The sequence below is a fragment of the Enterococcus sp. DIV0176 genome (assembly GCF_050528535.1).
GTDB lineage: Bacteria > Bacillota > Bacilli > Lactobacillales > Enterococcaceae > Enterococcus_B > Enterococcus_B thailandicus.
Genome location: NZ_CP172879.1, coordinates 979,522 through 1,037,192 on the forward strand (window position 1 = coordinate 979,522; position 57,671 = coordinate 1,037,192).

At 37.4% G+C, this 57,671-nt stretch carries 53 protein-coding genes and 1 CRISPR repeat array (2 of these 54 only partly in view); of the genes, 48 read left to right on the forward strand and 5 right to left on the reverse strand.

Annotation, left to right across the window (positions count from 1 at the left end):
- The 3 genes from IGJ66_RS04730 to IGJ66_RS04740 all read left to right on the forward strand — a co-directional run.
- Nucleotides 1-473, forward strand: the 3' portion of a protein-coding gene (locus IGJ66_RS04730; protein WP_430616894.1) for an MSCRAMM family protein. The gene continues 274 nt to the left of window position 1, outside the view; the window shows 473 of its 747 coding nt (coding positions 275-747); its start codon lies off the left edge, out of view; the stop codon is at nucleotides 471-473.
- Nucleotides 470-2,659 carry a lectin-like domain-containing protein gene (locus tag IGJ66_RS04735; protein ID WP_430616895.1) on the forward strand — a complete coding sequence of 730 codons (2,190 nt, stop codon included), beginning with the start codon at nucleotides 470-472 and terminating at the stop codon, nucleotides 2,657-2,659. Before IGJ66_RS04730 ends, IGJ66_RS04735 begins: the two co-directional genes overlap by 4 nt.
- A gap of 72 nt (nucleotides 2,660-2,731) precedes the next feature.
- On the forward strand, nucleotides 2,732-3,226 hold the full coding sequence (locus tag IGJ66_RS04740; RefSeq protein WP_067484163.1) for a dihydrofolate reductase: 495 nt from the start codon (nucleotides 2,732-2,734) through the stop codon (nucleotides 3,224-3,226).
- Between the two features lie 163 nt (nucleotides 3,227-3,389).
- Here the strand turns inward: IGJ66_RS04740 and IGJ66_RS04745 are convergent, their stop codons facing one another.
- A complete protein-coding gene (locus tag IGJ66_RS04745) occupies nucleotides 3,390-4,346 on the reverse strand; it encodes an iron-hydroxamate ABC transporter substrate-binding protein (protein WP_067484165.1) in 957 nt (318 codons plus the stop codon).
- A 139-nt stretch (nucleotides 4,347-4,485) separates the two neighbouring features.
- On the opposite strand from IGJ66_RS04745, the gene IGJ66_RS04750 reads away from it, so the two are divergent.
- From IGJ66_RS04750 to IGJ66_RS04795, 10 genes are all read left to right on the forward strand, one after another.
- Entirely contained in the window at nucleotides 4,486-5,316 is an 831-nt protein-coding gene (locus IGJ66_RS04750; protein WP_416347379.1) for an ABC transporter ATP-binding protein, read from the forward strand.
- Nucleotides 5,313-6,302, forward strand: a complete 990-nt coding sequence (locus tag IGJ66_RS04755; protein ID WP_430616897.1) for a FecCD family ABC transporter permease — start codon at nucleotides 5,313-5,315, stop codon at nucleotides 6,300-6,302. The genes IGJ66_RS04750 and IGJ66_RS04755 overlap by 4 nt, the downstream gene beginning before the upstream one ends.
- A complete protein-coding gene (locus IGJ66_RS04760) occupies nucleotides 6,299-7,288 on the forward strand; it encodes a FecCD family ABC transporter permease (RefSeq protein ID WP_430616898.1) in 990 nt (329 codons plus the stop codon). The genes IGJ66_RS04755 and IGJ66_RS04760 overlap by 4 nt, the downstream gene beginning before the upstream one ends.
- Before the next feature lie 250 nt (nucleotides 7,289-7,538).
- Entirely contained in the window at nucleotides 7,539-8,078 is a 540-nt protein-coding gene (locus IGJ66_RS04765; protein WP_271027043.1) for a 5-formyltetrahydrofolate cyclo-ligase, read from the forward strand.
- 24 nt (nucleotides 8,079-8,102) lie between these two features.
- The gene (locus IGJ66_RS04770) at nucleotides 8,103-8,801 is read left to right on the forward strand and encodes a rhomboid family intramembrane serine protease (protein ID WP_075491106.1); all 699 of its coding nucleotides are present in this window, start codon (nucleotides 8,103-8,105) and stop codon (nucleotides 8,799-8,801) included.
- A gap of 20 nt (nucleotides 8,802-8,821) precedes the next feature.
- The gene (locus IGJ66_RS04775) at nucleotides 8,822-9,034 is read left to right on the forward strand and encodes a YqgQ family protein (RefSeq protein WP_067484177.1); all 213 of its coding nucleotides are present in this window, start codon (nucleotides 8,822-8,824) and stop codon (nucleotides 9,032-9,034) included.
- Nucleotides 9,034-9,996 (forward strand): ROK family glucokinase, encoded by a 963-nt coding sequence (locus IGJ66_RS04780; RefSeq protein WP_067484179.1) that lies wholly within the window; start codon nucleotides 9,034-9,036, stop codon nucleotides 9,994-9,996. Before IGJ66_RS04775 ends, IGJ66_RS04780 begins: the two co-directional genes overlap by 1 nt.
- A 15-nt stretch (nucleotides 9,997-10,011) precedes the next feature.
- A complete protein-coding gene (locus IGJ66_RS04785; protein WP_067484181.1) occupies nucleotides 10,012-10,404 on the forward strand; it encodes a rhodanese-like domain-containing protein in 393 nt (130 codons plus the stop codon).
- A gap of 120 nt (nucleotides 10,405-10,524) precedes the next feature.
- The gene (locus IGJ66_RS04790; protein WP_067484182.1) at nucleotides 10,525-10,890 is read left to right on the forward strand and encodes a DUF488 domain-containing protein; all 366 of its coding nucleotides are present in this window, start codon (nucleotides 10,525-10,527) and stop codon (nucleotides 10,888-10,890) included.
- Nucleotides 10,891-10,909: 19 nt separating this feature from the next.
- Entirely contained in the window at nucleotides 10,910-12,742 is a 1,833-nt protein-coding gene (locus IGJ66_RS04795; RefSeq protein ID WP_430616899.1) for an FAD/NAD(P)-binding protein, read from the forward strand.
- A 56-nt stretch (nucleotides 12,743-12,798) separates the two neighbouring features.
- Here IGJ66_RS04795 and IGJ66_RS04800 read toward each other — a convergent pair whose 3' ends face one another.
- Nucleotides 12,799-12,966 (reverse strand): DUF3042 family protein, encoded by a 168-nt coding sequence (locus IGJ66_RS04800; protein ID WP_067484184.1) that lies wholly within the window; start codon nucleotides 12,964-12,966, stop codon nucleotides 12,799-12,801.
- Between the two features lie 255 nt (nucleotides 12,967-13,221).
- Between IGJ66_RS04800 and galE the strand changes: the two genes are divergently transcribed.
- The 7 genes from galE to tsaD all read left to right on the forward strand — a co-directional run bounded on the left by galE (nucleotide 13,222) and on the right by tsaD (nucleotide 19,639).
- Nucleotides 13,222-14,211 (forward strand): UDP-glucose 4-epimerase GalE, encoded by a 990-nt coding sequence (galE, locus tag IGJ66_RS04805; RefSeq protein ID WP_430616900.1) that lies wholly within the window; start codon nucleotides 13,222-13,224, stop codon nucleotides 14,209-14,211.
- Nucleotides 14,212-14,222: 11 nt separating this feature from the next.
- Complete coding sequence (gene galT / locus IGJ66_RS04810) at nucleotides 14,223-15,707, forward strand: UDP-glucose--hexose-1-phosphate uridylyltransferase (protein ID WP_430616901.1); 1,485 nt, start codon at nucleotides 14,223-14,225, stop codon at nucleotides 15,705-15,707.
- A gap of 28 nt (nucleotides 15,708-15,735) precedes the next feature.
- Nucleotides 15,736-16,713 carry a LacI family DNA-binding transcriptional regulator gene (locus IGJ66_RS04815; protein ID WP_067484187.1) on the forward strand — a complete coding sequence of 326 codons (978 nt, stop codon included), beginning with the start codon at nucleotides 15,736-15,738 and terminating at the stop codon, nucleotides 16,711-16,713.
- A gap of 196 nt (nucleotides 16,714-16,909) precedes the next feature.
- Nucleotides 16,910-17,632, forward strand: coding sequence for a tRNA (adenosine(37)-N6)-threonylcarbamoyltransferase complex dimerization subunit type 1 TsaB (tsaB, locus tag IGJ66_RS04820; RefSeq protein ID WP_430616902.1), 723 nt, complete (start codon nucleotides 16,910-16,912; stop codon nucleotides 17,630-17,632).
- Entirely contained in the window at nucleotides 17,616-18,158 is a 543-nt protein-coding gene (gene rimI / locus IGJ66_RS04825) for a ribosomal protein S18-alanine N-acetyltransferase (RefSeq protein ID WP_067484191.1), read from the forward strand. Before tsaB ends, rimI (IGJ66_RS04825) begins: the two co-directional genes overlap by 17 nt.
- 6 nt (nucleotides 18,159-18,164) lie before the next feature.
- Nucleotides 18,165-18,632 (forward strand): ribosomal protein S18-alanine N-acetyltransferase, encoded by a 468-nt coding sequence (gene rimI, locus IGJ66_RS04830; protein ID WP_430617017.1) that lies wholly within the window; start codon nucleotides 18,165-18,167, stop codon nucleotides 18,630-18,632.
- Nucleotides 18,629-19,639 (forward strand): tRNA (adenosine(37)-N6)-threonylcarbamoyltransferase complex transferase subunit TsaD, encoded by a 1,011-nt coding sequence (tsaD, locus tag IGJ66_RS04835; RefSeq protein ID WP_067484193.1) that lies wholly within the window; start codon nucleotides 18,629-18,631, stop codon nucleotides 19,637-19,639. The genes rimI (IGJ66_RS04830) and tsaD overlap by 4 nt, the downstream gene beginning before the upstream one ends.
- A gap of 307 nt (nucleotides 19,640-19,946) precedes the next feature.
- Here tsaD and IGJ66_RS04840 read toward each other — a convergent pair whose 3' ends face one another.
- On the reverse strand, nucleotides 19,947-20,657 hold the full coding sequence (locus IGJ66_RS04840) for a Crp/Fnr family transcriptional regulator (protein ID WP_067484195.1): 711 nt from the start codon (nucleotides 20,655-20,657) through the stop codon (nucleotides 19,947-19,949).
- A gap of 471 nt (nucleotides 20,658-21,128) precedes the next feature.
- On the opposite strand from IGJ66_RS04840, the gene arcA reads away from it, so the two are divergent.
- The 4 genes from arcA (at nucleotide 21,129) to argS (ending at nucleotide 26,677) form a co-directional block, all read left to right on the forward strand.
- Nucleotides 21,129-22,358 carry an arginine deiminase gene (arcA, locus tag IGJ66_RS04845; RefSeq protein ID WP_067484197.1) on the forward strand — a complete coding sequence of 410 codons (1,230 nt, stop codon included), beginning with the start codon at nucleotides 21,129-21,131 and terminating at the stop codon, nucleotides 22,356-22,358.
- A gap of 116 nt (nucleotides 22,359-22,474) precedes the next feature.
- A complete protein-coding gene (gene argF / locus IGJ66_RS04850) occupies nucleotides 22,475-23,494 on the forward strand; it encodes an ornithine carbamoyltransferase (RefSeq protein ID WP_067484199.1) in 1,020 nt (339 codons plus the stop codon).
- 101 nt (nucleotides 23,495-23,595) lie between these two features.
- The gene (gene arcC, locus IGJ66_RS04855) at nucleotides 23,596-24,543 is read left to right on the forward strand and encodes a carbamate kinase (protein ID WP_067484201.1); all 948 of its coding nucleotides are present in this window, start codon (nucleotides 23,596-23,598) and stop codon (nucleotides 24,541-24,543) included.
- Nucleotides 24,544-24,985: 442 nt separating this feature from the next.
- Nucleotides 24,986-26,677, forward strand: a complete 1,692-nt coding sequence (gene argS, locus IGJ66_RS04860) for an arginine--tRNA ligase (protein ID WP_067484203.1) — start codon at nucleotides 24,986-24,988, stop codon at nucleotides 26,675-26,677.
- A 94-nt stretch (nucleotides 26,678-26,771) separates the two neighbouring features.
- Here argS and IGJ66_RS04865 read toward each other — a convergent pair whose 3' ends face one another.
- Nucleotides 26,772-27,242: an arginine repressor gene (locus IGJ66_RS04865; protein WP_067484205.1), complete on the reverse strand. Its 471-nt coding sequence runs from the start codon at nucleotides 27,240-27,242 to the stop codon at nucleotides 26,772-26,774.
- Nucleotides 27,243-27,599: 357 nt separating this feature from the next.
- Here IGJ66_RS04865 and rpsB point away from each other — a divergent pair, with 357 nt between their 5' ends.
- The 15 genes from rpsB (at nucleotide 27,600) to rbfA (ending at nucleotide 45,662) form a co-directional block, all read left to right on the forward strand.
- Nucleotides 27,600-28,382, forward strand: a complete 783-nt coding sequence (rpsB, locus tag IGJ66_RS04870) for a 30S ribosomal protein S2 (protein ID WP_067484207.1) — start codon at nucleotides 27,600-27,602, stop codon at nucleotides 28,380-28,382.
- 100 nt (nucleotides 28,383-28,482) lie between these two features.
- Nucleotides 28,483-29,364, forward strand: coding sequence for a translation elongation factor Ts (gene tsf, locus IGJ66_RS04875; RefSeq protein ID WP_067484209.1), 882 nt, complete (start codon nucleotides 28,483-28,485; stop codon nucleotides 29,362-29,364).
- Between the two features lie 137 nt (nucleotides 29,365-29,501).
- Nucleotides 29,502-30,224 (forward strand): UMP kinase, encoded by a 723-nt coding sequence (pyrH, locus tag IGJ66_RS04880; RefSeq protein ID WP_067484211.1) that lies wholly within the window; start codon nucleotides 29,502-29,504, stop codon nucleotides 30,222-30,224.
- Between the two features lie 2 nt (nucleotides 30,225-30,226).
- Nucleotides 30,227-30,784 (forward strand): ribosome recycling factor, encoded by a 558-nt coding sequence (frr, locus tag IGJ66_RS04885; RefSeq protein WP_067484213.1) that lies wholly within the window; start codon nucleotides 30,227-30,229, stop codon nucleotides 30,782-30,784.
- 191 nt (nucleotides 30,785-30,975) lie between these two features.
- The gene (locus tag IGJ66_RS04890; RefSeq protein WP_067484215.1) at nucleotides 30,976-31,788 is read left to right on the forward strand and encodes an isoprenyl transferase; all 813 of its coding nucleotides are present in this window, start codon (nucleotides 30,976-30,978) and stop codon (nucleotides 31,786-31,788) included.
- Nucleotides 31,785-32,585, forward strand: a complete 801-nt coding sequence (locus tag IGJ66_RS04895) for a phosphatidate cytidylyltransferase (protein WP_067484217.1) — start codon at nucleotides 31,785-31,787, stop codon at nucleotides 32,583-32,585. Before IGJ66_RS04890 ends, IGJ66_RS04895 begins: the two co-directional genes overlap by 4 nt.
- A 288-nt stretch (nucleotides 32,586-32,873) precedes the next feature.
- Nucleotides 32,874-34,142 carry an RIP metalloprotease RseP gene (rseP, locus tag IGJ66_RS04900; RefSeq protein ID WP_067484219.1) on the forward strand — a complete coding sequence of 423 codons (1,269 nt, stop codon included), beginning with the start codon at nucleotides 32,874-32,876 and terminating at the stop codon, nucleotides 34,140-34,142.
- A gap of 66 nt (nucleotides 34,143-34,208) precedes the next feature.
- Nucleotides 34,209-35,918, forward strand: a complete 1,710-nt coding sequence (locus tag IGJ66_RS04905; protein ID WP_067484220.1) for a proline--tRNA ligase — start codon at nucleotides 34,209-34,211, stop codon at nucleotides 35,916-35,918.
- Nucleotides 35,919-36,059: 141 nt separating this feature from the next.
- On the forward strand, nucleotides 36,060-40,412 hold the full coding sequence (locus tag IGJ66_RS04910; RefSeq protein ID WP_095803544.1) for a PolC-type DNA polymerase III: 4,353 nt from the start codon (nucleotides 36,060-36,062) through the stop codon (nucleotides 40,410-40,412).
- A gap of 304 nt (nucleotides 40,413-40,716) precedes the next feature.
- Nucleotides 40,717-41,190: a ribosome maturation factor RimP gene (gene rimP / locus IGJ66_RS04915; RefSeq protein ID WP_067484222.1), complete on the forward strand. Its 474-nt coding sequence runs from the start codon at nucleotides 40,717-40,719 to the stop codon at nucleotides 41,188-41,190.
- Nucleotides 41,191-41,211: 21 nt separating this feature from the next.
- The gene (nusA, locus tag IGJ66_RS04920; protein ID WP_067484223.1) at nucleotides 41,212-42,408 is read left to right on the forward strand and encodes a transcription termination factor NusA; all 1,197 of its coding nucleotides are present in this window, start codon (nucleotides 41,212-41,214) and stop codon (nucleotides 42,406-42,408) included.
- 19 nt (nucleotides 42,409-42,427) lie between these two features.
- Nucleotides 42,428-42,721 carry an RNase P modulator RnpM gene (gene rnpM / locus IGJ66_RS04925; protein WP_067484224.1) on the forward strand — a complete coding sequence of 98 codons (294 nt, stop codon included), beginning with the start codon at nucleotides 42,428-42,430 and terminating at the stop codon, nucleotides 42,719-42,721.
- Nucleotides 42,718-43,029 carry a YlxQ-related RNA-binding protein gene (locus tag IGJ66_RS04930; RefSeq protein ID WP_067484225.1) on the forward strand — a complete coding sequence of 104 codons (312 nt, stop codon included), beginning with the start codon at nucleotides 42,718-42,720 and terminating at the stop codon, nucleotides 43,027-43,029. Before rnpM ends, IGJ66_RS04930 begins: the two co-directional genes overlap by 4 nt.
- Nucleotides 43,030-43,041: 12 nt before the next feature.
- A complete protein-coding gene (gene infB, locus IGJ66_RS04935; protein WP_071868513.1) occupies nucleotides 43,042-45,288 on the forward strand; it encodes a translation initiation factor IF-2 in 2,247 nt (748 codons plus the stop codon).
- Nucleotides 45,289-45,314: 26 nt separating this feature from the next.
- Complete coding sequence (gene rbfA / locus IGJ66_RS04940; RefSeq protein ID WP_067484229.1) at nucleotides 45,315-45,662, forward strand: 30S ribosome-binding factor RbfA; 348 nt, start codon at nucleotides 45,315-45,317, stop codon at nucleotides 45,660-45,662.
- 149 nt (nucleotides 45,663-45,811) lie between these two features.
- On the opposite strand, the gene IGJ66_RS04945 is transcribed toward rbfA, so the two are convergent.
- On the reverse strand, nucleotides 45,812-46,147 hold the full coding sequence (locus tag IGJ66_RS04945) for a helix-turn-helix domain-containing protein (protein ID WP_075491094.1): 336 nt from the start codon (nucleotides 46,145-46,147) through the stop codon (nucleotides 45,812-45,814).
- Between the two features lie 601 nt (nucleotides 46,148-46,748).
- Here IGJ66_RS04945 and IGJ66_RS04950 point away from each other — a divergent pair.
- The 9 genes from IGJ66_RS04950 to IGJ66_RS04990 all read left to right on the forward strand — a co-directional run.
- Complete coding sequence (locus tag IGJ66_RS04950) at nucleotides 46,749-47,441, forward strand: M23 family metallopeptidase (protein ID WP_176694872.1); 693 nt, start codon at nucleotides 46,749-46,751, stop codon at nucleotides 47,439-47,441.
- A 142-nt stretch (nucleotides 47,442-47,583) separates the two neighbouring features.
- Nucleotides 47,584-48,288 carry a phage tail tip lysozyme gene (locus IGJ66_RS04955; RefSeq protein WP_430616903.1) on the forward strand — a complete coding sequence of 235 codons (705 nt, stop codon included), beginning with the start codon at nucleotides 47,584-47,586 and terminating at the stop codon, nucleotides 48,286-48,288.
- A 610-nt stretch (nucleotides 48,289-48,898) separates the two neighbouring features.
- A CRISPR array of direct repeats spans nucleotides 48,899-49,462; the repeat unit is 36 nt; unit sequence GTTTTAGAGCTATGCTGTTTTGAATGCTTCCAAAAC.
- A gap of 137 nt (nucleotides 49,463-49,599) precedes the next feature.
- The gene (locus IGJ66_RS04960; RefSeq protein WP_430616904.1) at nucleotides 49,600-50,103 is read left to right on the forward strand and encodes a hypothetical protein; all 504 of its coding nucleotides are present in this window, start codon (nucleotides 49,600-49,602) and stop codon (nucleotides 50,101-50,103) included.
- Between the two features lie 344 nt (nucleotides 50,104-50,447).
- Entirely contained in the window at nucleotides 50,448-51,371 is a 924-nt protein-coding gene (truB, locus tag IGJ66_RS04965; RefSeq protein WP_067484233.1) for a tRNA pseudouridine(55) synthase TruB, read from the forward strand.
- A 3-nt stretch (nucleotides 51,372-51,374) separates the two neighbouring features.
- A complete protein-coding gene (ribF, locus tag IGJ66_RS04970) occupies nucleotides 51,375-52,313 on the forward strand; it encodes a riboflavin biosynthesis protein RibF (protein ID WP_430616905.1) in 939 nt (312 codons plus the stop codon).
- 231 nt (nucleotides 52,314-52,544) lie between these two features.
- The gene (locus IGJ66_RS04975) at nucleotides 52,545-53,498 is read left to right on the forward strand and encodes a tRNA dihydrouridine synthase (protein ID WP_095803547.1); all 954 of its coding nucleotides are present in this window, start codon (nucleotides 52,545-52,547) and stop codon (nucleotides 53,496-53,498) included.
- 499 nt (nucleotides 53,499-53,997) lie between these two features.
- The gene (locus tag IGJ66_RS04980; protein WP_067484238.1) at nucleotides 53,998-55,641 is read left to right on the forward strand and encodes a malolactic enzyme; all 1,644 of its coding nucleotides are present in this window, start codon (nucleotides 53,998-54,000) and stop codon (nucleotides 55,639-55,641) included.
- A 99-nt stretch (nucleotides 55,642-55,740) separates the two neighbouring features.
- Entirely contained in the window at nucleotides 55,741-57,063 is a 1,323-nt protein-coding gene (locus tag IGJ66_RS04985) for a 2-hydroxycarboxylate transporter family protein (RefSeq protein WP_071868505.1), read from the forward strand.
- 168 nt (nucleotides 57,064-57,231) lie between these two features.
- Nucleotides 57,232-57,671, forward strand: partial view of a cell division protein gene (locus IGJ66_RS04990; protein WP_430616906.1) — the 5' portion only. 70 nt of this gene lie beyond the right edge of the window; only the first 440 of its 510 coding nucleotides appear in the window; its start codon is at nucleotides 57,232-57,234; its stop codon lies off the right edge, out of view.

Sequence of the window (57,671 nt, forward strand, 5' to 3'; positions counted from 1 at the left end):
CTTCGGGAAAAGCAATTCCAGGAGCTGTTTATGAAGCAAAAGCTGAAAATGGCGAAACGCAGAAATTAACTGCTGATGAAACGGGACAAGTTTCGCTGACTAAATTGGCAAAAGGCCAGTATGTAATCTGCCAAGTGAAAGCTCCTCTTGGCTACGAACTTTCGGAAGAAACAGTCGAATTAGTTATTGAAAATCAAACAGTCATTCAACGGATTTTTACCAATCAGCGAAAAGAAAATACGATTTTATTAACAAAAATCACAGACGAGAATGAGCCACTTGCTGGCGTAGCATTTACACTTTATCAAGATGAAAAAGTGTTACGAAAAAAGCTTGAAACGAATCAATATGGACAACTAGCTGTCGACGGCTTAACGAAAGGTGAGTATTATTTTGTAGAAACAAACGCACCAAAAGAATACCAAATAGATTCAAGAAAATTGGCATTTACGATAGGGGGTGAAGCAAAATGATAAGAATGAAAAAACTTGTTTTCTTGACCAGTCTGGTTGCTTCAACTGTTTTTGGCTGCACGGCTTTCGCAGCTGAAAACCTTTATGATGAACCCTTGGCTATAGAATCAGAAAACTTGCAGGATTATTTTTCATTACAAGGATCAGCTTCTTATGATCCAATAACTGAAATTATTTCGTTAACACCTAATAGGCGATTACAAGCTGGAAATGTTTCGTTGAACAAAAAATTACCAGCTACCACCTCTTTTCATTTAGAAGCCGAAGTAAATTTAGGTGATAAAACAGATGTAGAAGGTGGGGGAGATGGGGTTGCGCTTGCGCTTCATACGGATGTGCCATCAGCCATCGGAAAACCAGGGAATGGTATCGGTGTTTTAGGATTAGCAGGCGTTCAAGCATTTAAATTAGACACGTTTTGGAACCGTAGTGAAGAATACGAGGAACCACCTGAAAACGTTGAACGGATCTTAGGAAGAAATCAACCATTTGGTGCGTTCTTAGTCTCCAATCCTACAACAGTTATGATTCAAGACTCTGTTCAATATTTAGCGAACAATCAAGATGCGCCAGCAGATGTTGATGGGCAATTCCATTCGTTTGTTGCTGATTATGATGCGATGAGCAAGGAACTAACGATTCGCTTTCATTCCAATCGGGGGTGGCTGACATGGAAACAAGTCTTGCCGCTACAGGAAAATTATGCAGTCGCATTCAGTGGATCAACAGGTGTGAATGTCAATCATCAGAAAGTAAAAGTTCGTTCTTTTGTAACCAAACCAGCTATCGTAACAGGACAGTTCAATCTACAGTTGACAGATCAAGAAACGAACCAACCACTTGCTGGTGGCCAATTTGAGATTCACGATGTCACAACAGGAAAATTGATCGAAACAATTACGACAGATGAGAATGGAAAAGCAAGTGTGCCAAAGCTTCCTCTTGGAACTTATCAGGTGAGTCAAGTAACAACGCCAACAGGATATGAAAAGACAACAAACAGGACTTTTTCCATAACAGAAGAGCAATTAACGCAACAACTAAACGTGGAAAATCAGCCTATTTTGGGTAGCTTGAAGGTAACGCTAACCAACCGAGCAGATGTGAAACAGAAATTATCTGGTGGTCGCTTTCATCTGATGGATGATTCTGGAAAAATTCTGAAAAAGAATCTTTTGACAAATGAACAAGGCATGTTTGAAATTACAAAGCTACCAATTGGAAAATATACATTAGTCCAGGAAAAAGCCCCAACTGGTTATCAGATTATCGATAAGGAAACACCTATTTGGATTCAAGGTAGTCAGTTGTTAGAAGTGCCAGTGCAAAATGCAAAAGAACCAGAAACACCCAAAACATCTGATGATAATTTTAAAGAAGCAGAGTCTCAAGAATCAAGTTCATTAATGACTAATTCGCTCACAATGGAATCAACTAGATCAGCGAGTTCAACAACAAGTGAAATCATAGCAGAAAAAGACAATCAAACAGTGGTGATCGAATCAAGTTCATCAACTATACACGAAGAGTTACTTCCCCAAAGTAATCCGATGATTAGCCAGTTGCCACTAAAAAAAGTGACGCAACTAACTATCCAACTGAAAAAAATCAATGGTGAACCAATCCAAGAAGGTTCATTTGAATTATTTAATACTCAAACAGGTCAGGTTCAGCAACTAGCCTTAGCTTTAAATGAACCGTTAACGCTGACGAATCTTCCGTTTGGAACGTATGAACTACGTCAAACAAAAGCAAAATTTGGTTTTGTACGAGCAACTCAAACGGTACATTTTGAATTATCGAGTCAACACTTAGTCGAAACAATCACGTTGCTCAATCAAAAATTGATTCCAACACAACTGACACAAAATGTCGTAGTGAAGGCGGATAAAAAAAGTCTCAATGGAGCTACAATTGAATGGATCACCAAGATTAAATTTGGAACAGATATTCTTGAAGCACCTGCAGTTTCTTTTCAAAATGAACTGGACCAATTAGTGGCAACAGATGTTAGTGGTAGTTATCATGGAGAACCAATCGAGAATATTGGTCATTTTGAGCAGAAAGATGCAATTGTACGATTTCTTTTTGATGAGAAAGACGGAAGTTATCATTATTTAGTCGCGCAAGAAATCCAACTGAAAATTGTTACGACCCCAGATCAATGGGGGACTCCAAAAGAGTGAGAGTAGTTTTTTTACGAAAAATTGTGTATGCTTCTTGGTAGAATGAGAAAGTTAGCTAAAGGAGCGGATAATTTGTTTATTTCAATGTGGGCACAAGATCGTAACGGTTTGATTGGGAAAGATGGTTTATTACCGTGGAAATTACCAAATGATATGCGTTTTTTTCGGGAGCATACAATGGATCGAATTTTAGTGATGGGACGAAAAACATATGAAGGTATGGGAAAATTAAGTCTGCCTTATCGTCATATTATTGTTTTAACAACCCGACCAGACCTCAAAGTTGCAGAAAATGCGGAAGTTATGCATTCAATTGAAGAAGTGTTAGCCTACAGTCAACAAGTAACAGAAGATATTTATGTTTCTGGTGGTAGTCAAATTTTTCGAGAATTATTACCAGAAACAGGTATTATATGGCGAACATTGATTGACGAAGAATTTGAAGGCGACACGTATATTGGTGAAATCGACTTTTCCGATTTCACGTTAGCCGAAGAACACGTGGGGATTTTAGATGAAGAAAATCGCTACCCACATCGTTTCCAAAAATGGGTGCGAAAAGACTAAGCGAAGGTACTAATAAAAGAGTTTGGGACAAAACTAGCCTAAATAGAAAAAAAGCCTGAAATTCGTTTTTGAAAACGCTGATTTTAGGCTTTTTTAATTGAAAATGTGTTAAGAACGACTGGATTTTAGTTTTGTCTCGCTCTCTTTAATGTTTCAGAAGTTTTTAGTTTAATTTTTCAGCAAGATCGTTCAACATTTCTTGGCTAGCAATTGGTCCGTTGTACAACCAACTAGATTCTGGACCAAATTCGAGCAAATGATTTTCTTTGACTGCTTTCAGATTTTTCCAGGCAGGTTCTTCAAACATTGCAGCGCCTTGATCACTGTTGACCAAAATTAAATAATCGGCATCTAACTCAGCTAATTTTTCTGAAGAAACAGCAGACCAGTCTGAAGTAGCATCTTTAGAGATCTCTTTAACCAAGCTAGGGACACCAAAACCTAAATCGCCGTAAACAATACGACCACTTGAGCGATTTTCGCTCACCATAAAGGCAGAATTATTTGTTACCCATAAAACAGCTGCTGTTTTACCAGCAATTTTATCGGCTAATTCCGTTTTGATTTTTTTGGCAGAAGCTTGGTATTCACTGATGATTTCTTTTGCTTGGTCTTCTTTTGCCAAAGCTTTACCCACATCTTTTAATTGCTCTTCCCAAGTTACATCGCTACCATTTGTAACCACATAAGTAGGAGCAATTTTACTGTATTGTTCATATTTTCCACCTTCAACAGTTGCCGAAGAAGATATCAGAAGTAAATCAGGTTCAAAACTTAAAACTTTTTCGTAAGGTAAGTCATAAGAAATCGTTGGAATATCTTTCAGATCATCTTGTAAATAATCCTGGATTGATCCACTACCAACGGTCCATTGCGCAACAGGTTTTTCATCTAGTGCAATTAGATAATCTTCCAAGTAGCTTCCAATAATCCGTTTTGGTTGATTGGGAATTGTTACTTTATTGCCTAAAGTATCTGTCACGGTGTGCGTGCCATTGCTTTTTGCTGTAGTTGTCGAATTTGTTGTGTCTGTCGTTTTATTTGCTGTGGAGCAAGCTCCTAATAAACCAATTAATAATAGAGTCGTTGAGATTGTGAAAAACTTTGCTTTTCGTTTCATTTTCTTCCTCCTAGAATAATTGAGAATCATTCTCAGATGCTATTATTCCTGATAATTAAAGCACTGTCAACCAATTTTTTAGTGAAAGCTAAAGAAAACTTGTGCTTGACGAATTTGTGAAGTAGCGTCATAATTGAGAATGATTTTCAACGAAAGGATGGGTGAAATGGCAAAAATCGAAGCAGTCGATATTGCAGCAGGGTATCCCAAAAAGCAAATTATTGATGCCTTATCAGTAAAAATTCCTGAAGGCAAGATTACTAGTTTGATTGGGCCAAATGGGAGCGGAAAATCGACATTATTAAAAAGCTTCACACGAATCCTTCCTGTGAAAAAGGGGAAAATTATTGTGAATGGTTCTGAAATTTCTACATATAGTTCAAAAGAATTGGCACAAAAAATTGCTTTACTGGCACAAAGTAGTGATCATCCGTTGGGAATGACCGTGGAAGAAATTGTTTCTTATGGTAGATATCCTTATCAAAAGCCATTTAGTGGTTTGACTGTAGAAGACCAAGAAGCGATTCAATGGGCGCTAGAAGCAACTAGCTTAGATACTTTAAAAACACGAGAGATTGCTACTCTGTCAGGTGGACAAGCGCAACGTGTGTGGATTGCTATGGCTTTGGCGCAAGAAACAGACATTTTGATTTTAGATGAACCAATTACTTTTTTAGATCCCGCACATCAATTAGAAATTCTACATTTATTAGAAGAAATCAATCGCGTAAAACAAACGACGATTTTGATGTCCATTCATGATATCAATCATGCATCTCGTTTTTCAGATTATTTATTAGGATTGAAAGCTGGTCAATTATTGGTTGAAGGTTCACCAAAAGAAGTAATTACAAAAGAATGGATGCGAGAAATTTTTGAAATTGATGCACAAATCGTTCATTTGCCTGATTCTGACAAGCCAGTCTTTCTAACTTACGATTTACTTTCACGACAGGAGGTAAATCAATGACGAGTAGAAAGAAGAGTCGTTTTATTTGGCTGCTTATAGTAGTAAGTATGATACTTTTTTTACTAGCTGTCGCAAATGGTGTAGCAGAGGTAACGTTGAAAGACTTATGGTTATCTGTTGTTCAATTTGATTCAGCGAATCAAGCACAACAAATTTTACGAACGATTCGATTACCTCGAGTGTTAGGTGCGTTTGTCGTTGGCAGCAGCTTTGCTTTAAGCGGTGCATTGATGCAAGGTGTGACGCGTAATCCATTGGCAGATTCTGGGTTATTGGGAATCAATGCAGGCGCTTCTTTAGCTATGGCGATTAGCTTTGCTTTTTTACCAGCTGTTTCATCTTTTCAAACGTTTTTGATTTCTCTAGTTGGGGCATTAGCAGTGACGATTTTGGTGTTTGGCTTTCTCAAATTTTCCAAAATGGGAATCAATCCAGTTCAGCTAATTTTAGCAGGGGTGGCGATTAGCTCATTCTTTACTGCAATTAGTCAAGCGCTAACACAATTATTTAATTTGCAACAAGACTTAGCTTTTTGGTTTGTTGGAGGAGCGGCGAATATCACTTGGCGACAATTGACAGTTTTATTACCTGTTTATTTAATTGCTTCAGTTTGCGCTTGCTTGCTAGGTAAATCAATCTCTTTGGTTAATTTAAGTGAATCACATGCTGTAGCACTTGGTGGAAACCCACGAAGAACGCGCCTTATCTCTTTTGGAATGGTGGCGATTTTATCTGCAACTGCTGTGGCACTTGTGGGACCCGTTTCATTTATTGGTTTATTAGTACCACCGTTGATTCGTGGGGTAGTAGGTTCAGATTATCGTTACGTTCTACCTGGTTCTTTTTTAGCGGGAGGATGCTTAGTAATGGTAGCAGATTTGGTGGCACGAATGATCAATCCACCATTTGAAACACCTTTTGGCTTGATTATTGCTTTGATCGGTGTGCCATTCTTGCTTGTTCAAGTTAGGAGGGAAGAGGGATGAAAAAATTACGATGGCTGATTACCTTCTTGCTGTTCTGCTTGTTCATTAGTGTTTTACTTAGCTTGATGATTGGGACACCACTATTATCTATTCAACAAGTGATTGATGGGATTACTGGAACTGCGTCGCCAGTTACACAGCTAATCGTACAAGAATTTCGTTTTCCACGGTTGGCAGTTAGTCTTTTGGCGGGAATGTGTTTGGGTGTTTCGGGGTACTTACTGCAAGGAGTTACTAGAAATGAGTTGGCAGATGCTAGCATTTTAGGAATCAATGCAGGAGCTGGCTTTTTCGTCATGCTTTATTTAGGTTTCTTTTCGCAAGCTGCAGCAACTTTTCTATTACCTTTTGCGGCTTGTCTAGGTGGTTTGCTGGCTGCTCTTTGTGTGTATCTTACTTCCTATACTAAAAGCGGTATGTTGAAAATGAACCGAATTTTACTTTCGGGAATTGCTGTAAACGCTGGGCTATCGGCGATGACTTTGCTAGTGACGATCAAAATCTCAAAAGAAAATTACGGTTTTGTAAATGCTTGGTTGGCAGGATCTATTTGGGGTGCTAGTTGGCCTTATGTTTGGGCATTGCTTCCATGGGCCGTTTTTCTTTTGCCACTTGCTTTTTATTATAGTCAACAGATTGGGCTACTTTCTTTTGGACAAGAACGTGCACAGAGTTTAGGGTTACATGTCCGAAGAAGTCAACGGGTGCTATTAATTCTGGCAGTGGGATTAGCTTGTGCTAGTGTTGCTGTTGCAGGTAGTTTATCCTTTGTCGGTTTGTTGGCGCCGCATGTTGCAAAAACAATTGTTAAAAAAGAGAACCATTGGACTTTTGTACTAAGTGGTTTGTTTGGGGCGTTATTGGTGAACGTAGCTGATATTATTGCACGTGTCATCCTTCCAAGTGGTGAAATCCCGACAGGAATTTTGATTGCGTTAATCGGTGCGCCGTATTTTCTTTATTTATTGTTTCAAAAGCAAGCTTAAAGGTTGCGGCACAAAAGGTTGGGCTTCGGAAAAAATGAACAACAATCAAAAATATTTTTTTGTCTATTCGGGAAGTAGCGAATAGAGAGTCCAATATCAACCCTTTCCCTTCAAAAAATCTAAAACGAAGAGTTCAAGCATTCATCTTGAACTCTTTTTCTTTTTGAAAATGAACGTTATTTCCTCGCAACAGCATTGCTATTTTATTCATTTTTCGATACCATGCTATCAAGGAAGGTAGGTTGGAGGAGTGAATCAAACAAAAGCACAATTACGTCAAGCAGGCGTTCAAACATTAAAAGAACTAGCTTCAAATGAAAAAGTAGAAAAAGAACGACGGATCCATCAAAAACTATTTTCGAGTTCAGCATTTAAAAACGCACAAACGATTGGGATAACTTTAGCAAATGAATTCGAGGTAGCAACAGAACCTGTTATCCACTATGCAAAGCAACTGCATAAACAAATCGTGATTCCGAAAACATTGCCAAAGCGTCAAATGGCTTTTTATGAATTGACAGATGAAACGATGCTAGAACGGTCTAGTTTTGGTGTCTTAGAGCCAACAAATTCACGCCTTTTTTTACCTGAACAAATCGATTTATTAATTGTGCCTGGCTTGGTCTTTACGAAATCGGGTTATCGAATTGGTTTTGGTGGTGGTTATTATGATCGCTATTTACAGCAATATCCAAACCAAACAGCGAGCTTAGTCTTTACTGAACAGTTGAATGATGCGTGGTTGCCAGAATCATTTGATCAAAAAATTCAACAATTGTTTATTGATTAATTTTATTACTAATAGGAGGTTTTCATGGATTATCAACAAAAACGAAAAATTCAATTTTGGTTGAAAAAACCAATCTGGACCTATATTTTTTTAGGGATTCAAACAATTGTATTTGTATTGATGTACCTGTTTCCAGAGTTAAAAATAGAATCATTTGGCGGAATGTATGGTCCTTTCTTTGCATACTATCATGAGTGGTGGCGCTTGATTACTCCCATCTTTATTCATTTTGGTCTGATGCACTTTGCAGTTAACTCTGTAACACTTTACTTTATGGGTTCGCAAATCGAAACGATTTACGGACATTGGCGTTTCTTCCTCATTTATTTATTGAGTGGCGTAGCTGGTAATTTAGCTAGTTTTGCGTTGAACCAAGTAGGCGTGTTATCTGCAGGAGCGAGTACGTCCTTATTTGGGATGTTTGGTGCTTTTGTGATTTTAGGATTCCATTTTCGAAATAACCCTGCAATTACACAGATGGTGAGACAGTTCTCGTTATTTATCGTTTTAAGCTTAGTCTTTGGTGGATTTGATACATCGGTTGATATCTGGGGGCATGTTGGCGGAGTTCTCGGCGGACTACTGTTAGGAAATATCTTGGGTTTGCCCGAACAAAGAGGAAACTTTTCGATTCATCAACGAATTATTTCTGGAATGATTTTTATTTTTCTTTTAGTAATTTGTTTGTTAGTGGGTTTAAAAAAGTATGGTTTACTTGTATAATGTGAAGGAAGTGCTTTAACATGGAAAGCTTGTATGACGTACAACAGCTATTCAAAAAATTTGGCATCATCATCTATGTCGGCTCACGAATTTATGATATAGAGTTGATGACGATTGAATTAAGAACGTTATATGACAATCGCTTGATTGATCATGATACGTACATGACGGCATGGCGCATTCTGAAAAGAGAGCACCGAATAGAAGAAAGCCGAAAGAAAGGAAACGTGTAATGGACAAGAAAATTATTGGAATTGATTTAGGTGGAACGACTGCAAAATTTGCAATTATGACTCCAGAAGGTGAAATTCAACAAAAATGGAGTATTGATACCAATATTTTAGATGAGGGTGTACATATTGTCCCTGAAATCATTGAATCAATCAATCATCGTTTAAACTTATATAACATGAAAGTGGAAGACTTTATCGGTATTGGTATGGGAACTCCGGGAAGTGTCGATAGCGAAGCTGGAACCGTTATTGGCGCGTATAACTTGAACTGGACAGAACTACAACCAGTGAGAGAACAAATCCAAGCAGGTACTGGAATTAAGTTTGCAGTTGATAATGATGCCAATGTTGCTGCTCTAGGTGAACGCTGGAAAGGTGCTGGAGAAAATGATCCTGATGTTGTTTTCGTCACATTGGGAACTGGTGTTGGTGGCGGAATCGTTGCTGCTGGCAATCTTGTACATGGTGCTGCTGGCGCCGGTGGCGAAATTGGCCATATCACAGTTGATCCAAATGGTTTTGAATGTACATGTGGAAAACGTGGCTGTTTAGAAACTGTTTCAAGTGCAACGGGTGTGGTGCGTTTGGGCCGTTTCTTGGCGGAAGAATATGCAGGTGATTCAACACTTAAAGCAATGCTTGATAATGGCGAAGAAGTAACAAGTAAAGACATCTTCGAATTAGCAGAAGGCGGCGATCCCTTTGCATTGATGGTTGTGGATCGTGTTTGTTTCTACCTAGGATTAGCATGCGGAAACCTAGGAAATACATTGAATCCTTCAAGTATCGTTTTAGGCGGCGGCGTATCTGCAGCAGGCGAATTTTTGCGTAGTCGTGTGGAAAAATACTTTATGGAATTCACTTTCCCACAAGTAAGAGAATCAACAAAAATTAAATTAGCAGAGCTTGGTAATGAAGCAGGCGTCATTGGTGCTGCATCATTAGCCTTGAAATTTGCGTAAAGATGGAGGCAACTCATGTTTTTTTGGATTAATATTTTTTTGATCGCAATTATTCTGGCGATTGTATTTTGGGAAGCATACTTACGTATCATGGCAAAACGTTCAGCAAAAATGTTAGAAGAAGAAGAGTTTCGTGAAGGAATGCGTAAAGCGCAAATCATTGATGTCAGAGAAAAGGATGTTTTTGATGCTGGCCATATTTTAGGTGCACGAAATATTCCTTATACAGTATTAAAAAATTCTTTAGGCTCAATTCGTAAAGACCAACCTGTCTATATTTACGATCAAAGAAAAAGCTTGAGCATTCGAACAGCTAACAAATTACGTAAAGAAGGCTTTAAAGAACTTTATATTTTAAAAGGTGGCTATGATGGCTGGTCTGGTAAAATCAAAAGTAAAAAAGTTTAATTGACTATTTCTTAAAGGATCGAGAAACTAGCAGAAAGCTGGTTACTCGATCCTTTTTTATTTTTGTACTCTAGCGTGTTTTTCGCTAAAATAAAGAGTGAAAGGAAAGGAGCAAAGAACATGATTCAATTGAAGCGAGCTTATCAAAAAGCAGAAGAAACAGATGGTTTTCGGGTTCTGGTTGATCGTATTTGGCCAAGAGGTGTTTCTAAAGCAGAAGCAAAACTTGATTTATGGCTGAAAGAGGTTGCGCCAAGCACAGAGCTGAGAAAGTGGTACAATCATACCCCAGAAAAATTTCCTGAGTTCTCTGAACGTTATCAAAAAGAATTGTTAGATGAAGAAGTTCCTCACCAAGCTTTTCAAGAATTACTGGCCATTTGTCAAAAAGAAAAACAAGTGACACTTGTCTACGGTGCAAAAGATGAAACAGAAAATCAGGCAGTAGTGTTGAAAAAACGATTGGATCAACAACTAGCTGTTTAAAATAAAGAGAAGGTGTAAGATGCAGATTGGCATTATCGGAGCAGGTCCACGTGGCTTGAGTATGTTAGAAAGAATTTTGCGCAACAATCAAACGAATCAATCACTTCAAATTTACTTATTTGATGTAGTTGGTCCCGGTGGAAGAGTTTGGCGAGTGGATCAATCGACAGACCTATTAATGAACTCGGTTTCACAACAGGTAACATTGTTTACAGATGCAACGCTTTCGACTGATGGTGTTGTTTCTGCAGGTCCTAATCTTTATCAATGGGCAAAAAAAGAGGGCCCCTCTTTCGTTGAGGAACAATCATTGAACAAGCAATCCTTTTTTCTCGCAGAAATGGAGCAGTTAGGAAAAGATGAACATGCAACACGTTGCCTTTATGGTTTGTATCAGCAATGGTTTTTCACGGAACTCAAAAAGGAATATCCCAATGTGATTACTTTCGTTCCCGCACTTGTTGATAGTGTTTCACGAGTGGAGTCTGGTTTTTACTTAGCGACAGATGATACAACGTTTTTTGTGGATCAATTGGTGTTGGCAAGTGGCCATTGGGAAAATGAGTTGATGAATGAAGAAATTGATCTTGCTGATTATGCGCAGCAACATGATTTGTTTTATCAACCGCCAAGTAATCCAGCAGACGTTTTAGTTGTTGATATACCTGCTAATGAACCGATTCTTTTACGTGGATTAGGGTTAGCATTTTTTGACTATATTGGGTTATTGACAGTTGGACGTGGTGGACGTTTTGAAGAAAAAGAAAATCAGTTTATTTATCACCCTTCTGGAAACGAGCCAGTTATTTACGCGGGGTCACGTCGTGGGGTTCCCTATTATCCCCGTGGCAAGAACCAAAAACAGGGTGGCGCGATGGCTCGACTCAAGTTATTAACAACAGAAAATCTAAAAAAATGGCAGAGAAAAGGAGAATTGACTGGTAAAAGATTTTTTGACTTGTTCAAAAAAGAAGTAGAATTATTTTATTATCAAAAAACGATTGAGGAACAACAATTAGCAATCAATCCTGTTGAATTTGAGCAAGTGTTTTTGCTAGAGTCAACAGAAGAATGTTTGGCAAATTATCCGCAATTAGAACCATTTATTTGGTCATGGGACAGCTTGGAACATCCTCTTTCCGCTTTTCCTAATGATTTTGAAAAGGGGGTTCGTTCCTTTTTGGCATGGCAAATCAATGAGGCGGAAAAAGGAAATGACACAGGTGCATTTAGTTCAACTTTAGATGCAATCAAAGACTGGCGTGAACCAATTCGTGAAGCAATCGCATGGGATATTTTTTCAGTTGAAGAATATCGTGAGCAATTGTGGTCTTGGTTCACACCGCTGAATGCTTTTTTAACCATTGGTCCACCTTTGAGAAGAAGCAAAGAGCTTGCTGCGCTGATAGATGCCGATATTTTCCATATTACAAAACCGCCGTTTGAAATCAAACGAGCCAGAGGAAGATTTTGGATTGAAACAGAAAATAAGCAACTCAATAGTCGCTATTTGATTGAAGCTCATTTGCCGATTAATAGTGTGTTCTATTCAAAAAATCCAGTCATTCAAAGTCTGAATAAAAATGGTTTGATTCGTTCTTATCAAAAAACAGAAATTGACGAACATTATTTTTCAGGTGCGATTGATGTAAACCATGCAAATCAAGTTATAGGGGCAAATGGAAAAGTGATTCCCAATTTTTATTGTTATGGGATTCCAGTAGAAGGTGTCGATTGGTTGACGGCTGCTGTGGCACGTCCATACACAGATGCTTGGAATTTAAGGCAAGCAGATTCAATTGCTCGCCATTTGTTAACTAAACAAGAGAAAACAAACAAAAAAGACAGCTAAGATGAACAAGTCGTAAGCGACTTGGACATCTTAGCTGTCCTTTTTTAAATAACTAATTAACGTGCAACGCGTTTACGCATCGCTTTTTTACGATTTTCTTCAATCATTGATTCTTTTTCATCGATTGGATCAATTACAGTTTTTTTAACTGAAGCGACAACACCTGCTACAGCAGCAACAGTTGCTAAGCTTCCGACTAATAATCCAGATACAAATTTTTTCATTAAAAACACCTCTTAATTGTTTGATACCTCTATTATGAAACAAAAACAGAAAAAAGGCTAGTTAGACGTTTATTTGGAAACCTTTACAAAAACAATTGAAAAAAATTACTAAATGTTTTATTATAAATTTACTAAATAAAATCATAGGAAAAGCTGGTGATTACTAAAAACTGTTTCGAAACTTCCGTGTTCTTTTGGTACAATGAAGGATGGATGATAAAAGAGCGTTAGTTATCAATAAAGGAGTGTTTAAATATGTCAATTTTAGTTTTAGGTGGTGCGGGGTACATCGGCTCACATGCAGTCGATCAATTAATCCAAAAAGGGTATGATGTTGCGGTTGTTGATAATCTATTAACAGGGCATCGTCAAGCCGTTCACCCAGATGCACGTTTTTATGAAGGAGATATTCGAGATAAAGCATTTTTACAAACGGTATTTGAAAAAGAAGCAATCGAAGGAGTCATTCATTTTGCTGCAAGTTCTTTAGTAGGTGAGTCAGTTGAAAAACCTTTAATGTACTTCAACAATAATGTTTATGGTATGCAAATCCTACTTGAAGTAATGCATGAATTTGATGTAAAACAAATTGTTTTCTCATCAACAGCAGCAACATACGGTGAACCCGAAATGTCACCAATTACAGAAGAAACACCAACTAATCCCAAAAATCCTTATGGGGAAAGTAAATTGATGATGGAAAAAATGATGAAGTGGTGTGACAATGCGTATGGAATGCGTTACGTGGCTCTTCGCTATTTCAATGTAGCAGGTGCAAAGGCTGATGCAAGCATTGGTGAAGACCATACACCTGAGACTCATTTAGTACCGATTATCTTACAAGTGGCATTAGGACAAAGAGAAGAATTAGCAGTTTATGGTGACGATTATGATACACCAGATGGGACTTGCGTTCGTGATTACGTTCAAGTAGAAGACCTGATTGCTGCACATATCAAAGCTTTAGAATATTTAAAAGCTGGAAATGAAAGTAATTTCTTTAATTTGGGAAGTAACAATGGTTATTCGGTCAAAGAAATGCTTGAAGCAGCTCGCGAAGTTACTGGAAAAAAAATTCCAGCAAAAATTGCACCTCGTCGTGCGGGTGATCCAAGTACATTAGTTGCTTCAAGTCAAAAGGCAAAAGAGATCTTAGGTTGGGAACCAGCATATACAGATGTTAAAGCAATTATTAAAACAGCTTGGGATTGGCATGTAAGTCATCCACATGGCTATGAAGAATAGGAGAAGTGACAATGTCTATCAGTCAAACAATTTGTGACTTTGCAACGCTTTCGATTAGCTCCGGTGGCTTCATGGAAATGGATCGAATTTATCTTCAAAATCGATTATTAAGTTTGATAGGTGAAGAAGCGTTGACGGGAGAAGTCACACCACGTCCAGTAACAGTACCTGCAGTGGATTTGCTGGCAGAATTAGTCCAAGTAGCGAAAGACAATCAAGTCATTTCAGATTTGGCTGCAGAACAAGAAATGTTTGAAGCACAGCTAATGGATTTTTTGACTCCGCCGCCGTCTGTTGTTAATGCTTTTTTTGCACAACACTATGCCAACTCGCCAGAAGAAGCAACAGAATATTTCTTCCAGTTGAGTCAGCAAAACGATTACATCAAAACGCGTTCAATTGCTAAAAATATCCAGTTTCCAGTACAAACTGCTTACGGAGACCTTGAAATTACAATCAACTTATCGAAACCCGAAAAAGATCCAAAGCAAATTGCTGCGGAACGAGAAGCAGTGAAAGTAGACTATCCAAAATGTTTGCTTTGTATGGAGAATGAAGGGTATCGAGGACGTTTAAATTACCCTGCGAGAACAAATCATCGGATCATTCGAATGAACCTAGATGGCGAAAGCTGGGGATTCCAATATTCACCTTATGCGTATTACAATGAGCATTCAATTATTTTGTCAGAAATTCATCGTCCGATGCAAATCAATCAAGATACTTTCCGCCGCTTGTTACGAATTACGGAGGTATTGCCTCATTATTTTGTGGGATCGAATGCCGATTTACCAATTGTAGGTGGTTCTATTTTATCTCACGATCATTACCAAGCTGGACGTCATGAATTTCCAATGGCGAAAGCACCAATGGAACGCTTAATCAAATTAACTGATTACCCACAAGTCATTGCAGGAATTGTGAAGTGGCCAATGTCAGTGATTCGCCTTCAATCACCAGACAAAGAACTCCTTGTAGATGCGGCAACAACCATTTTAGAAAAATGGCAAGGTTACTCGGATGCATCTGTCGAAGTTTTGGCGCATTCTGCCGATGGGACAGCGCATCACACGATTACTCCGATTGCGCGTCGGAAAGATGACTACTTTGAACTAGATTTAGTGTTGCGCGACAATAATGTATCTGAAGAACATCCAGATGGGATTTTCCACCCACATAAAGACGTTCAGCACATCAAAAAAGAAAACATTGGCTTGATTGAAGTGATGGGGTTAGCCGTGTTACCTCCACGATTAAAAATGGAACTTGAAGAAGTGGAAAAATATTTGTTAAACGAAGAAAACCACTTAGCTGATTATCATCGTGAATGGGCAGACGAGTTGCGGGCAGCTCACACAATCACAGCAAATCACGTAACTGAAATTGTGCAGGAAGCTGTTGGTCAAGTGTTCTTACGTGTGTTAGAAGATGCAGGCGTGTTTAAGCGGACAGAAGAAGGACAAGCGGCATTTGCTCGCTTTACTGATTATTTATAATTGATCCAGTGAGGAAGGAGGAAACATCATGGCAACAATTAAAGATATCGCGCAGCTAGCAGGTGTTTCTCCTGCGACTGTTTCAAGAGTATTGAATTATGATTCGGAACTTTCCGTAGGCTTAGCAACTAAACAGAAAGTTTTCGAGGCAGCCGAACAGTTAAACTATACGAAACATAAAAAAAACCTTCCAGCTAATCAAGCAACTTTGCGATTGATTCAATGGCATAATGAAAGTGAAGAGCTCGAAGATTTATATTATTTAGCCATTCGTCTTGGGATTGAGAAGAAAGCGGAAGAGTTGAATGTTGATTTGCTAAAGGAAACTTGGGATTCCATTAGCGAACGTGAAGTTGACGGAACGATTGCTGTCGGAAAATTCGACTTGCAACAACTGGCAGAGTTAGAAAAATCTCAACCAAAATTACTTTTAGTTGATTCTGATGGGACCGCAGTTGGGATTGACTCATTAACTGTCGATTTTTTTTCAAGTGTCCAAAAAGTTGTTGATTACTTTTTGTCATTAAATGCTAAAAAAATCGCAATGTTAACGGGGAAAGAATATACAAAAAAAAATCGGCAATTGTTGAATGATCCAAGAAGACTTGCTTTTGAACAAATCATGGTTAGTGAGCAACAAGAACCCTTTGCCATAATCGAAGCTGATTTTTCGGTTGAGGCAGGTTACTCAGCAATCAAACAATTTTTAGCCGAAACAAGTGAAAAGCCAGATGCTCTATTTGCAGCAAACGATGCATTAGCAATTGGTGCATTAAAAGCGATTCAAGAGAGTGGCTATCGTGTGCCTAAGGATATTGCAGTTATCGGATTTAATGACAGCAGCGTAGCTAAATATGTGACGCCTGCATTATCAACGATAAAAGTTTATACTGAATGGTTAGGGGAGATTGCTGTTGAAACGATTTTACAATTGATCCAGACAGAAGCTCCCGTTCCAAGAAAAATCGTTGTTGGTACAGACTTGATTGTGCGAGAATCAGCGTAACAATCAAGTGAAATGATACCGATCAAAACTAGCGGAATTTTTGTAAGAACCTACTTATCAAGCAATGCTTGTATCAGACGACATTGCTTATGGTTCTTATGAGGCTACGCTAGTTTTTTTGTTGTTATCTCAGATTAGGTTTCCGCTAAAAATGTGCTACAATAAGAAACGATAGTTAATGGAAAGGAATCAAAACATGATTACATTAGGAATTGATACAGCAAACCAAACTTTGGCTATAGGTGTCGTGGAGAACGATGTAGTTCTTGGACAAATTCAAACGAACATCAAACGAAACCATAGCATTACGTTGATGCCAGCAATTGATCAATTATTTGCAGATCTACAATTGGAGCCATCAGCGATTGATCGTATCGCAGTTTCTGACGGACCAGGTTCATATACTGGTCTAAGAATAGGCGTGACGACTGCGAAAACTTTAGCCTATACACTAAAGAAAGAATTGGTAGGTATCTCTAGTTTGAAAACAGTCGCAGCTAACTGTGTGAATGTGGAAGGTGCGATTGTGCCACTCTTTGATGCGAGACGTAAAAATGTTTATGCGGGCGCCTATCAATGGAAAGAAAATCAGCTAGAAACATTGATTGAAGACAAGCATTCCTCATTAGTCGATCTACTCACAGAATTAAAAACACTTGAACAATCAATTTATTTTGTTGGTAGTGATTGCCAAAAATTTGAAACAGAATTAAACGAAGCTTTACCAGAAGTAACAATCAATTTGATTCCTCAATGGGATATCCCAAATGGAACTGTGCTGGCAAATTTAGGAGCACAAGCTGTCCCTGTCTCTGATGTTCAAGCATTCTTACCACGGTATTTGAAAAAGGTAGAAGCTGAAGAAAAATGGCTAGAAACTCATACGCCTGGAGCCGAAAGCTATGTTGAAAAAATTTAAGCAATTAACGAAACATTTGTTCCGAGAATCGTCTTTTTATCCTGCTAAAGAGCTAGAAGTAAATCAAGATACCTATCAAATACGCCAATTGACGACAGCAGACATCAAAGACTTGTTGACAGTCGAGCGAGAAGTTTACCTTGGTGAACTACCTTGGACGCGGAGTGCATTTTTATCTGAATTTCGTTCTCCTTTGGTTCATTTGTATCTGGGCGTCTTTATTAATGAGGAATTAGTGGGATTTATCGGTTCACGAATCATTGGAACAGATTGTCATATTACAAATATCGCCTTGATGTCTCGCTATCAGCGAAAAAGCATTGGCTCGTTCTTAATTGACGAAATAGAAAAGTTTGCTATAATGAATCGCTGTGAGACTCTTTCGTTAGAAGTTCGCGTAGGCAATCGTGATGCGCAAAAGTTGTACCGAAAGCTGGGCTTTCAATCAAGAACCATCAAAAAAGGGTATTATACTGAAAACAATGAAGATGCCTTAGATATGGTAAAAATTTTAGAAAAAGAGTGAAGAATGTTGATTTATCAAAAAGCAGCATTTGATTACAATGACTTGGCAGAAAAACTCTGGTTTATTAGTAATCAGGCATATACACACGGTTCACCATGGACAAAAACACAATTTTTAACAGATTTACAGCAACCTCATACAGATTATTTGATAGCGATTGAAGCAAACGAAATCGTTGGCTTCTTAGGTTTTAGCCGTGTGGTTGATGAAGTTGAAATTACCAATATTGCAGTAAATTTAACCTCACAAGGAAAAGGTCATGCACGACAATTACTGAAAGCATTAATTCAGCAAGAAAAAGCAAATGATGTGTTTCAAGTTTTTCTAGAAGTTCGTAAATCAAATGAACGGGCAAAATGTCTGTATGAATCAGAAAAATTTCGAGTATTGGGTATTCGTAAATCTTATTACCAACAACCGGTAGAAGATGCCTTTATTATGAGTACCAAGTTAAAGACGGAGACGATGAAATGAATAGAGAATTGATTCTTGCGATTGAATCAAGTTGTGACGAAACAAGTGTTGCTGTTGTAGAAAATGGCACGAAAATCTTGTCGAATATTGTCGCATCACAAATAAATAGTCATAAACGATTTGGTGGCGTTGTACCAGAAGTTGCTAGTAGACACCACGTAGAACAAATCACACTTTGTATAGATGAAGCTTTGGCTGAAGCGGAGGTAACAGTAGCTGAACTTTCAGCGGTCGCAGTTACTTACGGACCAGGATTAGTTGGTTCTTTATTAATTGGTATTTCTGCTGCTAAAGCATTTGCATGGGCAAATAACTTACCTTTGGTCCCCGTTAATCACATGGCAGGTCATATCTATGCTGCACGCTTTGTTAAACCGTTTGAATTTCCGCTAATCGCCTTGCTAGTTAGTGGTGGGCATACGGAACTGGTTTATATGCAAGAAGATGGTTCTTATGAAATTATTGGGGAAACACGGGATGATGCAGCTGGTGAAGCGTATGATAAAGTTGGACGCGTCCTCGGGTTAAGTTATCCAAGTGGAAAAGAAATTGATGAATTAGCGCATCATGGAAAAGATAATTATCATTTTCCAAGGGCGATGATCCATGAAGCAAACTATGATTTTAGTTTTAGTGGATTGAAAAGTGCGTTCATCAACTTAGTTCATAATGCAGAACAGCGTGGGGAAGAGCTAGATAAAAATGACTTAGCGGCTAGCTTTCAAGCAAGTGTTGTTGAAGTGCTAGTGACCAAAACATTACGAGCATGTAAAGAATTTCCAGTGAAACAATTAGTTGTTGCTGGGGGCGTTGCTGCTAATCAAGGGCTTCGTGAAGGATTAGCGACAGCTTTAGCGAAAGAATTGCCAGAAGTTGAATTGATTATCCCACCACTGCGTTTATGTGGGGATAATGCAGCGATGATTGGGGCAGCAGCCCATGTTGAACGGCAAAAGGGAACCGCTGCTGATTTGCAATTGAATGCAAATCCTAGCTTGGTTTTGTAAAAACGGCTTGCTAGGTAAAGAAGAGTTTGTAGAGGAAATGCCCAGCTCGAATAAATAAGGATAAATTACCAGAAATTGTTTCTCGAATTTTTGAGTAAGTTGGACTTATTTTGAAGAAGTTATTTCTTGAACACAGAGGATAAGCCTATGGCGCAAAACGTTTAGCTTTAAGTAATAAGGAATCTTTTCTAAAAACAGCTTTCCATATTTTTGTGAAAAGAGGACTTATTACTGAAGAAGTTTCTTTGAAAATACCGCTTATTAGAAAAAAGGAGAGGCGACATTTTGTCGCATCTCCTTTTTTCTTTTACTCATTAGCATCTCGCAATGCAGGAGTTACAGCTGTTTTGCAAAAGGTAAATTGTTTTTTTCGATAATCAAGTAACCCGCTGTCACGTAATTGTTTGATGACTTGTCCAGCAGTTTCTCTGGTAGTTCCGCTATTAACAGCTAACTCTTTTAAAGTGATTGGGTAGGGGATACAAATGTGTCCATCTTCTGTTGGAACACCAAGTTCTTCTTTTAAAATAAATAAATTTTGCTTCACTCGATCAAAGGCGCTGGAAGTTAATCCAATTTGAATTCGTAATTCGTGCATCTCGACAACTTTTGAAATTTTATGGATAAGTGCAATCAATTGTTCAGAATTATTTCGCGCAAGTTTTTCATAAAAGCTAACAGGCAAGTAAAAGGTATCAATATCCGTCATTGCTTGTGCGGTGTAAGCGTAAGCTTGTGCTTCAAAAATTCCCGCCATAGGAAATAATGTGTTTGCATTTACGTAGTCATAATAGTAATAAGTGGCACTTTCATCATAGCGTTCAAGACGAACGAGTCCTTTCGTTAAAATATAAAAGCGTTGACGCTCGTCGCCTTCATCAAAAAGGATTTGGCCCTTTTTGTAGGAACGAAGGACGGTATGTTCCTTAATCAATTGAAATTCTTCGTCAGTAAAATGCATGAAGTCTGGTTGGTATCTTAACTTGGAAAAATGGTAATCAATTTTAGTTATTCGCATGTCAAACCTCTCTCCTTATTTCTTCACTATTACTATTGTCCCGTTTTTCACTTGATTTGTAAAGACAAAGAAATAACGATAATTATAAGCAGTTTTGGTAGAGTAAAAAAATTTTTTGTTATTAAAGAAAAAATATTCATTAATAATCAGCTTAAATGAATATTAGGCGATTTGTTTATAATATATTGCATAAAAAATGCAATTAATACATAAGTAAACGCTAACAACGCTATTAATTCAATAATTTTTTTATATTCAGAAATATTTTTTTCATGAATAAATATTTTTTTTCGAGTGTTTTTGTCTGTAAAGAATGAATAAAACTTAATAAAATGAAGAAAAACGTTTAATTATTTAATAACGGAATATTAACGTGAAGAATCTCTCGTTTTGAATGCAAAGAAATTATGAAAAGGGTTACAAAATGACGGTATTCTATACATGTAATCAAAACGAAGGAGGCAACACAACATGGATAAACCAATTCACGTTTTCTCTGAAATAGGGAAGTTAAAAACCGTTTTATTAAAACGGCCTGGACAGGAAGTTGAAAACTTGACACCAGATATTATGGACCGTCTATTATTTGATGACATTCCGTATCTTCCGATTGCTCAAGAGGAACATGACTTATTTGCTAAGACGTTACAAAATGAAGGCGTTGAAACACTTTATTTAGAAAAACTCGCTGCAGAAGCAATTGATGCAGGCAATGTGAAAGAGCAATTCCTAAACAAAATGTTAGACGAATCGCACATTGCATCAAATGCTGTGAGAGATGGTCTTCATGAGTTCCTTCTATCAATGGAAACACAAGAAATGGTAGATAAAATTATGGCAGGTGTTCGTACGAAAGACATCGAAGTTCGTTCAAACAGTTTGTACGACTTGTCAGCAGACGATGAATATCCATTCTACATGGATCCAATGCCAAACCTATACTTTACAAGAGATCCATCCGCATCAATCGGAAATGGGATGACTGTAAACCGTATGACTTTTGAAGCACGTCGTCGTGAGTCAATGTTCACGGAATATATTTTGAACCATCACCCACGCTTTGCAAATAAAGGTGTTGAAGTTTGGTTAGATCGTGATACTACTGAACACATTGAAGGCGGAGATGAATTAGTCTTAAGTGACAAAGTTGTCGCAGTAGGGATTTCACAAAGAACCAACGCGAAAGCTTTGGAAACAATGGCACGTCGCTTATTTGCTAAAAATTCAGGATTTGAAAAAGTGCTAGCAATCAAGATTCCGAATAATCGTGCCATGATGCATTTGGATACAGTGTTTACCATGGTTGACTATGATAAATTCACAATTCATCCAGCTATTCAAAGTAAAAACGGAAAAATCGATGTCTTTACAATCGTTCCAGATGGTGATGACATCAAGATCACTCATTCTGATGATCTACATGCAACATTGAAAGATGCTTTAGGATTAGATGATCTAGTCTTGATCCCAACTGGTAATGGCGATGCAATCGTTGCTCCACGTGAACAATGGAATGATGGCTCAAATACTTTAGCTATTGCACCAGGTGTGGTTGTCACTTATAACCGTAACTATGTATCAAATGAATTACTAAGAAGCTACGGCATCAAAGTGTTGGAAATCAATTCAAGTGAATTGTCTCGTGGCCGTGGTGGTCCACGTTGCATGAGCCAACCGCTTGTACGTGAAGATTTGAAATAAGTTTGAGTATTCCAGCGACGGTCCTACTCTACTGTCAGCTGTCGCTGGAATTTCCTCTTAAATCAATGAAATTCCGTCTTAAATTATAAAAACAAACTAAAGGAGAATGTTTTATTATGAAAGAATCAGTATTTCAAGGAAGAAGCTTATTAGCAGAAAAAGATTTTACTAAAGAAGAGTTACAATATTTAATTGATTTCTCTCAACATTTAAAAGATTTGAAAAAACGTGGAATTCCACATCATTATTTAGAAGGCAAAAACATTGCCTTATTATTTGAAAAAACTTCTACACGTACACGTGCAGCTTTTACAACTGCAGCTGTTGACTTAGGCGCTCATCCAGAATACTTAGGTGCAAATGATATCCAATTAGGTAAAAAAGAATCAACAGAAGATACAGCTAAAGTCTTGGGTAGTATGTTTGACGGTATTGAATTCCGTGGCTTCAGCCAAAAAATGGTTGAAGAACTTGCTGAATTCTCAGGTGTTCCAGTTTGGAATGGTTTAACTGACGAATGGCATCCAACACAAATGATCGCCGATTTCTTAACCATCCAAGAAAACTTCGGAAAAGTTGAAGGAATCACTGTTGCTTACTGTGGTGATGGCCGTAACAACATGGCAAACTCATTATTAGTAACTGGTGCTATTCTAGGAACAAATATGCGTATCGTTGCACCAAAAGAACTACAACCAGAAGAAGAAATCGTGAAATTAGCAGAAGGCTTTGCAGCTAAATCAGGTGCAAAACTAATGATTACTGACGATGTTGATAAAGGTGTTGACGGCGTTGACGTACTTTATTCAGACGTATGGGTATCAATGGGTGAAGAAGACAAATTTGAAGAACGTATCAAATTGTTGAAACCTTACCAAATCAACATGGAAATGGTTGAAAAAACACATAACACAGATCGCTTGATCTTCTTGCATTGCTTACCAGCATTCCATGACACAAACACTGTGTATGGTGAACAAATGAAAGAACGCTTCGGTATTACTGAAATGGAAGTAACTGATGAAGTCTTCCGCAGCAAATATGCACGTCAATTTGAACAAGCTGAAAACCGTATGCACTCAATTAAAGCAATTATGGCTGCAACATTAGGCAACTTGTTTATCCCTCGCGTTTAATAAACCACATTCATCTCATGTACAAAACGAGGCAGAGGACGCAAGTACTTGCTGCCTCGTTTTGTCATTGATTAACATTGTCTGAAGAAAGGGCGAATAATATGGCAAATCGAAAAGTTGTTGTCGCTTTAGGCGGTAACGCAATTTTATCAACTGATGCAAGTGCAAAAGCACAACAAGAAGCATTGATGGAAACAGCAAAATACTTAGTAAAATTTATTGAACAAGGTGACGAGTTGATTATTTCTCATGGGAATGGTCCACAAGTCGGTAACTTATTGATCCAACAACAAGCAGCTGATTCTGAAAAAACACCAGCGATGCCATTAGACACTTGTGTTGCAATGACTGAAGGTTCTATTGGTTATTGGTTACAAAATGCAATGGGTGAAGTATTGAAACAAAAAGGAATTGATAAAGATGTTGTATCTTTAGTCACGCAAGTTATCGTAGATGAAAACGATCCGTCTTTCAAAAACCCAACAAAACCAATTGGTCCGTTCTATTCAGAAGAGGAAGCTACTGCACAAATGAAAGCAGATTCAAACGTAACGTTTAAGGAAGATGCTGGTCGTGGTTGGCGTAAAGTAGTTGCTTCGCCAAAACCAATTTCAATCAAAGAAGCACGTGTAATTGAAGCATTGGTTGATCAAGGCGTAGTTACTGTTTCTGTTGGTGGCGGTGGTATTCCGGTAGTTGAAACAGCCACTGGTTTAGAAGGTCGCGAAGCGGTAATCGATAAAGACTTTGCTTCAGAAAAATTGGCAGAAATCATTGATGCCGATTTATTGATTGTTTTAACTGGTGTGGACAATGTTTATGTGAACTATCAAAAACCGGACCAAAAGAAATTGGAAACTGTAACTATTTCAGAAATGAAACAATATATCAGTGAAGATCAATTTGCTCCTGGTAGCATGCTGCCAAAAGTTGAAGCAGCTATTCAATTTGTAGAAGCTCGACCAAATGCAAAAGCAATCATCACTTCTTTAGAAAACATTGAAAACTTACTAGCTTCTGAAGAAGGAACGATTGTTGTTGCTGATTAATTTGTTAAGTCTTTCGTGTAAACGAAATGATTTATAGCTATTCTTGCCCAGATGGAGTTTCTTCTCCTTTAGACCATCTGGGCAGTTTTTTTTATAAAGGAGCTAGCCAGAAATGTTTTTTTCTGCTATAATTCAAAGCAGTTTAATACTTTTATGATTTGTTGAACAAGAGAGTACTTGTGCTGATTCTTGCTGAGCGAGTTCGGATGATTGGTGGGAGCCGAATGAAGAAGACACAACGAAGCGCACTTGGAGAATTTCTGTCTTTGAGTTAATCAAAGCGGACGGTCATCTACCGATAGCAGATTGAGTAGGTCTTGATGTATAAGACAACTGGAGTGGTACCGCGGGTAATCTCGTCTCTAGTAATCACAGTGATTGTGATTGCTAGGGACTTTTTTTATTGTCTTCAACAATCATGGAAAATTTAGGAGGAACTTAGATGAATAACAAAGACTTAGTTGCAAAAGCCGTTTATGATGTAGTGAAAGACGACTTGACACTTGAACAAGTACAACAATTATTAGAAAATCCAAAATCAGCGGATCATGGTGACGTCGCTTTTCCAGCTTTTTCATTGGCGAAAATCTACCGTAAAGCACCACAACAGATTGCAGCAGATTTAGCTGAAAAAATTGCACCAGAAAACTTTGAAAAAATTGAAGTTGTTGGACCTTATTTAAACTTCTTTATGAACAAAGAAGCAATCAGTCAAGCTGTACTTGAAGCAGTAGTTGAACAACAAGCACATTATGGTGATAGCACAATTGGCAATCAAGGTACAGTACCAATCGACATGTCCTCACCAAATATTGCAAAACCAATCTCAATGGGACATCTACGTTCAACAGTTATTGGAAACTCCATTGGGTTTATTTTAGAAAAAATTGGGTATCAACCCATTCGAATCAATCACTTAGGTGACTGGGGAACTCAATTTGGTAAATTGATCGTTGCCTATAAAAAGTGGGGGTCAGAAGAAGCAGTCAAAGCTGAGCCAATCAATGAATTATTGCGTCTTTACGTGAAGTTCCATGAAGTAGCTGAAACTGAGCCAGAATTAAATGATGAAGCACGTTCATGGTTTAAACGCTTAGAAGAAGGCGACACAGAAGCTATTGAATTATGGCAATGGTTCCGTGATGAATCAATGAAAGAATTCAATAAAATCTATGATTTATTAGAAGTTCGTTTTGATTCATTGAACGGTGAGGCATTCTATAACGATAAGATGGACGAAGTCGTTGAACTTTTAGAAGAAAAACACCTATTAAAAGAAGACAAAGGTGCAGAAATCGTTGATTTAGCTAGTTACGATTTAAATCCTGCTTTGATCAAAAAATCAGATGGCGCGACACTGTATATCACTCGTGACTTAGCTGCGGCACTTTACCGCAAACGTACGTATGATTTTGCCCAATCACTATATGTTGTTGGGAATGAACAAAGTTATCACTTCAAACAATTAAAAGCTGTCTTGAAAGAACTTGGTTTTGACTGGTCAGATGAAATGCACCACATCCCATTTGGCTTGATCACTCAAGGTGGTAAAAAATTATCAACACGTAAAGGGAAAATCGTTTTACTTGAAGAAGTATTAAACGAAGCAATCGATTCTGCAAAAGAACAAATCAGTGAAAAAAATCCAGACTTGGAAAACAAAGACATTGTTGCCAAACAAGTTGGGGTTGGTGCAGTAATTTTCCATGATTTGAAAAATGATCGTTTGAATACATTTGACTTCAACTTAGAAGAGGTTGTACGTTTCGAAGGTGAAACAGGTCCGTACGTTCAATACACACATGCTCGTGCAATGAGCTTGCTAGAAAAAGCAAACTTTGTTCCATCAGCTGATGCACATTATGCACTAAATGATGATAGCAGTTGGGAAGTAATCAAGTTGGTTCAAAAATATCCAGAAACTGTTTTATCTGCTGGTGAAAAATATGAGCCTTCAATTATTGCAAAACATGCAATCAAATTAGCTCAAGCATTTAACAAATACTATGCACATACAAAGATTTTGGCTGATGATGGTCAAAAAGAATCTCGTTTAGCATTAGTTTATGCAGTAGCTGTTCTATTAAAAGAAGATTTACGTTTACTTGGTTTACACGCACCAGACAAAATGTAATTGAAACGGATTCCGTTTAGTTAAAGACAAAAATAAAAAGCAGCAGACTCAAATGAAAAGTTTGAAGTCTGTTGCTTTTTTTATTTTATAGTTATCAATGTAATAAGTGCTCTTTAAAATACAGTTCAATTTTTTTTGCATCTTCTTCTGATTCAGAAAGGACGATGACCGTGTCAAATCCGGCAATCGTGCTGAGCATGTGTGGTGGCTTGATATCATCTAAAATGGAAGCAAATAAATGCGCATTGTCTGGTAAAGTACCGATAATTGTCAAAAAGTGGACACGTTCGACTTTTAGTACGATTTCTTCAATCATCCGAATTAAGCGTTGTTCTTCTTCATTTTTTGTTTCGTCATCGTCTTCACCATGAAATAAAACAAAACGGGGAAGACCATCAGCATCAGGTACCTTAACGATTTTCAAATCACGGATGTCGCGAGAAATTGTTGCTTGCGTTGCAGTTACCTGATAGTCACCTAATCTAGTTAATAAATCTTCTTGTGTTCGAATGGGAAACTCTTCAATAATTTGTTTAATCAATAAATGTCGGTCGGCTTTTCGCATCGTTTTCTCCTTTACAAAAGATTTCATCCGTATCATAACAAAAAAAGTTAAAATTGCCCACCCGCATTTTCTTTTTTGAATCAAAAGAGTTAGAGAAGATGGTGAACAGAAAATTCAAGTGAAAATAAGAATTTTACTTGAAAAAAACAAATTGTTCCGTTAAACTAATGAATGTTGAGCAGAAAACTCTTTTTCTTATTGCTATAGGTAAAATTTATCTGTATAATAACTAAGGATGCTTTTTGCATCAATAAATCCACATTTTTGTTGGATTGTCAGTAGGTGCTTGCAAAAGTTTGCTGGCAAGTTTGAAGACAAGAAGAGGAAAATAAAAAACCTAATTGGAGGAAACACAAAATGGCAGTAATTTCTATGAAACAATTACTAGAAGCCGGCGTACACTTTGGTCACCAAACACGTCGCTGGAACCCAAAAATGAAGAAATATATCTTCACAGAAAGAAACGGTATCTACATTATTGACTTACAAAAAACAGTTAAATTAGTAGATGCAGCTTATGACTACATGAAAAACGTTGCTGAAGAAGGCGGCGTAGCATTATTCGTAGGTACTAAAAAACAAGCACAAGAAGCAATCAAAGAAGAAGCAACTCGTGCAGGTCAATACTTTGTAAACCACCGTTGGTTAGGTGGAACTTTAACTAACTGGGATACAATCCAAAAACGTATTAGCCGCTTGAAACAAATCAATGCAATGGAAGCTGATGGAACTTTTGAAGTTCTACCTAAAAAAGAAGTTGCTGGTTTGAACAAAGAGCGCGAACGTCTTGAAAAATTCTTAGGTGGTATCGCTGATATGCCAAGAATCCCAGATGTAATGTACATCGTTGACCCTCGTAAAGAACGTATTGCTGTTCAAGAAGCTCATAAATTAAATATCCCAATCGTAGCTATGGTTGATACAAACTGCGATCCAGATGAAATCGACGTAGTAATCCCTTCAAACGACGATGCAATTCGTGCCGTTAAATTGATCACTTCAAAAATGGCTGATGCATTTATCGAAGGAAACCAAGGTGAAGACCAAGTGGTTGAAGAAGATTTTGTAGCAGAAAACAATGCAACATCAATCGAAGAAATCGTTGATGTCGTTGAAGGCGACAACTCTTCAGCAGAATAATTTTTGAATGATGGAGCTGTTTCAAAGGCTAGGCGACAAGCCTCACTCTCCTTTGAAACAGCTTTTTTTAAAGAAAAACACTACTTAGGAGGACTATAAAATGGCAGACGTTACAGCTAAAATGGTAAAAGAACTACGCGACATGACTGGCGTAGGTATGATGGATGCGAAAAAAGCATTAGTAGAAGTAGAAGGCGATATTGAAAAAGCAGTTGATCTTTTACGCGAAAAAGGAATGGCTAAAGCAGCTAAGAAAAATGACCGTATTGCAGCTGAAGGTTTAGCAGCAGTTGCTGTTAAAGGGAACACTGCAGCAATCGTTGAAGTTAACTCAGAAACTGACTTCGTTTCTAAAAACGAAATGTTCCAAGACTTAGTAAAAGAAATTGCAGAATTAGTTGCTGAACACAAACCAGCTGACATGGAAGCTGCAATGCAAATCAAAACTGAAAAAGGCACAATTGAATCTGAATTAATCGAAGCTACACAAGTTATCGGTGAAAAAATCAGCTTCCGTCGTTTTGAAGTAGTTGAAAAAGAAGATAACGCTGCATTCGGTGGTTACTTACACATGGGTGGACGTATCGCTGTATTGACAGTTTTAGATGGCACAACTGATGATTCAGTTGCTCGTGACGTTGCTATGCACGTTGCTGCTATCAATCCTCGTTATGTAAACGAATCACAAATTCCTGCTGAAGAATTAGAACATGAAAAAACTGTTCTAACTGAACAAGCACTAAACGAAGGTAAACCTGCTAACATCGTTGACAAAATGGTGGAAGGCCGCTTGAAGAAATTCAAAGCAGAAATCGCTTTGGTTGACCAACCTTTCGTTAAAGATCCTGACATGACTGTTGAAAAATTTGTAGCTTCTAAAGGCGCAACTGTTCAATCATTTGTTCGTTTTGAAGTTGGCGAAGGTATCGAAAAACGTGAAGATAACTTTGTAGAAGAAGTTATGAGCCAAGTGAAAAAATAATTCTGTTGAATAACAGATGGGAACGCACACTATTGTGCGCTCCCTTTTTTTAGGCAAATGCCAAAAAATGTAAGCATTTAATGGCTAAATCAACTAATTATGGTAAAATGGCAATAGAAAACATTGGAGGAATGAACATGGTCACACCAAAATATCAACGTGTAGTCTTAAAATTAAGTGGTGAAGCTTTAGCTGGAGATGAAGGATTTGGGATTAAACCTCCAGTCATTAAAGAAATTATTCAAGAAATCAAAGAAGTCCACGAGTTAGGCGTTGAAATGGCAATCGTTGTAGGAGGCGGAAACATCTGGCGCGGACAAACGGGTGCTCAAATGGGTATGGAACGTGCACAAGCTGATTACATGGGCATGTTAGCGACTGTTATGAACGCTTTAGCCTTACAAGATACATTAGAAAACGTTGGTGTACCGACACGTGTACAAACTTCGATCGAAATGCGTCAAATCGCAGAACCATACATTCGTCGTAAAGCAGAACGTCATTTAGAAAAAGGCAGAATTGTTATTTTTGCTGGTGGTACAGGTAATCCTTACTTCTCAACAGACACAACAGCAGCGTTGCGCGCAGCTGAAATTGGTGCTGATGTTATTTTAATGGCTAAAAACAATGTAGACGGTGTTTATTCTGCAGATCCAAAAATTGATGCAAATGCAGTTAAGTTTGAAGAACTAACTCACTTGGAAGTTATTGCTAAAGGATTGCAAGTAATGGATTCAACAGCAAGCTCATTAAGTATGGATAATGATATCCCATTAGTTGTCTTCAATCTAAATGAACATGGAAATATTCGCCGAGCAATTTTAGGTGAAAATATTGGAACTACCGTAAGGGGGAAATAAAAATGGCAGATGCAATTATGGCAGAAGCAAAAGAGAGAATGGAAAAAGCAGCGCAAAGTTTACAACGTGAACTTGGACAAATCCGTGCTGGGCGCGCGAATGCAAGTTTATTAGACCGAATCACAGTTAATTACTACGGTGCACCAACACCATTGAACCAAATGGCATCAATCCAAATTCCAGAAGCACGTGTATTGATGATCACGCCTTTTGATAAAAGTATTCTTCAAGATGTGGAGAAGGCAATCATGGCAAGTGATATCGGTATCAGCCCAACGAATGATGGAAATGTTATCCGTTTAGTTATTCCACAATTAACGGAAGAACGTCGTAAAGAATTAGCGAAAGATGTAAAAAAAGAGTCTGAAAATGCAAAAATCGCTATTCGTAATATTCGTCGTGATGCAATGGATGCATACAAAAAACAACAAAAAAATGGTGACATTACGGAAGATGACTTGCGCGGACTAGAAAAAGATGTTCAAGCTTTGACTGATGACAGCATTAAAGAACTAGATAAAATCGCTGGCGAAAAAGAAAAAGAATTATTAGAAGTTTAATCTTCCTAGCTTTTTCAAAAGGAGTAGCAAAATCAGTACTGATTTTGCTACTCCTTTTTTGGTGGAAACTTAAAAATTTTCAAAAAAACAAACAAATTTTTTGGAAAAGATCATGATTTCATAGGAAATACAAAGAGATATTGCTATAATGTGTAAGATAGTGGGAATTTTTAAGCATAGGAGGAAAAAGAATGTTACGTTTTTTTCCGCAAAAAAACAAGTATATTCAAGAAAAAAGTGAGTTTCAATTTAACTCCGAGGGAAAGATTCCTCAACACGTTGCCATCATTATGGATGGCAACGGTCGTTGGGCACAAAATCGCCGATTACCTCGAGTTGCAGGACACAAAGAAGGCATGGAAACTGTAAAAAAAGTAACAAAAGTAGCATCAGGTTTAGGTGTGAAAGTATTGACTCTTTATGCGTTTTCGACTGAAAACTGGAAACGACCAAAAGATGAAGTCAATTTTTTGATGCAGTTGCCTGTTGATTTTTTCGACACATTCGTACCAGAACTTATCAAGGAGAATGTAAAAGTTCACGTAATGGGTTACGAAAACGTACTTCCAAGTCACACGCAAGATGCTGTCCGCCGAGCAATTGAACAGACAAAAGAAAACACTGGAATGGTGTTGAATTTTGCGTTGAATTATGGAAGCCGAGCGGAAATCGTGACGGCAGTAAAAGAGATTGCGGCTGAAATCAGTAATCAAGAATTAGCTGTTGAAGCAATTGACGAAGAAAAAATTGCTGATCACTTGATGACAGGTTTCTTGCCGAATGAACTTCGTGATCCTGAACTAGTTATTCGGACGAGTGGGGAAGAAAGAATCAGTAATTTCTTGTTATGGCAAATTGCTTATAGTGAGCTTTATTTTACAAAAGCATTGTGGCCAGATTTTGATGGCAATCATTTGAAGGAAGCAATTGCTTCTTATCAAAATCGTGACCGTCGCTTTGGCGGCGTTAAAAAATCGGATAAAAATGAGGAGGATCAATCATGAGACAACGAGTGATCACAGCTGTCGTAGCTTTAATCTTGTTCATTCCAATCATTTGGGTTGGCGGCATGGCTGTTGAGTTGTTAGGGGCGTTACTAGCGGTTGTAGGTGTCTACGAACTGTTTCGCATGAAAGGATTAACGCTATTAAGTTTTGAGGGAATCTTATCAGCAATAGGTGCAGTTTTTCTGGTGTTACCAAAAGAACGTTGGTTTTTCTTTTTACCAGAAAATACAAATACATTTACGCTTTTTTATTTTGTTGTAATGATTTTATTGGGAACAAGTGTTGTATCAAAAAATACGTATACCATTGATGAAGCTGGATTTCCAGTTGTCGTAAGTTTGTATGTGGGTATGGGATTCCAGAATTTCGTGAATGCGCGAACGGAAGGCTTAGTTGTGTTATTATTTGGGCTATTCATTGTCTGGGCAACAGATATCGGTGCCTATATGTTTGGTCGTCGCTTTGGTCAACATAAACTGATCCCAGCAATTTCACCAAATAAAACAATTGAAGGAGCTTTGGGTGGTATCGCAAGTGCAATCGTTGTGGCATTGATTTATCTCTTGTTATTCCCAGGTAAGGAATACTTCAATTATGGAACACTAGTAATGTTGTTGTTAACAATTGTCTTCTCAATTGTTGGACAATTTGGTGATTTAGTTGAATCAGCAATCAAACGTCATTACGATGTAAAAGATTCTGGAAATATTTTACCAGGTCACGGTGGAATTTTAGACCGTTTCGATAGTCTATTATTTGTATTTCCTATCATGCAATTATTTGGTGTGATTTAAAAAGTTTGTGAGAAGAAGTACTCAGCTTCAATAAATAAACTGTCGGAAATTCTTTTCTAAATTTTTGAGAAATTTAGACTTATTTTAAAGTAGAAAGCCAAAATCACTTTTGGATGGATCAAAAATTTTTGTTTTGAAATGATGAAAAGAGTAGTGGGTGTTGCCACTGCTCTTTTTTGTTTTCCTAAAGGTAGCTATTGGTGTCTGTGTCAGACTGTGGTAAAATTATGTTGTTTATCTTCACAAAAATTAGAAAAATGCTAGAAAAAAATAAAGGAGAAGCAAACTATGAAAACGATTCTAACTTTTATCATCGTTTTTGGTATTTTGGTTATTGTCCACGAATTTGGTCATTTCTTCTTTGCGAAACGATCAGGAATCCTAGTCCGAGAATTTGCAATTGGTATGGGTCCAAAAATTTATGGACATCAAGCTAAAGATGGAACGACATATACACTTCGGTTATTACCGATTGGTGGTTATGTAAGAATGGCAGGCAACGGCGATGATGAGACAGAGATGGCCCCAGGAATGCCACTATCGCTTTCACTCAATTCTGATGGTATCGTAGAGAAAATCAACTTAAGTAAAAAAGTTCAACTAACGAATGGAATTCCAGTGGAACTTGTTCGTTACGATCTAGAGGACGAGCTGACAATTACAGCTTTTGTTAACGGCGATGATACGGAGGCTGTGACTTACCCAGTAGATCATGATGCCACAATTATTGAGGCAGATGGAACAGAAATTCGAATTGCACCAAGAGATGTTCAGTTTCAATCAGCAAAATTATGGCAACGTATGTTAACTAACTTTGCTGGACCGATGAATAACTTTATTTTAGCGATTTTTTTGTTCATTGTGCTTGCATTCATGCAAGGAGGCATTCAGGTAACAAATACGAATCAAATTGGTGCAGTACTTCCTGATGGTGCAGCCGAGGTAGCTGGCTTAAAGGAAAATGACCATATCCTAAGTATTAATGATAAAAAAATCACGTCGTGGACTGATTTAACAAGTCAAATTACTGCAAACCCTGGAAAAAAATTGAATTTTGAAGTTCAACGTGATGGAAAAGTTCAAGACATTGAAGTGACACCTAAATCAGTAGAATCAAATGGGCAAAAAGTTGGACAGCTTGGTATACAAGCACCGATGAAAACTGGTTTTATTGATAAAATCGTTGGTGGAACGAAACAAGCTTTCAGTAGTTCATTAGAAATCTTCAAAGCGCTGGGATCACTATTTACAGGATTTAGTTTGAATAAACTAGGCGGTCCAGTGATGATGTTCCAATTATCTTCTGAAGCAGCTAGTCAAGGAATGATGACTGTTATTGGGCTAATGGCGATGCTTTCAATGAACTTAGGGATTGTGAATCTATTGCCAATTCCAGCACTTGATGGCGGTAAGTTGGTATTAAATGTCATTGAAGGTGTACGTGGCAAACCATTGAGTCAAGAAAAAGAAGGAATCTTAACTTTGATTGGGTTTGGTTTCTTGATGCTATTGATGGTTTTAGTGACATGGAATGATATTCAACGATTCTTTTTTTAAATAGAGTTGACAAATAGGGTATAATAACAAGCGATAACTATTTTGAGGATTAAAGGAGTATATAAAATGAGACAATCAAAGATGTTGATTCCAACACTGAGGGAAGTACCAAATGATGCTGAAGTACTAAGTCATCAAATGCTATTGCGAGCTGGCTATGTTCGTCAAGTATCTGCCGGTATCTATTCTTACTTGCCATTGGCAAATCGTGTGTTAGAAAAATTGAAAACAATCATGCGTGAAGAATTTGAAAAAATTGGGGCAGTTGAAATGTTGATGCCCGCAATTCTTCCAGCAGAACTTTGGCAAGAATCTGGTCGTTATGATACTTATGGTCCAAACTTATACCGTTTGAATGACCGCAATGATCGTAAAATGATTTTGGGACCAACTCATGAAGAAACATTTACAGAATTGATTCGTAATGAAATCAATTCATACAAAAAATTGCCATTAAACTTGTATCAAATTCAATCAAAATATCGTGACGAAAAACGTCCTCGTTTTGGCTTGTTACGTGGTCGGGAATTCATTATGAAAGATGCATATTCTTTCCACGCTTCAGAAGAAAGTTTAGACGAAACATATAAAGATTATGAAAAAGCTTATACTGAGATTTTCAAACGTTGTGGTTTAGATTTCCGTGCAATTATCGGAGACGGTGGCGCAATGGGCGGAAAAGACTCCAAAGAATTTATGGCAATCTCTGAAATCGGTGAAGACACGATTTGTTATTCAACAGAAAGTGACTACGCAGCTAATTTGGAAATGGCAACAAGCTACTATGTTCCTAAAAAGTCACATGAAACACAATTGGAATTAGAAAAAGTAGCAACACCTGATGTCAAAACGATTGAAGAAGTTGCAGGTTTCTTTGATGTAGAACCACAAAAAATCATCAAATCTGTTTTATTCATTGCAGATGAAGAACCTGTATTGGTATTGATTCGTGGCGATCATGAAGTCAATGACGTCAAATTGAAAAACTTCTTAGGCGCTGATTTCTTAGAAGAAGCAGCAGAAGAAGATGCACAAAAATATCTTGGTGCTGATTTTGGTTCTGTTGGTCCAGTGAACTTAGCGGACGAAGTAAAAGTTTATGCAGATCGCCATGTCCAAGATTTAGCAAATGCGATTGCTGGAGCAAATGAAACTGGCTTCCATTACATCAATGTAAATCCAGAACGCGATTTTTCTGTTCTTTCTTATGAAGATTTACGTTTTGTTCAAGAAGGTGATCCTTCACCAGATAATAATGGTGTTCTTGCATTTACAAGAGGAATTGAAATTGGGCACATTTTCAAACTAGGTACTCGTTATAGTGAATCAATGGGTGCAACTGTGTTAGACGAAAATGGCCGTGAAAAATTTGTGATTATGGGTTGTTACGGTATCGGTGTGAGCCGATTACTTTCAGCAATCGTTGAACAAAATGCAGATGAAAATGGCATCAATTGGCCTAAAGGAATCGCTCCTTATGATCTACATGTTGTTCAAATGAATTTAAAAGATGACTATCAAACAAACTTAACAAATGAAGTTGAGCAAGCAATGATGGCAGCAGGCTACGAAGTATTAGTTGACGATCGTAATGAACGTGCAGGAGTTAAGTTTGCAGATTCAGATTTGATTGGTTGCCCAATTCGAATTACGGTTGGTAAGAAAGCAGTCGATGGAATCGTTGAAGTAAAAATCAAGAAGACTGGTGAAATGGTGGAAGTACGCAAAGAAGAGCTTGCGAATACTTTACCAATTCTTTTAAACCAAGGCGAATAATTCAAATAACCTCGAAATTCGAGAGAGACAAAGTCTTTCTCGAATTTTTTTAATGTAAATCAAAAGAAAAACGAGTATACTAAATAGTATTGAAAAAAATTATTTGTCTCAAAACAAATAAACTAGAAAGGGCGTATTTTTTTGTCAGAAAAACGAGATTTGTTTGCAAAACTGTTAGAACAAATTCAACTAGAAGATGAAGAAAAAAATCATCCGTTAATTTCTACTGGCGAAATGGAACGTGTTGTTGTGCACCGTAAATCACGTTTATGGGAATTTACGCTTCATTTTTCTCAAATATTGCCAATCATGCTTTATCGTTCATTCCTACAACATTTGACAATAGCATTTAATGAAATCGCACAGGTCAAATTGATAATCAAAGCAAAAGATCAAACATTTGACGAACGATTGTTACAAGATTACTGGGCACAAGCTTTAGAAAGTCAACAATGTGATACACCATTAGTCCAACAAGTCTTAAAAACACAAGTTCCAATTTTAAAAGAAAGAAAAATTGTGTTGCCAGTGGATAAAACAGGAGCCATTTCCTATTTGAAGCAACAATATTTGCCTTTGGTAGAAGAACTTTATCTTAGTTATGGCTTTCCTAAATTTCATATCGAACCTGAAGTCGATGAAGAGCAAGCGGCTCGCGTGCTGGAACTTTTTGAAGAACGTAAGCAAGAGCAAGCAGAAGCCTTCATGAAGCAAGCGGCAGAAAGTCTCCTTGTTCATGAACAAAAGAAAAAAGAAAAGAAAGAACAAGCACCTGCTCTGGAAGGACCAATTCAACTTGGACGTAATATTCCAACAGATGACCCTGTTACACCGATGATTGACATCGTTGAAGAAGAGCGCCGCGTAATTTTGGAAGGGTATGTATTTGATAAAGAAGTTCGTGAATTACGCTCCAAACGGAAAATTTTGACGTTGAAAATCACAGACTATACCTCTTCTTTCATTGTCAAAAAGTTCTCGAATGGTGAAAAAGATGAACAAGTTTTCGATGCAATTAGTAAGGGAAGCTGGCTAAAAGTTCGCGGAAGTATTCAAGAAGATACATTTGTGCGTGATTTGGTAATGAATGCGCAAGATATTGTTGAAGTTAAACATGCACCGCGTAAAGACTACGCTCCTGAAGGGGAAAAGCGGGTCGAACTACATTTACACAGTAATATGAGTACGATGGATGCGACGAATAGTATCTCTGATTTTGTTGCGCAAGCAGGTAAATGGGGACATAAAGCGATTGCTATTACAGATCACGGCGGAGCCCAATCGTTTCCTGAAGCACATAGCGCTGGGAAAAAGGCTGGAGTCAAGATTTTATATGGCGTAGAAGCAAACGTTGTCGATGACGGTGTTCCAATTGCTTATAATGATACACATGATTCTTTGAATGATGCGACCTATGTGGTTTTTGACGTGGAAACGACTGGTCTATCAGCTGTATATGATACGATTATTGAATTGGCTGCAGTCAAGATGCATAAAGGAAACGTCATTGAAAGCTTTGATGAATTTATTGATCCCGGTCATCGTTTATCAAGAACAACGGTGGACTTAACAGGTATCACAGATGAAATGGTCCGCGGCTCAAAATCTGAAGAAGAAGTTTTAAGAATGTTTCTTGAATTTTCTGAAGGCTCAATCTTAGTTGCCCACAATGCGACGTTCGATATGGGTTTCTTAAATACAAGTTATGCACGTTACGGAATTCCAGAAGCAAAAAATCCTGTTATTGACACGTTAGAATTAGCACGCTATTTATATCCTCAATTTAAACGTTTTGGGTTAGGTGTATTGACTAAAAAATTCGGTGTCAGTTTAGAACAACATCACCGCGCCATTTTTGATGCAGAGGCAACAGGTCATTTAGCCTGGATTTTTGTCAAAGAGGCAATGGAAAATCATGAGATGTTTTATCACGATCAGTTAAACGATCATGTTGGTGAAGGCGACTCTTATAAACGAGCTAGACCGTTTCATGCAACTCTTTTGGCGAAGAATCAAGCTGGTCTAAAAGATTTGTTCAAGTTGATTTCAATGTCAAATATCAATTATTTTGAGCGGGTTCCCCGGATTCCTCGTTCACAGTTGAAAAAATTTAGAGAAAATCTCTTGGTTGGCTCTGCTTGTGATAAAGGTGAAATTTTTGAAGCAATGATGCAAAAAGGGGTCGAAGAAGCAGAAAATCGTGCGAAGTTTTATGATTATATCGAAGTTATGCCAAAAGCAGTCTACGCTCCTTTATTGGAGCAAGAATTAGTGAAAAATGAACACGATTTAGAAGAAATCATTCGAAATCTAGTCAATATTGGTAAAAAGTTAGATAAAGTTGTCGTTGCTACGGGTGATGTCCATTATTTAAATGAAGAAGATGGCATTTATCGAAAAATCTTGATCAACTCGATGGGTGGAGCAAACCCCCTTAACCGTCATAGTTTGCCAGATGTTCATTTCAGAACAACGGATGAAATGTTAACGGCATTCAACTTTTTGGGAGCAGAACTTGCCAAAGAAATCGTTGTTGATAACACCAATAAAATTGCGGATAGCTGTGAAGAAATCGTCCCTGTTAAAGATGAATTATATACACCAAAAATTCCTGGATCAGAAGATGAAATCACCGAATTGAGTTATAATCGTGCGAAAGAATTGTACGGCGATCCTTTACCAGAAATTATTCAAAAACGTTTGGAAAAAGAATTGAACTCAATCAACGGAAATGGGTTTTCAGTTATTTATTTGATTGCTCAAAAGCTTGTGCATAAAAGTAATGAAGATGGTTACTTGGTTGGTTCCCGTGGATCTGTTGGTTCAAGTTTTGTAGCGACCATGACAGGAATCACAGAAGTTAATCCATTAGCGCCACATTATTATTGTCCTAACTGTCAGTATTCGGAATTTTTTGAAGATGGCACGTATGGTTCTGGTTTTGATATGCCAGAAAAAAAATGTCCAAAATGCGGTGCGCGCTTAAATAAAGATGGTCATGATATTCCATTTGAAACATTCCTAGGTTTTCATGGTGATAAGGTCCCCGATATTGATCTGAACTTCTCAGGTGACTATCAAGCAGAAGCACATAACTACACGAAAGTTTTATTTGGTGAGGAATATGTCTACCGAGCTGGAACCATCGGAACGGTCGCAGACAAAACGGCATATGGATTTGTAAAAGGGTATGAACGCGACCACAATTTACAATTTCGTAGTGCTGAGGTCGATCGTTTAGCTAAGGGCGCAACTGGGGTTAAACGAACAACTGGACAGCATCCAGGGGGGATTATTGTAATCCCTGATTACATGGATGTTTATGATTTTACACCGATTCAGTATCCGGCAGATGACCAGAACTCTGAATGGAAAACAACTCACTTTGATTTCCACTCCATTCACGATAACGTATTGAAACTTGATATTCTTGGACACGATGATCCGACCGTGATTCGGATGCTGCAAGATTTATCTGGAATTGACCCACAAACAATTCCAACAGATGACCCGGAAGTTATGCGGATTTTTGCCGGCCCAGAGGTATTAGGCGTCGATAAAGATCAGATTTTTTCAAAAACGGGTACTTTAGGAATTCCTGAATTTGGAACGCGTTTTGTTCGAGGTATGCTTGAAGAAACACATCCAACAACATTTGCTGAGTTGTTACAGATTTCTGGACTATCTCATGGGACGGACGTTTGGCTAGGAAATGCAGAAGAACTGATTCGCCGTGGGGATGCAACCTTGGCTGAAGTAATTGGTTGTCGGGATGACATCATGGTTTATTTGATCCATGCCGGTTTAGATAGTGGGATGGCATTTAAAATCATGGAAACTGTTCGTAAAGGTTTATGGACGAAGATTCCTGATGATTTAAGAGAAACGTATTTGACAGCAATGAAAGAAAACAACGTGCCAGATTGGTATATTGATTCTTGTTCAAAAATCAAGTACATGTTCCCGAAAGCCCATGCGGCAGCTTACGTGTTGATGGCTTTACGGGTAGCATATTTTAAAGTTTATTTTCCAATTCTTTATTACTGTGCTTATTTTTCTGTTCGTGCTGATGACTTTAATTTAGTTGCGATGTGTAAAGGAAAAGAAGCTGTCAAAGAAGCGATGAAAGAAATCACTGATAAGGGATTAGAGGCTTCAGTGAAAGAAAAAAATCAGTTAACTGTACTTGAATTAGCAAATGAAATGCTGGAACGTGGCTATGATTTTGGAATGATTGATTTATATAAGTCAGATGCTACAAATTTCGTGATTGATGGTGATACATTGATTGCACCATTCCGCGCAGTTCCTAGTTTGGGAGCCAACGTGGCAAATCAAATCGTAGAAGCAAGAAAAAATGGTCCATTCTTATCGAAAGAAGACTTAGCAACACGAGGAAAAGTTTCTAAAACATTGATTGAATACATGGACGACAATGGTGTATTAAAAGATTTACCAGATGAAAATCAATTATCATTGTTTGATATGTTATAGGCAATTTTTCTTAACAAGAGGGTAGACAAGAGGCATCAACGTTTAATCGTTGGTGCCTTTATTTTTTTTACGAGAAAAATTTTTATGAAGAAATAAAAATGAATCAAAAAAGAAAAAAATTTAGCAAGCCTTTATTTTAAACGAATCGAGTTGCTGAAGAAAGCAATAAATAACCAGCAAACTTGTCATTTTATGAAATTTGTGATATAGTTTTCATTGGTAATGATACTAATTGTGAGTGAGCGGAATTTTCGCTCACTCTTTTTAATGGAATTACGTAGCCAATTTTAAGGAGGCGAAATTTTTGAGTAGCGTCGTTGAAACAGTCACAGAAATGGTGACCCCGATTTTAGATGAACAAAATTTTGAACTTGTAGAAGTAGAGTTTACAAAAGAAGGCAAAAACTGGTTTTTACGAGTATTCATTGACAAAGAAGGCGGAATTGACATCGATGAATGTGTCTATGTCAGTGAAAAATTAAGTGAGAAGCTAGATGCTGCAGACCCAGATCCGATTCCTCAAGCCTATTTCCTAGAGGTGTCATCTCCTGGAGCAGAACGTCCATTGAAAAAAGAAGCAGATTATGAAAAAGCACTAGGCGATTACGTCCATGTGTCTTTATATCAACCTGTTGATGGAGAAAAACAATACGAGGGTTTTCTTCAATCATTTGATGCTGAGCAACTAACGTTAAAAATTCGCATTAAAACACGCGAAAAGGAACTAACCATTGAACGTAAAAATATTGCGAAAGCTCGCTTAGCTATTCAATTTTAATTACGGAGAGGAATCAAAATAATGAGTAAAGAAATGTTGAACGCGTTAGATGCTTTAGAAGCTGAAAAAGGTATCTCAAAAGAAATCGTGATCGACGCTTTGGAAGCTGCTTTAGTTTCTGCTTATAAACGTCACTATGGACAAGCCCAAAATGTAGAAGTAGAGTTTGATCAGAAAAAAGGAAATATCCATGTTTATGCGGTGAAAGAAGTTACAGAAGAAGTAATGGATTCTCAGTTAGAAGTATCGTTAAAAGACGCACTTTTGATTAACCCAGCATATGAATTAGGGGATACAATCCGTTTTGAAGTTACACCTAAAGACTTTGGTCGAATTGCTGCACAAACAGCAAAACAAGTAATTTTGCAACGTGTCCGTGAAGCGGAAAGAACAATTATTTATAACGAATTCAGCGAATACGAAAAAGACATCATGCAAGGAATCGTTGAGCGCCAGGATAAACGTTATATCTATGTGAATTTAGGTAAAATCGAAGCAGTTTTGTCTAAACAAGACCAAATGCCAAACGAATTTTATCAACCACATGACCGAATCAAAGTCTACGTTTCACGTGTTGAAAACACATCAAAAGGTCCTCAAGTTTTTGTAAGCCGTAGTCATCCAGACTTATTGCGTCGCTTATTTGAACAAGAAGTACCTGAAGTTTACGATGGATTAGTTGAAATCGTAAGCATTGCTCGTGAAGCAGGGGACCGTTCCAAAGTTGCTGTTCGCTCAAATGATGCAAATATCGATGCTGTTGGAACGTGCGTAGGACCTAAAGGCCAACGTGTTCAAGCAATTGTAAACGAACTAAAAGGTGAAAACATGGATATCGTTGAATGGAACGAAGATCCAGCAATTTTTATTGCGAACGCATTGAACCCAGCTCAAGTAATGGATGTCATTTTTGACGAAACAAATGCGAAAGCTTGTACAGTAGTGGTACCTGATTATCAATTATCTTTAGCAATCGGTAAACGTGGGCAAAACGCTCGCTTAGCTGCAAAATTAACAAATCATAAAATCGACATCAAATCTGAATCAGATATGGCTGAGTTTTATGAAAAACAAGCACAAAAAGAAGAAGTTTCAGAAGAAGTAGTTGAAGAGCTTCATGATGAAGCAATCGTTGAATCAGACCTAACAGCTGATGAATACGAAACAATGGCTTTTGAAGAAACTGAAACAACTGAGACAACAGATCAAGAAGCTTAATTGTAAGGAGGCAAACGAGATGAAACAAAGGAAAATTCCTTTACGCAAATCCGTGGTTTCGGGTGAAATGAAACCGAAAAAAGAAATGATTCGAGTGACCCGTTCAAAAGAAGGGGAAGTTTCAATTGATCCTACTGGAAAAATGCCTGGACGAGGAGCGTATGTCTCAATTGAGCCGGAAGAAGTGCAAAAAGCTTGGGATAAGCAAATCCTCGATCGAGTTCTCGATGTAAAACTAACAGATGAATTTTATCAAGAACTATTAGATTATGTTACGCACCAGAAAGCCCGAAAAGAGCTTTTCGGAAAATGAACACAGTAAATCGACAAAAAGTCATGAATTTACTAGGTCTTGCGATGCGTGCTGGGAAGTTAGTAACCGGTGAAGAGTTAACCATTGCAGATATTCGTCGCCAAAAGGCAAAAGTAGTGTTTGTTGCGACTGACGCTAGTGATAACACAAGAAAAAAGATCAAAGACAAAAGTTCCTATTACAAAGTTCCTTGTTTTGAGCTATTTTCAGAAGCTGAAATTACGCAAATGATTGGAAAACCACGAAAAGTCTTCGGTGTCTTAGATGCAGGGTTTGCGAAAAAAATCAAGGAGCTAATTGAAGGTTAGGAAGGTGATTACATGGGAAAAAAAAGAGTCTATGAATTAGCAAAAGAGCTCAATCAATCAAGTAAAGTGATTGTCGAAAAAGCCCAAAATTTAGGGATCGACGTAAAGAACCATATGGGAACTTTAAATCGCGAAGATGAGAATAAATTGCAGCAAGCTTTCAAAAACCCAGTTGTACAAAAGCCAAACCAGAAACCCGTCAATCAAAAGCCAAATGATAAAACTCAAGAAAATACAAAAAATGTAACACAACAAAAAAATAAAAATAACCGCAACTATCAAGATCGCGGTCAAGGGAGCGGTCAAGTGAATCAAGGACAAAATAAATCATCCAACCAAAATAACCAAAACCGTCAAGGCGGAAATCAAAATCGTAACAACAATAACAATCGCGGAAAATTCAACAATAATAACCGCAATCGTTTTAACAAAAAAGGGAAAAAAGGGAAACAACAAACGTCAAACAAACCAGCTGTGCCACCACGTAAATTCCGTGAACTACCAGAAGTTCTAGAGTATACAGAAGGCATGAACGTTGCAGATATTGCGAAAAAAATTCACCGTGAACCAGCAGAAATCATCAAAAAACTATTTATGCTAGGTGTCATGGTCAATCAAAACCAAGCACTTGATAAAGATACAATCGAGTTGTTAGCAACAGATTATGGTATGGAACCACAAGAAAAAGTACAAGTGGATATTGCAGATTTAGACAAATTCTTTGAACCAGAAGAATTGAATGAAGAAAATCTAGTTTCACGTCCACCGGTTGTCACAATTATGGGACACGTTGACCATGGTAAAACAACTTTATTAGATACTTTGCGTCACTCACGTGTAACAAATGATGAAGCAGGTGGAATCACTCAGCATATCGGTGCTTACCAAATTGACATCGACGGTAAACCAATTACTTTCTTGGATACACCAGGTCACGCGGCCTTTACAAGTATGCGTGCTCGTGGGGCAAGTATCACAGATATTACAATCTTGGTTGTTGCTGCTGATGATGGTGTAATGCCACAAACGGTTGAAGCCATCAACCATGCGAAAGCTGCGAATGTTCCAATCATCGTTGCTGTAAACAAAATTGATAAACCAGGCGCAAATCCACAACACGTTATGCAAGAATTAAGTGAATACGAACTTATTCCTGAAGCGTGGGGCGGAGATACGATCTTCGTTGAAATTTCAGCGAAATTTGGTCAAAATATTGAAGAACTATTAGAAATGATTCTATTAGTTTCTGAAGTAGAAGACTTGAAAGCTGATCCAACACAACGCGCAATCGGTACAGTTATCGAAGCACGTTTAGACAAAGGTAAGGGACCAATCACTACTTTACTTGTTCAACAAGGAACATTACATGTAGGAGACCCAATCGTTGTCGGCAATACTTACGGACGTGTTCGTGTGATGGTCAGCGACTTAGGTCGACGTGAAAAAGATGCGGGTCCAGCAACACCAGTTGAAATCACTGGATTGAACGATGTACCACAAGCTGGGGATCACTTTGTTGTCTTTGAAGATGAAAAAACAGCTCGTGCAGCTGGTGAAGAACGTGCCAAACGTGCAGTTGTTGAACACCGTGCCGCTACAAGCCGTGTAACATTAGATAACTTGTTCGAAAGTCTTAAAGAAGGCGAATTGAAAGAAGTTAATGTTATTATCAAAGCTGACGTACAAGGTTCTGCCGAAGCTTTAGCTGCTTCATTGAATAAAATTGATGTCGAAGGCGTTCGCGTGAAAATCGTGCATGCTGCTGTTGGTGCAATCAATGAAAGTGACGTTACCTTAGCTGCTGCAAGTAACGCAATCATCATCGGGTTTAACGTTCGTCCTACACCACAAGCGAAGAGCCAAGCTGATTCGGAAGAAGTAGACATTCGTTTACACCGAATCATTTATAAGGCAATCGAAGAAATCGAAACAGCAATGAAAGGGATGCTTGATCCTGAATTTGAAGAAAAAATCACTGGTCAAATGATCATTCGTGAAACCTTCAAAGTTTCAAAAGTTGGAACGATTGCTGGTGCATACGTGACTGAAGGATTTATTCGTAGAGATAGTGGTGTTCGTGTCATTCGTGACGGAATCGTTATCTATGAAGGCCAATTAGCTAGCTTGAAACGTTTTAAAGATGACGTGAAAGAAGTTAAAATGGGATTTGAATGTGGCGCAATGATTGAAAAATTCAATGACATCAAAGTTGATGACATCATTGAAGGCTTCATTATGGAAGAAGTTAAAAACGACTAATAAAAAAATAAAGGAGGCCGCTCATTATGGCTAACTATCGTGACCGTCGAGTCGGTCAAGAAATTTTAAAAGAGGTCAATGATATTTTACGTAAAAAGGTTCGTGATCCACGTGTTGAAAACGTAACGATCACGGATGTACATGTAACAGGTGATTTGCAACAAGCAACCATCTATTACAGCATCTTATCTGATCTTGCTTCAGATAAGAAAAAAGCTCAAGAAGGTTTGAGTAAAGCAAGTGGGCTCATTCGTCGTGAATTAGGTCATAACCTAAGCATTTACAAGACACCTGAGCTAATCTTTGAATTAGATGAGTCTGTCGGCTATGGTAACCATATCGACGAGCTGTTGCGTAATTTGAATAAGGACTAAAAAAAAGAGTAACAAACCTGGTATATCAGGTTTTGTTACTCTTTTTTGTTTTTTTCTTCCTCGTTCATCTTTCTAATTCCATCACGATAGGCTCAATTCCATGGCTAACGAGTAGCTCTTTTACTTACTTTTTCCATAAAAAAAATCTCTTACTTACTCAATCTTCCTTCTAAAAATATGCGTACAGCTTCTTTATCATTTTCAGTTATAGGTTTCCCATCGAAGCTTTTTACATTATCTAAAAGTTTATTGAGGTCATCGGATGTTAACGATGCGTTAGACATATTTTTTTTTTCCTCCCTATCCAAAAGATAATCAACGCTAACGTCAAAGTAATCTGCAATTTCTTGCAATCGTTCTGTCGATGGATTTGAGTTTTTAAGTCTGTATAGGACATTTTTCCCATAACCTAGATCTTCTTCAATTTTATTTAATGATTTTCCCTGTTTTTTTGCTAAACCTTTTATCCTCTCTAACGTTGTCATAACAATCTTCCTTTCGTCAAGAAAAAAAGTTAACATCAAATGTTAAAATATGTTGATTTATATAACAAGTGATGTTAATATAATTCTTGTAAACAAGTTTAATAACTAAAAAGACAACAAAAACACTACTGATTATTAAAAGCCAACGACTAAGAAAGCTTTTAAATAAATGTTTTAATGTCTTATTTAACCATGTGCTTATTTTAACATCATGTGTTAATTTGGTCAATGGAGTTTTATGGATGGCTGTTAAATTTGCTTGCGAATAATAAGAAAGGAGAAAAACGATAATCACAATTGAAGTAACATCAGAAGAAGTAAAAGATCTGTTCAGTAGAAGAACTTTTGTCAGATTCAACAACAGAATTTGTAGATATTTTTCAATCAAAATATCTACCCAATAAAGAAAATACTGTTGTAGCCTATGAGACGTGTTTGAGTGAATCTACTGTAAAAGGCATAGATTTTGAACTCTTAAAATAAAGTTCAAAACGTCTAGGTTGGAATTGAAGACCGTACTCTTTACTCAAACAAATCAGACTACAATAAAATTATAAAAGTTGCACATACTTTTAATATTATTTGGAAGGGAATGAAGTGTATGGGGGTTTGGCGTCTTCCGTTTGACGGCTCACTTAAACCTTATGAAGAAGGACAACAATTCGGGAACACTTCGTATCCGCGTGGAAGGGGATATTTTCACGATGGTTATGATTTTGGTTCAGCAAAGTACTCAGGCGATTTTAAATCAGTAAACGATGGAAAAGTTATCTTTGCAGGTTATGCTGGTCAAGGAATAGAATATGCAATAGTTCTGCAAATAGGTGACTATCAAGTAATGTATCAAGAATTTGGTTCTACGATGTATGTCAAAACTGGTAACCAAGTAAAAGTAGGTCAAGCTTTAGGGAAATTGACAACTACACATTTGCATTTAGGAATAACAAAACAAGACTGGAGAACAGCTTTAGGAAGCTGGGATATTGACAATGGAACATGGATAAATCCAATTCCAATTTTACTATCAGGTGATTCTACAGATAATCTAACACCAGAGGAGGAAGAAGAAATGATTAAATTTACAGTTGTAGATGGAATGTATAAAGGAACGAAAGGATATCTTTACAATGGACGATTCATTGTAGGTGGAAATACAGGAGACTATGCTACCGTTTATAATAAATTGAAATTGATGGAATCACAAGGAAAGATTAAACCAATTACTGATGATATCAGTAATGCGGAGTATGAAAAATTAATTAACGTTTTCCCATCATATAAGAATTCAAAATAATTAAAATATGAGTATACAACACAGTATATTGGTCTGAAAAAATTCTCAATTAGATATAGTTTGGAATAAATAAAGGAAAACGAGAGTAAAGTTAGGGACGTATATTTGTAATCATACAAAGTATGATAGAAAGGAAAAAAGCATGGGACAACGAGAAACAGCAAAACAAATTTGGGATTATCTGACTTCACATGAATGGACAAAAGAATCAGTAGCTGCACTTTTAGGAAATATGCAGAGTGAGAGTGGAATTATTGCAGATCGCTGGGAAAGTGATTATGTAGGTAATATGAGTGGTGGATATGGATTAGTACAATGGACACCAGCTACAAAATATATTAATTGGGCGACAGCAAATAATCTACCTTATCAAGATGTTATTTCACAATGTAAACGATTAGAATGGGAAGTAGCCAATGGACAACAATTTTACCACCCATCTATGAGTTTTAAACAATTTACACAAAGCACCCAAACGCCAGAAACATTAGCCGATATTTTTATACGTTATTATGAACGACCAGCTAATCCAAATCAACCAGAACGGCAAACACAAGCAAGATATTGGTATAACCAATTTAAAGATACTGCAACATCACCAACACCAGAGGAGGAAGAAGAAGTGATTAAATTTACAGTTGTAGATGGAATGTATAAAGGAACGAAAGGATATCTTTACAATGGACGATTTATTGTAGGTGGAAATACAGGAGATTATGCTACCATTTATAATAAATTGAAATTGATGGAATCACAAGGAAAGATTAAACCAATTACTGATGACATTAATAATACGGAGTATGAAAAATTAATTAACGTTTTCCCATCATATAAGAATTCAAAATAATCAATTAAAGCAATATAAAAATTCAACAATTTTAATTTATTGTAGAGGCTGGGTCTATCCTAAATAGAAAAACCACTTAAACCTCATTTTTGAAAACGTTGATTTTTGGTAGTTTTAAAATTAAAAAAGGTGTTAAGAAAGGCTGAATGTTTAGTTTTGTCTCAACCTTATTTTTCTATTATGTTATCTAAGTTCAGTTGATTAAATCAGACGACTTGAAGTAAACAAAAAAGTTAGCTATCTTGCACAAATCCTTGGCAATTTTCGATTAACTTTACTAATGGAAGTTTTTTATCAAGCTGAATCTTTAGCAATGCTAATGGTATCTATGACTATGATCATGAGCGTTGACAATAAATAAAAATAGCGACCCTCAAAAGTTAGATTTTTGGTCTAACTTTTGAGGGTCGCTATAAGATTAGAAATCTTTTTTATTTAGATTAAAAAATAAAAATTTATTCGCAAAATTATTGGGTAAGTAGTTCCTATGTTATAATGAACAAAAAGACGCTCTTTGAAATAAAAATATTCAAGCTAGATGAGCATTCAAACTGAAGTTTTGCTATGAACGAATAGTGCGATTACGGAACCTCAAAAATTTTTAGCCGAGGTTTTAGAGCTATGCTGTTTTGAATGCTTCCAAAACAACTGGTTTTATTCGTGCCATTTACACGATGTTTTAGAGCTATGCTGTTTTGAATGCTTCCAAAACTGGTTCTCATGGACGACTGACCCAACGTATGTTTTAGAGCTATGCTGTTTTGAATGCTTCCAAAACATGGAACAACAAAAGAGCTAACGAGGGTAAGTTTTAGAGCTATGCTGTTTTGAATGCTTCCAAAACATTAGATTTTTGTGCACGTCTAATTAATTTGTTTTAGAGCTATGCTGTTTTGAATGCTTCCAAAACTGCGTTATAGGCATATGGTGCATTTAAGTTGTTTTAGAGCTATGCTGTTTTGAATGCTTCCAAAACTGTCCTAGATATATAATAACCCTAATATCTGTTTTAGAGCTATGCTGTTTTGAATGCTTCCAAAACCTATGGTCATGGCTACTTCAATGATAGTGAGTTTTAGAGCTATGCTGTTTTGAATGCTTCCAAAACATTCTGTTCTTCTGTTTTGTTGTCGTCATAGTTTTAAAGCTATGCTGTTTTGAATGCTGACCAAATTGATAGAGAAATTAACCAAAACATTACCCATTTATTGGGTAATGTTTTTTTGTTATAATGAGGTGAATGTGGTAAGAGATTTTCTAGAAATTTTTGTATCTTTTGGATTGATAAAAAAATAAAAGGATGTGGCGATAATGAAAAAGATAATTGGGTTAAGTGTGATTGGCATGACTTTGTTTCTTGCTTCTTGCGGGAAAAATGAGCAAGTAACTTCAAGTAAAACGTCACAATCGACGGTTCAAACGAGTGAAACAACAACAACAAAGACTGTCTCAGAAACGGCAACAAGTGATTCAAACACAGAAACAGTTGTTGAAGAAACGAATTCAACTGTAACGACAACACCAGCGAGTTCAACAGGTCAAAGTACAAATGCATCAGCAACAAACTCAACGAGTGAAATGCCTTCCTTTACACCAGAACAAAAACAAGCACTAGATGCTATTTACGAAAAATATCCAAAGTATAAGGATTCAGATATTGCTTTTATCTTTTGGCAAATGATTGATGGCGATTATCTTTTTAAAGCTTACAGTCTTTCTGCAAGTGAACGTGGAGGTTCTGGTACATTGACCTTTTTCCGAGTTTCACCGATAGGAGAAGTGCAAGAAACTGATCCTAGTGGAAACCCATATTAAGCAAATGATTGGAAAAATTAAAAACGGCAAGTCCTCAAATGATGAGACTTGCCGTTTTTTTATGCACGAAGCTTAAAATTCTTCGTTTGTCTTGGGGAAGACGTGTTTATTTGCCTGAAAGCCACCCATATAACCAATCAAAGGGTGCGAAGAAAATATTTTCCATCTAATCCCTCCTTTTGTATAAAAAAAGAATAACATGTATTCTATTTACACCCCGATGAATTTTATTACGTTTTTGTATCCAACATGTAAAAATCGTTGGAGTTGAATTCAAAAATGTAGTATTTATTCTTGCTGTGTTATAATAAATCAGTTGAATCAAAAAGAAATGGAGAGCAGAAATGGAAGGGCTATTACCGTTATGGAAAGAACGTGGGATGACAAGTCATGACTGCGTATTTAAATTAAGAAAAATATTACATACCAAAAAAATCGGTCATGGTGGAACACTAGATCCAGATGTAGATGGTGTGTTACCAATTTGTATTGGCAAAGCAACAAAAGTTATTGAATATTTAACTGATTCTGGGAAAACATACCAAGGTGAAATTACACTTGGTTTCAGTACAACAACGGAAGATAAATCTGGCGAAGTGGTTGAAAAACAAGCGGTGACAGAACGAATCTCAGAAAAAAAGATCGATCAAATCATGGACTCTTTTCTGGGAGAAATCACGCAAATTCCGCCAATGTATTCAGCGGTGAAAGTCAATGGCAAACGTCTTTATGAATATGCTCGCAACAATGAAACAGTTGAGCGTCCAAGTAGAAAAGCCCAAATTTATCGTTTTGAACGCACTAGTGAATTAAACTGGGATCAAGAAAAAGGTTTGTTATCTTGGCGTTTTGAAGTTGATTGTGGAAAAGGAACTTATGTGCGAACACTTGCTGTTGATACGGGAAAAAAACTAGGATTTCCTGCTCACATGTCTGACTTGACAAGAACAGCAAGCGCAGGAATGAATCAAAAACAAGCAATCACTTTGGCGCAAGTAGCTGAGTATATGGAAAACGGGACTATTTCTGAGTATTTATTACCAATCGAAGCAGGCGTTGAGAAGTTTCCACGAGTAGATATCAGTGAAGCTGTTTGGCAAAAAGTCAAGAATGGCATGCGTTTAGATTACAACGTGTTTGGGTTGCCAACGATGCCAGATCAAGAAATTGCTTTGTTTTATCAAAATCAAGTTGTTAGCATCTACCAGCCTAATCCAAAGGAAAAAGATAAATTAAAACCAAGTAAAGTGTTAAGAAATGAGGTATAACTGATGGAAATTATCAAAATTCGTCACCCTTATCAAAAAAATCAAATTCCAGCAGAGGAAGTAGTACTTGTCTTAGGATTTTTTGACGGGGTACATTTAGGCCATCAAAAAGTAATCGAAACAGGCAAGAAAATCGCTGACCAAGAAGGATTGAAATTAGCTTTGATGACGTTCAACCAACATCCTTCAATCGTGTTTAAAAAGATTGATCCAGCAAGTGTTAAATATTTAACTACGCTTGAACAAAAAGAAGAAAAAATGGCTGCACTTGGTGTAGATTTCTTATACGAAATTGATTTTACTTCTGCATTTGCACACTTGGCACCTCAAGATTTTGTCGATCAATACATTGTTGGTTTACACGCTAAATATGCTGTTTCAGGGTTTGATTATACCTATGGACCAAAAGATGTTGCAGATGTAGAACACCTTCCAGAATATGCAAACAATCGTTTTGAAGTTGTAACTGTTCAAAAAGAAGTCGAAGATGGCGAGAAAATCAGCTCCACACGTATTCGTCAGTTATTGGATGCAGGAAATGTGACAGAAGTAACCAAACTTTTGGGGAGTGTATACGAGATTGAAGGTGTCGTGGTTCATGGTGACGCTCGGGGGCGCTTGTTAGGGTTCCCTACAGCAAATGTCAAAGTCAAAGGAACTGTTCATTTACCTAGAGAAGGTGTCTATGTCTCTGAAATCAAAGTTGGTGACAACTGGTATCCAGCAATGGGATCCATTGGTCATAATGATACGTTTGGCGAAGGCCGAGAGCTAACTGTTGAATTATTTATTTTAGATTTTAATCAAGATATATATGGTGAACATGTGGTTGTTCGTTGGAATGAGTTTTTACGCGATCAAGTGAAGTTTACGGATGTTGATGACTTGATTGCACAACTAAAAAAAGATGAGTCTGATACAGCGGCCTATTTTAAAAAATAAAGAGAAGTTAAGAGGGTTGTAACATTATTTAATAAGTTACTTTTAGAACATCTTTATTCATAAATAGGGAGTGTGGCAAAAAATTGTGTCACACTCTCTTATTTTTTTAGAAGATTTCGTTAACTGCAATAGTAAAAACGATTGGAGTCCTTCCCTTTGCTTCTTTTTCAAAATCCTAGTATAATAAGCATGTTTTTTTAAATTGGAATGAAGAGAGAACGGAGATAAGTAATGACGAACAATTTTTGGGCAGAATTACCAAAGCCCTTTTTTATTTTAGCACCAATGGAAGATGTGACAGATGTTGTTTTTCGCCATGTTGTTCAAGCCGCAGGCGCACCGGATGTCTTCTTTACAGAATTTACTAATTCGGATAGTTATTGTCATCCAGATGGTAGACAAAGTGTTCGAGGTCGTTTGACTTTTACTGAAGATGAGCAGCCAATGGTCGCCCATATTTGGGGAGACAAACCAGAATTTTTCCGTGAGATGAGCCTTGGCTTGGCAGAAATGGGCTTTAAAGGAATTGATTTGAATATGGGATGTCCAGTTCCTAATGTTGCTGGTCATGGTAAAGGGAGTGGATTGATTTTACGTCCCGAAGTTGCGGCAGAATTGATTGAAGCTGCAAAAGCTGGTGGGCTACCGGTCAGTGTGAAAACAAGACTTGGGTATAAAGACATAGCAGAAATGGAAAATTGGTTATCACATGTTTTAGCACAAGATATTGCTAATCTGTCAATTCACTTAAGAACTCGCGAAGAAATGAGTAAAGTGGATGCACACTGGGATTTGATTCCTCAAGTGCTAGCCATTCGAGACCGAGTAGCACCCCAAACACTAATTACTATTAATGGAGATATTCCTGATCGCCAAACTGGGCTTCAATTAGCTGAAAAGTATGGTGTGGATGGAGTGATGATTGGTCGAGGAATCTTCAAAAATCCGTATGCTTTTGAAAAGGAACCTAGAGCACACTCTTCAAAAGAACTGCTCGATTTGTTGCATTTACAATTAGATTTGCAAGATCAATATGCTGAGCTGGTTCCACGTTCGATAGTCGGATTGCATCGTTTCTTCAAAATTTATGTTAAAGGATTTCCAGGTGCTGGTGATTTGCGAGCGCGGTTGATGAATACGAAGACGACGGATGAGGTGCGGGAAATACTTGGACGTTTTGAATAAGGTTGTGGCGCCAAGCGTTCAGCTTCTAAAAAGTAAAGAACAACTGAGAAAAATAGCCTTTCATATTTTTGTACAGTTGAGAGTTATTTCGAGAAGTTGCTTGGTGAACACCGAGAATAAGGTTGTGGCACAAAACGCTTAGCTCCGATAAGATAGCGACCAAACACTCAAAATAGCTTTTAATGTTTTGAAGTGGATGCAAGCTATATGGAGGAGTTGGTTTGGGAACACCGAGAATAAGGTTGTGGTTCCAAGCGTTCAGCTTCGAAAAAATAAAGAACAACTGAGAAAAATAGCCTTTCATATTTTTGAACAGACGCAAAATATTTTGGAAGTCGCATAGTTGAAAATCATTTGTTAGCTAAAAAGTATGGCATTGACTTGTCATACTTTTTTTATGTTTACATATAAATAAAATTTATCATGACCCGTGGTTTTGACTATAGCTAAAAGTGGCGACTATACTTTCGCATGTAGTAAAACTTAGGAGGAATTTTTTATGCTTACAGGATTAAATTTATTGAACAATCCATTTTTAAACAAAGGAACAGCATTCACGAAAGAGGAACGCGCTAAATACGGGCTTACAGGTATGCTTCCTAGTACCGTTCAAACATTAGAACAACAATCAGTTCAAGCTTATGGTCAATACTTAAGTAAACCATCTGATTTAGAAAAACGAATTTTCTTAATGAACTTATTTAATACAAATCGTACACTTTTCTACAAATTAATGGGTGAACATCTAGTTGAGTTTATGCCAGTTGTTTATGATCCAGTAGTCGCTGACTCAATTGAACAATATAATGAAATTTTCTTGAAACCGCAAGATGCAGCTTTCCTTTCAATTGATGATCCAGAAAGTATTAAAGCAAGTCTGAAAAATGCTGCAGATGGCCGAGATATTCGCTTAATCGTTGTAACTGATGCAGAAGGAATTTTAGGAATGGGTGACTGGGGAGTTAATGGTGTAGATATTGCGATTGGAAAATTAATGGTTTATACTGCAGCAGCTGGAATCAATCCTGCACAAGTATTACCGGTATCTCTTGATGCTGGAACAAACAACCAAGAATTACTAAATGACCCATTATATCTAGGCAATCGCCATAAACGGGTTGAAGGCGAAACTTATTATCAATTTGTTGATCAATTTGTAAGTGCGGCAACTGAGTTGTTCCCCGAATTACTATTGCATTGGGAAGATTTTGGTCGTGGAAATGCAGCAACTATTTTAGAAAAGTATGAAGATCAAATTACAACATTCAACGATGATATTCAAGGAACAGGAATTGTTGTTTTAGCTGGTGTGTTAGGTGGCTTGAATATTTCTGGTGAAGCATTAAAAGACCAAACAATTTTAACTTTTGGTGCAGGGACTGCCGGTGTTGGAATTGCAAATATTCTTTTAGATGAAATGATTCGTCAAGGCGTTCCAGCAGAAGAAGCACGTAAACATTTTTACCAAGTAGATAAACAAGGTTTACTATTTACAGATACAGAAGGACTAACTCCAGGACAAATTCCTTTTGCACGAAATCGTGATGAATTTGAAAATGCATCAGAATTGACAGATTTAACTGCAGTTGTGAAAGCAATCCATCCAACAATCATGATTGGTACATCAACACAACCAGGTGCTTTCACTGAAGAAATTGTTAAAGAAATGGCTGCTCATACAGCACGTCCAATTATTATGCCTTTGTCAAATCCAACTAAGCTTGCTGAAGCAAAAGCGCAAGATTTGATTACTTGGACAGATGGAAAAGCACTAGTTGGAACAGGGATTCCTGCTGCTGACGTTGACTATCAAGGTATAACTTACCAAATTGGTCAAGCAAACAACGCATTGATGTATCCAGGGCTTGGATTAGGTTTGATTGCTTCAACTGCAACGCGTGTGAATGCAGAAATCATTTCTCAAGCAAGTCGTGCCTTGGGAGGAATCGTTGATGTGACACAACCAGGAGCATCTATTTTACCTCCTGTTGCAAAAATTACTGAGTTTTCTCAAATCATTGCAGAAACTGTAGCCAAATCAGTGGTGGAGCAAGGGCTAAATCGTGAAGAAATTTCAGATATCAAAGCAGCCGTTGCAGATGCTAAATGGGTACCAGAGTACACAGAATTAACGGCTGAATAATTAGAAGTAGTTGTGTGCAAGACAATAAGAAAAGCGGACAGTTCATCCAAACGGTTCTACTTTTCTTATTGATTGCCAAAGGAGAAAGGATCTGTAAGTATGGTACAAAAAGCAACAGCTGTTTCAGCGGTTGAAGACGAAAAAAAGACGAGCATTTGGTCAACAAAAATTAGTGGTATCAGTTTGCCCTTGTATTTAATTATGGTTGCAGTGTTGATCGTCGCAATGGCGTTGGGAAAATTACCGACGAACATGATTGGCCCAATTGCTGTATTAGTTATTTTAGGGAATTTATTTCATTTCATTGGTTCAAAACTTCCAATTGTAAAAAGTTATCTTGGTGGTGGCTCTGTTTTTGCTATTTTTGCTTCAGCAGCTATCGCGACTTTTGGTATTTTACCTGAATATGTCGTGCACGCGACTGAGAATTTTATCAATAATATGGGTTTTTTGGATTTTTATATTGCTGCATTGATTACTGGTAGTATTTTAGGAATGAATCGTAATCTATTGATGAAAGCTTCTGTCCGTTTTATTCCAGTGGCATTGATTTCAATGGTCGCTTCCTTTTTTGCAGTTGGTTTGGTAGGGATGTTGATCGGCAACGGCTTTGCTGATTCAGTATTGTATGTGTCACTTCCTGCAATGGCTGGTGGTGTTGGTGCAGGTGCGGTTCCGTTGTCTAGCATTTATGCAAATGTTTTAGGAACGGATGCCTCGTCGATTATTTCTCGTTTGATTCCTGCAACGGCAATGACCAATGTATTAGCCATTATCGGAGCAGCTTTAGTGGCACGCGCTGGACAATCAATGCCTAAAATTAATGGGAATGGAAAATTGATGGAAAAAGGCGATCTTGGTGATGGAAAACCTCGTACAGTGAAACCGAATATTTCTCAATTGGGTGTAGGATTGATGATTTCAATCACCTTTTTCATTCTTGGACAAATTTGTAATTACTTTGTTCCGAAAGTTCATGCGTATGCGTTTATGATTATTATCGTTGTCATTTGTAAAATTACGAATATCTTGCCTGAATATTATGAGGATGCAGCTATTATGTTCAATAACTTAATTGTGAAAAACTTGACTGCGGCTGTTCTTGCTGGTATCGGGATTGCGCTTTTGAATTTAAATGTATTAGCTTCCGCCTTAACTTGGCAGTTTGTTGTACTTTGTTTAACAAGTGTCATTGTTATTTCAATAGTATCTGGTTTTGTCGGTCGACTATTTGGTCTTTATCCAATTGAATCTTCAATTACTGCGGGGTTATGTAATAATTCAATGGGCGGTACCGGTAACGTTGCGGTACTTTCTGCTGCGAATCGAATGGAACTCATTGCGTTTGCCCAAATGGGAAATCGTTTAGGCGGAGCAATTGTCTTGATTATCTCAGGATTTTTGATGCAGTTGCTTTCATAAAAAAGAAGTCAAGCATGTTTTTAGTGAACATGTTTGGCTTTTTATTTTTACGCAGATTGTTGGTGAAAATGCAGCGCGTATTGAAGGTAAATAAGTTGCTAAATGTTTGAAAAACCGTCAGACTAGAAGAAACGCAGCATCAGCTGATAAGAAAGAGGGGGAGATAACATGAAACCGAAGATTAGTCGAGAGGAAGTAGAGCAAATGCTTGTCACTGACGCTTATTTTGAGAAAAAACACTATCCATTGAAAATTTTTCAGACGATTGTTTCGCTTGTGGGATGGCTTTGTGTGATATCACCTTTTATTTGGTTATTACTACCAGTTTTATCGCCAGAAAAAGCATGGAAGAACCATTTAGTTGTTTATAAAGATGAATTACAGACTTTAAAATTTCTATTTGTTTTCTTGAGCGTCACGTTTGTTGTGATTGCTATCTTTTACATTGGATTGACGATACGAAATAATTTTCATTTCAAAAATCTTTTGCAGAAAAAGGTTCAATATGACGAAGAACAATTGGAAAAACGTCGTCAGTTACTAAACGAAGCGTTTGATGTTCGATTTGGTCCTGAAGCAGTTCGCAAAGAAGTGTGTAGTTATTCCGT

Coding starts and splice junctions, on each gene's coding strand:
- IGJ66_RS04735 (WP_430616895.1), top strand. CDS start 470: ATGATAAGAATGAAAAAACTTGTTTTCTTGACCAGTCTGGTTGCTTCA.
- IGJ66_RS04745 (WP_067484165.1), bottom strand. CDS start 4,346: ATGAAACGAAAAGCAAAGTTTTTCACAATCTCAACGACTCTATTATTA.
- IGJ66_RS04750 (WP_416347379.1), top strand. CDS start 4,486: ATGATTTTCAACGAAAGGATGGGTGAAATGGCAAAAATCGAAGCAGTC.
- IGJ66_RS04755 (WP_430616897.1), top strand. CDS start 5,313: ATGACGAGTAGAAAGAAGAGTCGTTTTATTTGGCTGCTTATAGTAGTA.
- IGJ66_RS04760 (WP_430616898.1), top strand. CDS start 6,299: ATGAAAAAATTACGATGGCTGATTACCTTCTTGCTGTTCTGCTTGTTC.
- IGJ66_RS04770 (WP_075491106.1), top strand. CDS start 8,103: ATGGATTATCAACAAAAACGAAAAATTCAATTTTGGTTGAAAAAACCA.
- IGJ66_RS04775 (WP_067484177.1), top strand. CDS start 8,822: ATGGAAAGCTTGTATGACGTACAACAGCTATTCAAAAAATTTGGCATC.
- IGJ66_RS04780 (WP_067484179.1), top strand. CDS start 9,034: ATGGACAAGAAAATTATTGGAATTGATTTAGGTGGAACGACTGCAAAA.
- IGJ66_RS04785 (WP_067484181.1), top strand. CDS start 10,012: ATGTTTTTTTGGATTAATATTTTTTTGATCGCAATTATTCTGGCGATT.
- IGJ66_RS04790 (WP_067484182.1), top strand. CDS start 10,525: ATGATTCAATTGAAGCGAGCTTATCAAAAAGCAGAAGAAACAGATGGT.
- IGJ66_RS04795 (WP_430616899.1), top strand. CDS start 10,910: ATGCAGATTGGCATTATCGGAGCAGGTCCACGTGGCTTGAGTATGTTA.
- IGJ66_RS04800 (WP_067484184.1), bottom strand. CDS start 12,966: ATGAAAAAATTTGTATCTGGATTATTAGTCGGAAGCTTAGCAACTGTT.
- galE (WP_430616900.1), top strand. CDS start 13,222: ATGTCAATTTTAGTTTTAGGTGGTGCGGGGTACATCGGCTCACATGCA.
- galT (WP_430616901.1), top strand. CDS start 14,223: ATGTCTATCAGTCAAACAATTTGTGACTTTGCAACGCTTTCGATTAGC.
- IGJ66_RS04815 (WP_067484187.1), top strand. CDS start 15,736: ATGGCAACAATTAAAGATATCGCGCAGCTAGCAGGTGTTTCTCCTGCG.
- tsaB (WP_430616902.1), top strand. CDS start 16,910: ATGATTACATTAGGAATTGATACAGCAAACCAAACTTTGGCTATAGGT.
- rimI (WP_067484191.1), top strand. CDS start 17,616: ATGTTGAAAAAATTTAAGCAATTAACGAAACATTTGTTCCGAGAATCG.
- tsaD (WP_067484193.1), top strand. CDS start 18,629: ATGAATAGAGAATTGATTCTTGCGATTGAATCAAGTTGTGACGAAACA.
- IGJ66_RS04840 (WP_067484195.1), bottom strand. CDS start 20,657: ATGCGAATAACTAAAATTGATTACCATTTTTCCAAGTTAAGATACCAA.
- arcA (WP_067484197.1), top strand. CDS start 21,129: ATGGATAAACCAATTCACGTTTTCTCTGAAATAGGGAAGTTAAAAACC.
- argF (WP_067484199.1), top strand. CDS start 22,475: ATGAAAGAATCAGTATTTCAAGGAAGAAGCTTATTAGCAGAAAAAGAT.
- arcC (WP_067484201.1), top strand. CDS start 23,596: ATGGCAAATCGAAAAGTTGTTGTCGCTTTAGGCGGTAACGCAATTTTA.
- argS (WP_067484203.1), top strand. CDS start 24,986: ATGAATAACAAAGACTTAGTTGCAAAAGCCGTTTATGATGTAGTGAAA.
- IGJ66_RS04865 (WP_067484205.1), bottom strand. CDS start 27,242: ATGCGAAAAGCCGACCGACATTTATTGATTAAACAAATTATTGAAGAG.
- rpsB (WP_067484207.1), top strand. CDS start 27,600: ATGGCAGTAATTTCTATGAAACAATTACTAGAAGCCGGCGTACACTTT.
- tsf (WP_067484209.1), top strand. CDS start 28,483: ATGGCAGACGTTACAGCTAAAATGGTAAAAGAACTACGCGACATGACT.
- pyrH (WP_067484211.1), top strand. CDS start 29,502: ATGGTCACACCAAAATATCAACGTGTAGTCTTAAAATTAAGTGGTGAA.
- frr (WP_067484213.1), top strand. CDS start 30,227: ATGGCAGATGCAATTATGGCAGAAGCAAAAGAGAGAATGGAAAAAGCA.
- IGJ66_RS04890 (WP_067484215.1), top strand. CDS start 30,976: ATGTTACGTTTTTTTCCGCAAAAAAACAAGTATATTCAAGAAAAAAGT.
- IGJ66_RS04895 (WP_067484217.1), top strand. CDS start 31,785: ATGAGACAACGAGTGATCACAGCTGTCGTAGCTTTAATCTTGTTCATT.
- rseP (WP_067484219.1), top strand. CDS start 32,874: ATGAAAACGATTCTAACTTTTATCATCGTTTTTGGTATTTTGGTTATT.
- IGJ66_RS04905 (WP_067484220.1), top strand. CDS start 34,209: ATGAGACAATCAAAGATGTTGATTCCAACACTGAGGGAAGTACCAAAT.
- nusA (WP_067484223.1), top strand. CDS start 41,212: ATGAGTAAAGAAATGTTGAACGCGTTAGATGCTTTAGAAGCTGAAAAA.
- rnpM (WP_067484224.1), top strand. CDS start 42,428: ATGAAACAAAGGAAAATTCCTTTACGCAAATCCGTGGTTTCGGGTGAA.
- IGJ66_RS04930 (WP_067484225.1), top strand. CDS start 42,718: ATGAACACAGTAAATCGACAAAAAGTCATGAATTTACTAGGTCTTGCG.
- infB (WP_071868513.1), top strand. CDS start 43,042: ATGGGAAAAAAAAGAGTCTATGAATTAGCAAAAGAGCTCAATCAATCA.
- rbfA (WP_067484229.1), top strand. CDS start 45,315: ATGGCTAACTATCGTGACCGTCGAGTCGGTCAAGAAATTTTAAAAGAG.
- IGJ66_RS04945 (WP_075491094.1), bottom strand. CDS start 46,147: ATGACAACGTTAGAGAGGATAAAAGGTTTAGCAAAAAAACAGGGAAAA.
- IGJ66_RS04950 (WP_176694872.1), top strand. CDS start 46,749: ATGGGGGTTTGGCGTCTTCCGTTTGACGGCTCACTTAAACCTTATGAA.
- IGJ66_RS04955 (WP_430616903.1), top strand. CDS start 47,584: ATGGGACAACGAGAAACAGCAAAACAAATTTGGGATTATCTGACTTCA.
- IGJ66_RS04960 (WP_430616904.1), top strand. CDS start 49,600: ATGAAAAAGATAATTGGGTTAAGTGTGATTGGCATGACTTTGTTTCTT.
- truB (WP_067484233.1), top strand. CDS start 50,448: ATGGAAGGGCTATTACCGTTATGGAAAGAACGTGGGATGACAAGTCAT.
- ribF (WP_430616905.1), top strand. CDS start 51,375: ATGGAAATTATCAAAATTCGTCACCCTTATCAAAAAAATCAAATTCCA.
- IGJ66_RS04975 (WP_095803547.1), top strand. CDS start 52,545: ATGACGAACAATTTTTGGGCAGAATTACCAAAGCCCTTTTTTATTTTA.
- IGJ66_RS04980 (WP_067484238.1), top strand. CDS start 53,998: ATGCTTACAGGATTAAATTTATTGAACAATCCATTTTTAAACAAAGGA.
- IGJ66_RS04985 (WP_071868505.1), top strand. CDS start 55,741: ATGGTACAAAAAGCAACAGCTGTTTCAGCGGTTGAAGACGAAAAAAAG.